Raw genomic sequence first — 57,671 nt, 5'->3', positions numbered from 1 at the left:
AGCACCTGGACGACGGCGAAGGCGAACTCCTGGCCCGCGTGCGCGAGATCGTGGGACCCGGCTTGCCCGTGGTCGCCAGCCTGGACCTGCACGCCAACGTCACCGCGCGGATGCTGCAAAGCGCGGACGGCCTGGTCGCGTTTCGCACCTATCCGCACGTGGACATGGCCGATACCGGTGTGCTGGCCGCGCAGCTGCTGATGGCGCGCATTCAGGCGGGAGAACAATGGACCCGCAGCGAGCGCCGCCTGCCCTTCCTGATTCCCATCAACGGCATGTGCACGATGCTGCAACCCTCGCAGGGCGTGTACGCGCTGCTGAGCGAACTGGAACAGACGCCGGGGCTTGCCTCCCTATCTTTCGCGCCGGGCTTTCCGGCGGCGGATTTCCCGGAGTGCGGGCCGGTGGTGTGGGCCTACGGCACGGACGCCGCCGCGGTCGACGCGGTCACCGAATCGCTGTATGCGCGCGTGCTGGAACTGGAACCCGAGTGGTCGCCTGATTTCCTGGAACCGGCCGAAGCCGTGCGCCGCGCGCAGGCCCTTGCCGCCGGCGCCTCGCGGCCCGTCGTCATTGCGGACACGCAGGACAACCCCGGCGCAGGCGGCGACGCCAACACCACCGGCATGCTGCGCGCGCTGGTGCAAGCCGACGCGCAGAACGCGGCGCTGGGCTTGCTGTACGACCCCGAGGCGGTGCGTCGCGCCACGCAGGCTGGCGTCGGCGCCACGGTTGCGCTCAGTCTGGGCGGGCAGTCCGGCGTCGCGGGCGACGCCGCGTTCGAAGGCGAATTCGTGGTCGAGGCGTTATCGGACGGCAAGCTGCGCTTTGACGGGCCGATGATGAACGGCATGGACGTGGACCTGGGCGCGACGGCCACGCTGCGGATTGGCGGCGTGCGGGTGGTGGCCAGCGCCGGCAAGGCGCAGATGCTGGACCGCAACCTCTTCCGCGTCGGCGGCGTGCAGCCCGAACAGATGGCGATCCTGGTGGTGAAAAGCTCGGTGCATTTCCGGGCCGACTTCCAGCCGATTGCGCACGAGGTGCTGGTGGCCAAGGCGCCCGGCCCGATGCAGGCGGATCCCGCGGATCTGCCGTGGACGCGGCTTGAGCCCGGGATGCGGGTGCGGCCGCAGGGGCAGCCGTTCAGGGCGGCGTGAAAACGACATGGCCGGCGCGAAGGCGCCGGCCATTGCAGCCAAGGCGGCCACGGCGGCCGCGCTTGGGCAGTATTACTTCAGCTTGCCCTGCGGGCTGACAAAGTCTTCCAGCGTCAGTCCCTTTTCCTTCAGGATCGCTTCCAGCAGCGGTTGCAGCTTGCCCAGGCTTTCCTGAACGGTTTCGCGCACGGTGTCGACGATGACCTGCGTGCTGCGTTCGATCTCGATGTTGACCGCATCGCCCACCTGCTTGTCCTCGAAGACCGTCGTGCGGCGCGTCTCGGGAATCAGCCAGACCTCGAACCAGCCCTCGGCGCGGTTCACTTCCGACACGGTGAGGCTGGCGCCGTTGATGGCGATGTAGCCCTTGGCGAACACGTATTTGCGAAAGGCCTCGGGGATGCTGAAGCGCATCAGGCGATTGGTGTCCGACGATTTCACCATCAGCACCTGCGAGGTGAAGTCCACGTGGCCGGACAGCGGATGGCCGCCGATCTCGGCGCCGTCCTTGGCCGCGCGCTCCACATTCGCGCTGTCGCCCTCGGCATAGCTGCCCAGCGTGGTGATCGCCAGGCTTTGCAGCATGACGTCGAACGTGGCCTGGTTCTCGGACAGGATTTCCGTGACGGTCAGGCAGACGCCGTCCGTCGAGACGCTGGCGCCGATGGCCAGGTCAGTGCAGAAACCAGGGGGAAAATCCAGCGTGAAGGTGCGCAGGCCTTCGCGATCCGCGATCTTTGCGATCTTCGCGGTGCCTTGAACAATACCGGTGAACATACGGATCCTGAATGCGGGGCGGCAGGCCCCGGAAGCAAAACATCAACGTTAACCGATATTTTGCCCGGGTCCTGGGTCAAGGCCGCCGCCCCGCCCCGCGATCAGTGGCGGATCGCGATGGTCTTCAAGGACGTGAAGCCGTACAGCGCCTCAAAGCCCTTCTCGCGGCCGTAGCCCGACTGGCGCGAACCGCCGAACGGCAGCTCCACGCCGCCGCCCGCGCCGTAGTTGTTGACGAACACCTGGCCCGCGCGCAGCTTGCGCGCCAGGCGCATCTGGCGGCCGCCATCGCGCGTCCACACGCCGGCCACCAGGCCGTACAGCGTGCCGTTAGCGATTTCCAGCGCTTCTTCCTCGGTGTCGAAGACCATGGCGGCCAGCACCGGACCGAAGACTTCTTCCTGCGCGAGGCGGCTGTCCGGCGGCACGTCGCGGAACAGGACGGGCGGCTGGTAGAAGCCGGCCTCGGGCGTGCCGTCCTTCAGCTTGCCGCGCGCCGCAACCTTCATGCCTTGCGCTTCGGCTTCGGCCAGGAAGCCGCGCACGCGGTCCTGCTGGCGCGCGTTGATCAGCGGACCCACATCCAGGTCGGCCGCCGCCGGGCCGGTCACCGTGGCCGAGAACGCGTCGGACAGGCGCTTGAGCACGGTCTCGTACACGCCGCGCTGGATCAGCACGCGGCTGCCGGCCGAGCACGTCTGGCCGGCGTTCTGGATGATGGCGCCCAGCAGCACCGGCATCGCGGCGTCCAGGTCGGCGTCGTCAAACACGATCTGCGGCGACTTGCCGCCCAGCTCCAGCGTGACGGGCACGTGGTTTTCGGCGGCGGCATGAGCCACCATCTTGCCCGTCTGCGGCGAGCCCGTGAACGAAATGTGGTCGATGCCGGGATGCGCGGACAGCGCGGCGCCCGCCTCATGGCCGTACCCGGTGACGATGTTCAGCGCGCCGGCGGGCAGGCCCACTTCGGCGGCGATCTCGGCCAGCTTCAGAAGGGACAGGCAGGCGTCCTCGGCGGGCTTGACCACGCAGGCATTGCCCGCGGCCAGCGCCGCGCCGACGCTGCGGCCGAAGATCTGCAGGGGGTAGTTCCACGGCACGATGTGGCCAGTCACGCCGTGGGGCTCGCGCACGGTCAGCACCGTGAAGCCGGGCGTGTAGGGAATGGTCTCGCCGTGCAGCTTGTCGACCGCGCCGGCATAGAACTCGAAGTAGCGCGCCACCGCGGCGGCGTCGGCGCGTGCCTGCTTGATGGGCTTGCCCGTGTCGGTCGATTCCAGCTGCGCCAGTTCCTCCTGGCGGTCCAGCAGCGCGAAGGCGATCTTCATCAACAGGCGGCTGCGCACGGCGGGCGCCATCTGGCCCCACTCGCCCTCGAAGGCCTGCCGGGCGGCCTTGACGGCACGGTCCACGTCCGCCTCGTTCGAGCGGGCCAGTTCCTCGAAAGGCTTGCCATCGGACGGGTTCAGGACGGGAATGGTTTCACCGGTGGCCGCGGCCACCCATTGGTTGGCGATAAAGTTCTTCTGAGTCACGATGTGCGGAGTAAAGTAGCGGCCGAACGGCCGGTTGGGGGAAGTTGCATGTCTCGGTGCGCTTGCCAGCGGCTGGGCCGGCTGCGCCGCCGGCGCGTCGTGCGCGCGGGCGTTGTGGTTTGAATGGCAAGGTACGGGAGCCGCTTGCAACTTGTCAATTGGAATGACAGCTTTAATCCCAACCTTCAGGATATTTTTCTGGATGATCGGGTTATCCCTAACAATTCAGGGGCTTAGCGTCCCGCGGGTTAGTCATGCCGCATGACAACCCGTCCCCAAATCACAGGAGCACGTCCGATGAGCAACGTACGTGACCCGCAGCTGGAATCGCTGCTGGCCGCGGCCACCCGCCCCCGTCCCGAACTGGACGTTCTGGCCGAGGTGGCGTCCGGCCTGGGCTATGTCCGCGCCGAGCGTTTTGCCGAGCGCGTCTACGAAAGCCTGTTCTACGCGATCGCCACCGGCAAGATCGCGCCCGGCAACAAGTTGCCGACCGAACTGGAACTGGCCGCCCTCTTCGAGGTGTCGCGGCCGGTCGTGCGCCAGGCGCTGGACCGGTTGCGTGAAGACCAGCTCGTGGACTCGATCCGCGGGTCCGGCACCTACGTGAAGTCCAAGCCTGACCTGATGGGCGGCATGCCCGCCGTGGACCCGGCGCGCCGCGTGGGCCATATCCTTGAAGGCCTGGAACTGCGCAGGGTGATCGAGCCCGAATGCGCCCACCTTGCCGCGCTGCGCCGCACGCCCGAAGACCTGCAGGAAATGGACCGCATGCTGACCGGCTACGAAGAGGCCGACGCGTCCGGCGCCATCGCCCACCATCATGACTACGGGTTTCACCGCGCCATTGCGTCCGCCACCGGCAACCAGCGCTTCGTGCAGGTGCTCAAGTCGCTGGAGTACGACGTCAGCCACGCCGTGAACGTCATGCGCCATCTGGTCCACAGCGAACCGTGGAAGCGCACGCGCGCCGCCATCGACGAACACCGCCACATCTATAAACTGATCCGCGATCAGGATGCCGAGGGCGCCCGCAACGTCATGCGCGCCCATATCGAAAAAGCCCGCAGCCGCATGCTCAACAGCGGCTCGGAACATTGAGCAGGAAGCCGTACCGTTATGTCATCGCAACGCCCGCAACTGAACCTGAACCAGCAACTCGTCATCGTCACCGGCGCCAGCCGCGGCCTGGGCGCCGCCATCGCGCAGGCCTTTCTGCGTGAAGGCGCCAAGGTCGTCATCAACTACCTGAACAGCGCCGACCGCGCGCAGGCCCTTGCTGCCACCGCCCCGGACCGCGCCCTGGCCGTGCAGGCCGACGTGCGCGAGCCCGCGGACGTCGCCGCCATGGTCGCCCGCGCCAGCCAGCATTTCGGCCAACCGGTCCACACCATCGTCAACAACGCGCTGCCCGCCTTCCAGTTCAATGGCGATGCCCGCCCCCACGCCGACACGCTGGACTGGGCGCAGATGAACGCCCAGCTCGAAGGCAGTGTGCGCGCCGCGCTGAACACCACCCAAGCCGCCCTGCCCGGCATGCGCGCCGCCGGCGGCGGACGCATCATCAACGTCGGCACCAACCTCGTCCAGAACCCGGTCGTGCCCTACCACGACTACACCGCCGCCAAGGCCGCGTTGCTGGCCTTCACCCGCACGCTGTCGCACGAGCTGGGCGCTGACGGCATCACCGTCAACATGGTGTCCGGCGGCCTGCTGCGCACCACCGACGCCTCCGCCGCCACCCCCGACGCCGTCTTCGACATGATCGCCGCCGGCACCCCGCTGCGCGAGGTCACCACGCCGGAACAATTTGCCGACGCGGTCCTGTTCTTCGCCAGCCCGTGGTCGCGCGCGGTGACCGGGCAGAACCTGATTGTGGATGGCGGATTGGTCAAGGGCTAAGGAAGCGGATCGGGCTGCTGCCCGGACAACGCCGTTGTCTCGTGTGTTACGGTGGAACGGCAATCCACCGCAACCCAGGAGGCAAGATGAAGACACAGATCAGTTATCGAAAGCTCGACGGCAGCGACGGCGTGGCGCTGGTCAATGGCGGGATCTCCGATAGCCAGCAGGCGAAGCAGGAACTGGCAAATTGGCTGGACCTGCCGGCGGCAGACGCGGCGGGCGGAAATCCGGACGATGTCGACGGCCGGCTGCGGCGCGGCGGCATCGAACCGGGCTCGGTCGAGTTCAATCACATCAGTGAGTAGCAAAAGAAAAACCCCGATTCGCAGGAATCGGGGTTTTTGCTTGAAGGGGTCAGACACCTTGCGGCGACGGTGGAGCTTCGCTGGCCGGTGTCTGACACCCGTTGAGACGCCGCCACGAACTGAGGATCGTCTCCCCAGGGTGTCAGACACCTTGCGACCTTGAGGAGTTCAGCAAGCAGAAGAAGACAGCATGAGCGGGTATCATCTGGCCTTATCCCCGGCGAATGCCAACCACGCCCCGGATGCGTAGCCAGATGAGTAGCTAGACCGGGGTTTTGGAAGGCGCCACCGCCAAGAACCGCCTGAATAAACGGTCTGAAGAAAACATGAAACTCGCCACCTGGAACGTCAACTCCCTGAACGTGCGCCTGCAACAGGTCCTCGACTGGCTTGCTGCCAATCCCGTCGACGTGCTTTGCATTCAGGAGCTCAAGCTCACCGACGACAAATTCCCCGAGGCGGCGTTCAAGGAAGCCGGCTATCACGCCGTCTGGGCCGGCCAGAAAACCTACAACGGCGTCGCGATCATCTCGCGCATGCCCGGCACGACGATGGTGCGCAACATTCCCGGCTTTGAGGATTCGCAGCAGCGCGTGCTGGCCCTGACCTTTCCCAGCCCCGAAGGCGACGTGCGCGTCGTCTGCGCCTACTGCCCGAACGGCCAGTCGGTCGGTTCCGACAAGTACACCTACAAGCTGGAATGGTTCGAAGCCATGCGCAAGTGGCTGGCCGAAGAGATCAAGCAATTTCCCCGCCTTGCCGTGCTGGGCGACTACAACGTCGCCCCGGCCGACGAAGACGTGCACAACCCCGAAAAGTGGGAAGGGCAGGTCCTGGTGTCCGAACCCGAACGCCAGGCCTTGCGCTCGCTGCTGGACCTGGGCCTGACCGATTCGTTCCGGCTGTTCGAACAACCGGAAAAGTCGTTCAGCTGGTGGGACTACCGCCAATTCGCCTTCCGACGCAACGCCGGCCTGCGCATCGACCACGTGCTGCTGTCCGCCCCGCTGGTCAAGCGCTGCGTCGCCTGCGTCATCGACAAGGAACCCCGCCGCAACGAGCAGCCCTCGGACCACGCCCCGGTCATCGCCACCCTGCAATTCGTTTGAAAATTCGGTGCCGGCGCATGTTGCGCACCCAGGCCGAATTCCTGTATATTTCTGCTCTTGCTTGATTTGGGGCGGTAGCTCAGCTGGGAGAGCGTCGCGTTCGCAATGCGAAGGTCGGGAGTTCGATCCTCCTCCGCTCCACCAAATTCCAGACGGAAAAGCCTTGGACACTTTTGTGTGCCAAGGCTTTTTTGTTTCTGTGCGTCTGATTTACTTCGTGTAGGCGTTGGCCGCCGTCGCTGGCGGGCCCAGAATGTTCGCCATCGGGCCGCAATGGCCGAGCGGACTCTCTTTATGCCTTTCATCAAAGTTCAGCACACGTCCGAACCGCGGTATACCGCAGCGGGAGATCGCGTAGCCGAGCAAAGTCGCAGTAGCGATTTGAGCCTCTTCGACAATCCAGCCCCAGCCGTCCGGCCAAGCCGCCATACATGCCTAGGCTCGCTAATGGCAGCCATCGCTCATGAAGCCGGCCCACTAAGTGACGAGGAGGTCGAAATCTTCGATCTTGTTCGGGACAAGACGCCTGCCAAGCCCTTGCCTATCCGCTAGGCCCTTCCCTCAAACCCGCTCCTGATCCAACCTGCGCACCGCCCCGCTCAGCGTCGCAAAATCAAACTCCTTGCGCCCGCGCATCAACAGCCGGATCAGCACCGTCGTCACCACCGGCACAAACGCCGCCAGCAGGAACGATTCCAGCAGGAAAACAGGCTTGTCGCCCGGTGCGGGAAAGAAGAACAGGCCGGCGACGAGGCCGGTGATGGTCGAGAGCGTGGCGGTGAAACCGTCATGCTTGCGGCTGAAAAGGCCGTAGAACACCGGGAACGCGGCGGCCGAGCACAGCAGGTCGGCCAGCAGGAACAGGTACAGCACGCTGTAGCCTTGCGACGCCACGATCATGACAGGGATTGCCATCAGCAGCACCAGCGAGCGGGCGAGGCGCTTCATGGTGGAGGCGGTGGCGTTGGGCATCAGGCGGCGCAGATCGACCGCGATGATGCTGGTCACCGCGCTGATGGCGGTGTCGGCGGTGCTCATGACCAGCGCCAGGCCCAGCGGGATCAGGGCGATGACGAACCACACCGGCGCGTGCGGCATGATGACGCTGAACAGCGCAATGGAACTGTCGCCCGCCGGGGCCAAGCCGACAAACGCCAGGCCGAACAGGCCCATCAGGAAGATGAACGGCGCCACCAGCACGCCGCCCAGCAGAAAGCCGTTGCGCATCGTGCGCGCGTCGCGCGCGGCGTAGATGCGTTGCCAGTTGCCCTGGTGAAAGATGCCGGTCAAGAGGATGGCGACAAAGAAGGTCAGGCCGGCTTTCACGCCCACCGGGTCAGTCACATCCAGCAGTTGCGGCGCCTTGGCCTGCAGCGCCTCGATGGTGGGCAAGGCGCCGCCGGCCGCCTGCCAGCCCACGACGCACAACACCACCAGCAGCGGCACGATGATCATCATCTGCACCTGATCGGTGAAGATCGAAGAGCGCAGCCCGCCGTAGGTGGTGTAGAGCAAGGTCGTCCCCATCACGATGGCGGCCGTGGTCCACAACGGCACGGGCGCCAGCATCGCAACCAGCTTGGCAATGGCCGTGACCTCGGCGGACAGCGCAATGAAGAGATAAAAGAGCATGATGAACAGCGCCAGGCCATACATGGGCCGGCCGTAGCGCGCCATCAGGAACTCCGTCAGGGTGTGACCGTGCGGGATCAGTTCGCGCATGCGGCGTCCCAGCGGAATCATGACCAGCCGCGGCGACATCGAGCCCAGCGCGTAGCCGATCACGGCGGCCAGGCCGCCCCAGGTGGCCGCCTGCGCGGGCGAGAAAAGAATCCAGGCGCCCAGCGTGGACGCCATCAGCGTGAGGATCGTGCCAAACGACCCCTGGCTGTTGCGCGCGACGATGTAGTCTTCGAGCGTGCTGCGCTTGCGCCGGGTGTACAGCACGCTGGCCACGGCAAAGGCGCCCGAGAACAGCAACAGCCATATCAGGGCGGTGGTTTGGGTCAACATGAAGGTCGGTCCTCCCGCGGGCGGCCTGCGGCCACACGCGTAACGCGGCGGCCCGCCGTCGGAAGGCCGCAAGATGAGTGGAATCAGGGAGGGCGCGCGGGACTTGCGGAGTCCTTCCCTTCGCCGGCATTACCCGGATCAGGTTCAAAGGGTTACCGCGTTGCCGCGGAATCTCAGCCCATGCAGGGCTCCCCCAGGAATTGCCGCAAGGTTAGGAGAGCGGCGCGGCGATGTCAACGCGCGGCGTAGGCCGGTGTGGCGGGCGGGGGTGGCTGGCAAGGGTGGCGGGCGCCCGCGCGGGCGATTTATGCTAATTTCGCCCGCTTGCGGCACCGGCGGGCGTGCCGGACGCGGCAACCGATGACGCCAACGAAGACCTGATCGCCATGATGCACCTGAACCTGTTCATTTTCGGCTGCGGCCACCACCGCGCGGCCTGGCGCCACCCGGACTCGGCGGCAGAGCGGCTGGGCGACATCGCCTATTACGAAAGCCTGGCGCGCACGGCCGAACGCGGCAAGCTGGACGCCATCTTCTTTGCCGACGGCCAGTCGATGGACAACATCGGCGACGGTCCGCGGTGGTACCTGGAACCGCTGACCACGATGGCGGCCATCGCCCGCGCCACCACGCACATCGGCCTGATCAGCACGGTATCCAGCACGTTCTTCACGCCCTTTCATGCGGCGCGCATGGTGGCCTCGCTGGATCACATCTCCGGCGGCCGCATGGGGTGGAACGTGGTGACGTCGATGTTCGACGCCGAAGCGCGCAACCACGGCTACGAAGCCATGCCCGGCCACGACTGGCGCTACGCGCGCGCCGAGGAGTTTGTCGACGTCGCGCTGCGGCTGTTCGACTCGTGGGACGACGACGCCCTGGCCATCGACCGCAACGGCTACTTTGGCGTGCCCGACCGCCTGCACAAGATCGATCACCACGGCGAACATTTCCTGGTGGACGGCCCGTTGACCGTGCCGCGACCGCCGCAGGGCCATCCGGTGCTGTTCCAGGCGGGCGCCTCGGACCAGGGCCGCGATCTGGCGGCGCGGCGCGCGGAAGCCATCTACGCGGTGGCCTACGACCTGCCGGCCGCGCAATCCTATTACCGCGACATCAAGCAGCGGGTGCGGGCCGCGGGCCGCGACGCCTTCGTGCCGATCATGCCCGGGCTGGTGACCTATGTCGGCTCGACCGAAGCCGAAGCCCGCGCCAAGCAGCGCGAACTGGACGAGCTGCTGCCCGCGGACGCCTCCCTGCGACAGCTGGGCATGTTCGTCCTGCAGGATTGCTCGGGTTGGGAACTGGACGCCCCCGTGCCGCCCTTGCCCCCCTTGTCCGAGTTCAAGGGGCCCCAGGGCCGTTACGCAACGATCCTGCGCATCATCGAGACCGAACAGCCCACGGTGCGCCAGTTGCTGGGCAGGTTGGCCGCGGGCGGCGGGCACTGCACGATGGTGGGAACGCCAGAGCAGATCTCCGACCGGATGGAACACTGGTTCAGGAACGAAGGCGCCGACGGCTTCAATCTCATGCCCCCGTCACTGCCGGGCGGCATCGACGATTTCGTGGAACAGGTGGTGCCGGTGCTGCAAAAGCGCGGGCTGTTCCGCAAAGACTACGAACACGCCACGCTGCGCGGACATCTGGGCTTGGATCGGCCGGAACGGCGAATGGCGGGAAACTGACGGGCCGTCAACGGGACCAGAACCCGCCGGACGCCCGTCACGCACGCGAGGCAGGCCCGCCCGATCAGGCCCAGGTCACGAATTCGCGGTCGGGGCCCGGCATCTACAGATTGGGGTACGTGCCCACGATCTCCAGCACGCCATTGATGACGAACTGCACCCCCATGCAGACCAGCAGAAAGCCCATGACCCGCGAGATGGCCTCGACGCCGCTCTTGCCGATCACGGCCACGATGCGGCCCGCCCAATGCAGGCAGATCCAGAACAGCAGCCCCAGCAGCGAGAACACGATGACGGGCGCCACGGCGACCACCCAGCGCACATAGTCGGGCGCAATGGCGGAATCGACCGAGGATGCGCCGCTGATGATCATCGCGATCGTGCCCGGGCCCGCGGTGCCCGGCAGCGCCAACGGCACGAACGCGATGTTCGGGCTTTCGCGCTCCAGCGCATCGGCCGTGGCTTCGGCTTCGAGGGCGCGTGGATGGTCCGACGGAAACAGCATGCTGAAGCCGATGGTGACCACGATGAGCCCGCCCGCGATGCGCAACCCGGGGATCGAAATACCGAAGGTGTGCATCAAGAGCGCGCCGGCGTAGTACGTGACCAGCATGATCCCGACGACATAGAACGCCGCCTGGGTCACCTGCTTCTGCCGTTCCTTGAACGGAATCTGGTTTCCGAGCGACAGCAGCAGCGTCATGGAAGTCAGCGGATTGGCCAGCGGCAGCATCAGCGCCAGACCCAGGCTGACCAGCTTGCCCAGTTGAATCAGTTCATCGATCATGAAGGCTCGCTAGAGTGTGCGAGTCATCTACTCTACCTCACCCCGCCCGGCGGTTTGCTGCCGCAAGGACACGAAGCGGGCGCGTTCCCCCGCGTCCGCGCCTTGGTCAAGGCGTTCAGCATCGCCCCGGCTAATCATCAGCATCCATTAAACTGATGCAATTCCCGCGGCGGGCCGCGCTGCCTAGCATACAAGCGCCCGCCGCCCGCGGCTCTGCCGCGGCGCATTGCCATTGCCACCCGGAGTTTCTCTTGAGCGACATCTATCACTTCAGCCGCGGCACCGCCCCGCTGCTGATCTCCATTCCCCACCTCGGCAGCCAGATTCCCGAGGCGCAACAGCCGCAAATGACGTCCGTCGCCCTGCAGTCGGGCGACACGGACTGGCACCTGGACACCCTGTACCAATTTGCCCAGGCGCTGGGCGCCTCCGTGCTGGGCGCGCGCTATTCGCGCTACGTGGTCGACCTGAACCGTCCGCCCAACGACGAAAGCCTGTATCCCGGGCAGACCAAGACCGGCCTGTGCCCCACCCAGGCGTTTCGCGGCGATGCCCTGTACCAGAACGAGGCCGTGCTGACCGACGCCGAACGCGCCCAGCGGCTGGAGGCGTACTGGAAGCCGTATCACGCCAAGCTGCGCGAAGAGCTCGACCGCATCAAGGCCGAGCACGGCACGGTGCTGCTGTGGGAAGCCCACTCGATCGCCAGCGTCCTGCCCCGCCTGTTCGAAGGCAAGCTGCCGGACCTGAACATCGGCACGTCCGACGGCGCGTCGTGCGCGCCCGATATCCTGGCCGCCGTGCAAGGCCAGCTGGACGCGTGCAGCGACTACACCTGGGCCGTCAACGGCCGCTTCAAGGGCGGCTACATCACGCGCCACTATGGCGCCCCGGCGGACAACGTCCACGCCATCCAGCTCGAGATGTGCCAGTCCACCTACATGGACGAAACGTACCCGTACGGCTATCGCCCCGACCTGGCCGGCAAGGTCATTCCGGTGGTAGAAGGCATGGTGACTGCCGCGCTGCGCCAGACCACCGCGCGCCAACGCTGACCCCCCGCCCTTCGCAGCCGGACGCCAACGCCATGACCCGCTTTTCGTTCAGCACCACGGAAAACTATCCGGAATGGAACCTGCTGCTGACCTGGGTGGCGGTCGTGGAGGCCGCGTCGGTGTCCGGCGCGGCGCGGCTGCTGGGGTTCTCGCAGGCGGCGGTGTCGCAGCGGATCAAGCAGCTTGAAGCCGCCATGTCGACCGAACTGCTGGACCGCAGCACCCGCCCGGCCCGGCCCACGCCGGCCGGCGAGCTGCTGTTCGAACACGCCGCGCGGCTGCTGGCGCAGGCCGGCGACATGACCGAGAGCGTGCGCAACCTTAGCCGGGCCAAGCGCAACATCGTGCGTTTCGGTTGCGTGGATTCCTTTGCGGGCACGCTGGGGCCCACGCTGATCCATGGCCTGTCCGGCGCGTCGCGCCAGATCCGGCTGTGGTCGGGCATCACGCCCGTGCTGGACAAGCAGCTGGAGGACCGGCAGCTGGACCTCGTCGTCACCACCAGCGCGTCCGCGGGCAAACCCAACATCCGCAAGTACAGCCTGTTCAGCGAGCCCTACGTGCTGATCGTTCCGCGCTCGATGAACATGGACCGGATCGATACGCTCAAGGAATTGGGCAAGCGCGCGCAGTTCATCCGCTACAGCGCGCGTTCGTTCATCGGCGCCGAGATCGACCGGCTGGTCGAGTCTCACGGCGTGACCATTGAACGCACCTACGAATTCGACAACACCGACCCGCTGCTCAGCCTGGTCACCGCGGGCCTGGGTTTTGGCATCAGCACGCCGCTGTGCATCTGGCAGTCGCGCCACTTTCTGGACCAGTTGCGCGTGCTGCCGCTGGCGCCGTATCTGGGCGCGGCGCGGGCCGACGATCCCAGCCTGTCGCGCACGCTGTTCCTGGCCGCGCGCCAGCAGGAAGTGGGCAAGCTGCCCTTTGAGGCCCGCGACGTGATCCTGATGGCCATGGAACGCCTGATCCAGAAGGAACTTGCGCCGGCCCTGGGGCTGCCGCCGGCCACGCTGTGGCGCAGCCTGCGGCGTTGACGCCCCTGATTACGGCAGCGATGCGGTCAGCGCCGGCACGGCCTCGAACAGGTCGCCGACCAGCCCGTAGTCGGCCACGCCGAAAATCGGCGCATCGCCATCCTTGTTGATGGCCACGATGACCTTGGAATCCTTCATGCCCGCCAAATGCTGGATGGCGCCCGAGATGCCGACCGCCACGTACAGCTCCGGCGCGACGATCTTGCCGGTCTGGCCGACCTGCCAGTCGTTCGGCGCGTAGCCCGCGTCCACCGCGGCGCGCGAGGCGCCCAGAGCGGCGCCCAGCTTTTCGGCCAGCGGATCCAGCAACTTGAAGTTCTCGGCGCTGCCCAGGCCGCGTCCGCCCGACACCACGGCGCGCGCGCCGCCCAGGTCGGGGCGTTCGGACACCGCGATCTCGCGGCTCACGAATCGCGCCAACCCGCTTCCAGCGACGGCTTCGACCGTTTCCACCGTGGCGCTGCCGCCCTCGGCGGGCGCGGGGTCGAAGGCCGTGGGCCGGATGGTGGCGACGATCACCGGGTAACCGCTCTTGACCGTTGCGATGGCATTGCCGGCGTAGATGGGACGCTTGAACGTATCGGGCGCCAGCACTTCAATGACATCCGATATCTGCGCCACGTCCAGCAAGGCGGCGATGCGCGGCGCCACGCCCTTGCCCTGCGCCGTCGCGGGCAGGAACAGGTGCGAGTAACCGGGGGCAAGCGCGACCGCCTGCGCGGCCAGGGCTTCGGGCAAGCCATCGGCAAGCTGCGGCGCTTGCGCCAGCAGCACCTTGTCCACCCCGGCAACGCGCGCGGCGGCGTCGGCCACGGGCTGCGCGTCGCCGCCCGCCACCAGCACGTGGACGGGCAGGCCCAGCCGGGTGGCCGCGGCGATGGTGTTGAGCGTGGCGCCGGCGAGCGCCCGATTGTCGTGCTCGGCAATAACAAGAACCGTCATCAGATCACCTTGGCTTCGTTCTTCAGTTTGTCGACCAGCGCGGCCACGTCCGCCACCTTGATGCCGGGCGCGCGCGCCGCGGGCTCCTCGACGCGCAGCGTCTGCAGGCGGGAGACGGGATCCACGCCCAGCGCGTCGGGCGTCTGGACATCCAGCGGCTTCTTCTTGGCCTTCATGATGTTGGGCAGCGTGACGTAGCGCGGCTCGTTCAGGCGCAGGTCCGCCGTGACGATGGCGGGCAGGGTCAGTTCCACCACTTCCAGCCCGCCGTCGACCTCGCGCGTGACGCGCGCCGTGCCGTCGCCGATGGCGATGGCGCTGGCGTTGGTGGCCTGCGGCCAGCCCAGCAGGGCCGCCAGCATCTGGCCGGTCTGGCAGGCGTCGTCATCGATCGCCTGCTTGCCCAGGATCACCAGCGCGGGCGCTTCCTGCTCCACGACGGCGCGCAGCAGCTTGGCCACTTCCAGCGGCTGCAGCGCGGCATCCGTCTGCACCAGCACGCCCCGGTCGGCGCCGATGGCCATCGCGGTGCGCAGCGTCTCTTGCGACTGGGCCGTGCCGCAGGACACGGCCACGACCTCGGCGGCAGCGCCCTGCTCTTTCAGGCGCACGGCGGCCTCGACGGCGATTTCATCGAACGGGTTCATCGACATCTTGACGTTGCCGATGTCCACGCCGCTCTGGTCGGCCTTGACGCGTACGTTGACGTTGTAGTCAACCACGCGCTTGACCGCGGCAAGTACCTTCATGGAAACACTCCTGAGTGAAAGGAATCAACGGCCGTTACCGCGTCGCGGCGGAAACGGATGCAGCTTGTTCAGCCGGGGCTGGCAGCGGAGACGGCGATGGTGAGGATCACGGCGAATCCGGCGGCAGGGGTGGCCGGCAGCGGGTGGGTGTCTGGTGCGGGGACGCCCCGCCACAGCAGGTATTCGCCTGACTCTAGCTCCCCCGGAAAACCACCCTGACCGCCCGCGCCACCCGCGTCCGCGGCCACGATCAACTGCGTGACCGCGCGCCCCGCCATCGCGCCGGGCAAACCGCCCACGTCGCATCGGCCTGCCGCCACGCCCGCGCAAGTCACCGACGCCACCGCCTCGCCACGCCGGACAAAGAGGTTCAGCACGCGCACGGGCCCGCCGATCAGCGTGGACTGCAGCCCGTCATCGCCCCCGAACGGCGCGGGTTCGCGAGGCCGCAACGCCACCAAACCCCCTTCCCCTTGCAGCGTCACGCCTTCCCCGGACAGCACCACCGACACGCGGTCGTAGCCGGGAAAGCGCGAATACGGACCGTCGCGCTCGATATCGGCGATGCTGACGCGCCAGCGCCCGTCCGGGTCGGCTGCCAGCGTGCGCGTGACGCCGCCGCCGTTCTTCCAGGGCTCGGGCGGCAGCGCCAGCCAGCTGGCGCGCTGCGGCGCGGCCAGATCAGGACACCGCGCCAAGGCCGTACTTCCCGGTCAACAACGCGCCGCGCTGAAAGCGGCCAAGTTCATAAGGCGTGAGCGACACGTCGGTCGCCAGGCCCAGCGCCTCCTGCGCCAGCACGCGGCCCACGGTGGGCGACAGCTTGAAGCCGTGGCCCGAGAAGCCAAAGCCCACGATCAGGCCCTGCACGCCGGGCACGCGGCCCAGCACGGGATTCCAGTCGGGCGTCACGTCGTAGACGCCGGTCCAGGACGACGCCAATCCGGCGGTCTCGTAGGCCGGAAAGCGGTCCGCGACCTGGGCGCCGACTTCGGCCACGTAGTCCAGCGGAATGTCGCCCTGTTCGGCGTCGCTCTTTTGTAGCGCCTCGCCCACGATGCCCTCGCTCACCAGCATCTGGTTGCCGCCGTAGCTGCGGCAGTACAGCATGCCGGGCGACGCCAGGTCCTTGAAGACGGGCATCGAATACGTATAGGGCGCCGCGTCGCATTCCAGCGCCAGCACGGCGTGGCGCTCAGGCACGACGGGCATGGCAACGCCCGTCCAGCCGGCAAGCTCGGGCGTCCAGATGTTCTGCGTGCTGATGACCACTGGGGCGTGGTAGTCGCCTTCCGAGGTGGAAACGCCCGTCACGCGGCCGTTGTCGATAAGCAGACGCTGGACATTGACGTTCTCGCGGATGGTGACGCCCCGGCGGCGCGCGCCGCGCGCAAAGCTGGTGGCCACCAGGTACGCGTCGGCAAAGCCTGCTTCCGGCTCGTAGCCGATCAGCGCGGCGTTGTCGAAAGACGCGATGGGCAACAGTTCACGGGCCTGCGCGGCGTCCAGCAATTCCAGCGCGATGCCCTGCGCCTTTTGCTGCGCCAGCGCGCCGCGCAGCGGTTCCAGCTTGTCGTCGTCGGCGGCGGTAATCAGGTAGCCGCATTTGACCAGTCCGCAGGAGGCCTCGTCGTCGCCCAGATAGCTGGCGAAATTGTTGAACACGCTCCAGGAGCGTTGGGCCAGCTCCACGTTCTCGCGCACGGAATAGTGCGTGCGCAGGATGCCGGACGACTGCGACGTGGTGCCCGCCCCGATGGTCTCGCGGTCCAGCACCAGCACGTTCTTCGCGCCGAGCTCGGCCAGGTGAAAGGCCACCGAACTGCCGATCACGCCGGCACCAATCACGATCACGTCATAACTTTTCACGACAAGGCTCCAAGGACAAGTGCCGCGAGTGTGGGCCCGGCCTTTCGGAGCCGCGGCAATATAAGCGCCGCGAATACTTAATAAAAGCGTTCTGGAAAAGCGCGCCGGGTGTCAGGCGGCTGCGCTCGCGGCGGCGCGTATCGCCTCGGCATCCCTGCCCGGCGGCAGGCCGAACATCCGCCGGTATTCACGGGTGAACTGCTGCACGCTTTCATAGCCCACGGCGAACGCCGCGCTGCTGGCGGACACGCCTTCGGCCGTCATGCGCCGGCGCGCCTCGATCAGGCGCAGTTGCTTCTGGAACTGGCGCGGCGACAGCGACGTGGCCGCGCGAAAGTGCTGATGGAACGATGATGCGCTCATGCCGGCCACGGCCGCCAGCCGCTCGACCGGCAGCGGTTGCGCAAATTCCGCCCGCAGCAGCCCGACGGCGCGCGCGATGCGCGGGGCGGCGCTGGCCGGCCCGGCCAGCTGGCGGATTGCCTGCCCGTGGCGGCCGGCCAGCAGCCAATAGTGCATTTCGCGCACCAGCTGGGCTTGCAGAATGGGCAGCGCCGACGGCCGTTCAACCAGGCGCAGCAGACGCAGCGCGGCGTCGGCGACTTCGGCATCCGTCTGCTCAACCCGCACCGGCGCGCCGTGCTCTCCCGGCCCAAGCTTCATTTCCAGGGCCAGTTCGGCGATGACGGCCAGATCCAGATCCAGGACCAGCGACAGATACGGCTGCGCCGCGCTGGCGCGCGTGATCTGGCTGACGGTGGGCACGTCGGCCGTGATCAGCAGCGAATCGCCCGCGCCGAAATCGAAGATGTCCGCACCCAGCGACACGCGCTTGGCGCCCTGCAGCACCAGGCACGCAAGCGGCCGCGAGATCGCGTGGTCCAGCCCGCTGGGCTGCACGGCGCGGATGACGGCGAGTCCCGGGATGGGGGTTTGTGCCAAACCGGCCGGCCCGGCGTGGCACGCCGCGTAGCGGCTGGCGGCCGCGCGCAAGGCGTCGTTCATGGAGGATTCGCAAGAGGTTGCCACGGGGCCATCGTAATGGGTTCTCGCCTGGCCGGGTGCACATTTGGAGGATCAGGCCAACAACGTCAACGTTCAGGCAAAGGCCATCGGCGGCATCCGCCACAGAATGGAAGCCTCACCGCAAGCCACCAAGGAGCCATTCCATGAGCAAGATTTCTCTCGTCACCGGATCGAGCCGCGGCCTGGGCCGCAGCGCCGCCCTGGCCCTCGCCCGCCACGGCCACGATGTCGTCATCACCTACCAAAGCCGCCGGGCGCAGGCCAACGAGGTCGTCGCCGAGGTGGAACAACTGGGCGGCAAGGCCGTCGCGCTGCAGCTCGATGCAGGCAACGTCGCCGCGTTTCCGGATTTTGCCGCCCGCCTGCAGGCGGCGCTGGCCCGGACATGGCAGCGCGACCGCTTCGATCATCTCGTCAACAATGCCGGCCATGGCGAGATGGCGCCGATTGCCGACATGAGCGTCGAGGCCTTCGACAAGCTGGTCGATGTGCATTTCAAGGGCGTGTTCTTTCTGACGCAGCACCTGCTGCCGCTGCTGGCCGAGGGCGGCCGCATCGTGAACCTGTCGAGCGGCCTGACGCGCGTGTCGGCACCCGGCTGGGCGGCGTATGCCGCGGCCAAGGGCGCCGTCGAGGTGCTGACGGTCTACCTGGCCAAGGAGCTTGGCCACCGCGGGATTGCCGTGAACACCGTGGCGCCGGGCGCCATCGAAACGGACTTCCTGGGCGGCGCGGTGCGCGACACGCCCGAGTTCAACAAGGCGTTCGCGGACATGACCGCGTTGGGACGCGTGGGCGTGCCCGACGACATCGGGCCGATGATTGCCAGCCTGCTGTCCGAAGACAACCGCTGGGTCAACGCCCAGCGCATCGAAGTCTCGGGCGGCCAGGGCATCTGACACGGGCGCCTCGGGCACGGCCGCGCGTCGCGGCCGCGCCCGCCTTTCCCTTGCTGCCTGCGGCACGCCGATTAAGCGCCGCTGATGTTGACCATCGCCGCTCCTTATATTCATGCCGCGGCCGGATGCTCGGGCGAAAGTCTCGTCTGCCGCACCCCAGAGTGCCGGCGACATGGAATCCATCGGTCAATCTACAGACAGTAGGGGAAAAATATGAACATGAATCGCCGCGCCATGCTGGTGCGTACGGCCGCGCTTGCGGGCGCCAGCGCCCTGGGCTTTCCGATGATCGGCCGCGCCGCGGGCGCGTCCTACACCTACGGCGGCTCCGCGTGGCTGGGCCACTACTCCGCCTACATCGCCATGAAGACGGGGCTGTTCGCCAAGCAGGGCCTGGACATCAAATGGCAGAGCTTTGCCACGTCGTCCGACCGCATGAGCGCGGTGATGGCCGGCAACATCGATCTGGCGGGCACCGGCGTGGTGTCGTCGCTGGCGCTGATGGCCGCGGGCGCGCGCCAGTTCCAGGTCATCGCCACCCCGAACAACTTCGGCCGTGCCGAGGGCGTGCTGGTGCGCGAGAACGTCAAGTCGGTGGCCGACCTGAAGGGCAAGAAGATCGGCGTCACCTACGCCTCCAGCGCCCACGTGCTGCTGCTGGACGTGTTGCGCCAGGCCGGTCTGAACCCCGACCGCGACGTGGCCATCATCAACCTGCCGGCCACCAACCTGCTGTCGGCCTACCAAGGCGGGCAGATCGACGCCGCCGTGGCGTGGACGCCGGCCTTTGACCGCATCAAGGCCGTGCCGGGCACGCATGTGCTGCTAGACGATACGGCGTTCTCGCTCTACAAGCAGTACGCCATCACCCCGGGTCCCGATGTGCTGCTGACCCATGCCAAGCTGGGCAAGGAGAACCCCGAGGCCGTGCGCAAGTTCCTCACGGCGGTGTTCCAGGCCAATGCGATGCTGACGAACCAGCCCGAGGAGGCCGCAGGCGTGCTGCTGGAGCTGACGGGCCTGTCCAAGGACGAGCAGCTTGCGGTCATCAAGCAGACGCAGTGGTATTCGGCCGAGGACCAGAAAGCCCTGATGATCGAACCGGGCAACTTCGTGAACGGCATGCAGAAACTGGCCGAGATGCTGGTGTCGCTCAAGCAGATCGACCGCGCGCCCGCCGTCAAGGACTGGGTCCAGTCCGCGTATCTCTGAACCCGGGACATTCTGCCTATGTCCGCACGTTCTTCTTCACGCGAAACACGCCTGCTCTGGGTCAGCGTGTTTTCGCTGCTCGGTTTTCTGTTGCTGTGGGAGGGACTGTGCCGCGCCGGCGCGGTCGATCCCATTTTCCTGCCCGCGCCGTCCCAGGTCCTGGCGCGGGCGCTGTCCATGTCCGACCAGGGCACGCTGTTCTACAACGTGCTGGCCTCGACCCGGCGCGTGATGGTGGGCTTTCTGGCCGCGGTGATCGTCGCGATCCCGCTGGGCATTTTGCTGGGCACCTCGAAGGTGGCGCGCGCCGTCTTCGATCCCATCATCTCGTTCCTGCGTCCGCTGCCGTCCATGAGCTGGATTCCGCTGTCGCTGCTGTGGTTCGGCATTACCGAAACGCAGAAGTACAGCATCGTCTTCATGGGTTCCTTCGTGCCCGCCCTGCTTTACGTGATGGAAGCCTCGCGCAGCATCGATCCGGTGCTGGTGCGCGCCGCGCGCAACCTGGGCGCCAACCGCTGGCAGGTCATGCGCGAGGTGCTGTTTCCGGGCTGTCTGCCGCAGATCCTGTCGGGCATGAAGATCATCCTGGGCCTGTCCTGGACCTGCGTGATCTCGGCGGAACTGGTGGCGTCCAAGGAAGGCCTGGGGTTCATGATCATGAACGGCAAGGAATTCTTCCAGACCGACACGGTGGTGCTGGGCATGGTGCTGATCAGTTTCACCGTGCTGGTGACCGATCTGTGTTTGCGGCTTCTTGAACGGTGGGTGCTGGCATGGCAGCGATAAACGACACGATGATCCGGCTGACGGACGTCTCCAAGGCCTACGGCGACGTGCCCGTGCTGGACAAGGTGAATCTGGAGGTCAAGCGCGGGGAATTCCTGGTGCTGCTGGGCGCCTCGGGCTGCGGCAAGTCGACGCTGCTGAACCTGATGGCCGGCTTCATCACGCCCAACACCGGATCGGTGCAGATCAACGGCAGAGCGGTCACTGACGTGACCGCCGCGTGCGGCATGGTGTTCCAGCAGTACGCGCTGTTTCCGTGGCGCACGGTGCAGGAGAACGTGGAGTTCGGCCTGAAGATGCGGGGCATGTCCCGCCAGGAACGCGCGCCGATCGCCCGCCGTTTTATCGAGATGGTGGGACTGAAGCACGCGGCGGACAAATATCCGCATGCGTTGTCGGGCGGGATGAAGCAGCGCGTGTCGATCGCGCGCGTGCTGGCCAACGACCCGGACGTGATGCTGTTCGACGAGCCCTTCGCCGCGCTGGACGCGATGACGCGGCAGGTGCTGCAGGATCAGCTGTTGTCGATCTACGAGCAGAGCGGCAAGACCATCGTCTTTATCACGCACTCCATCGACGAGGCGCTGACCCTGTCGACGCGCATGGCCGTCATGGGTTCCAAGCCCGGCCGCATCGTGCAGGACATTCAGAACGACCTGCCGCATCCGCGCAGCGCGGACGTGCAGTTGTCGCCCCGCTTCGTGGAACTGAAGCGCGCCATCTGGGAGCGCGTGCAGGAGGAAGTCACGCGCAGCATGGAGCTGGCGGCCGACTAATGGCGGGGGGACCCGATGGGCGCCCCGCCCTTCCCCCAAGCCCTGCTACGCGCGGCGGCCTTCCTCGGCCAGGAACTCCACCAGCGCCGGCAACGAAGGATCCATCGGCCGGTTGGCATGGATGCGCATCACATAGCCCCACGAACCCGCCATGCGCAGGTGGGGCGCCAACGGCACCAGCCGGCCACTCGCCAGGTCTTCGTCGATGAGCGGCGCGCGGCCCAGCGCGATGCCGACGCCCGCCGCCGCGGCGGCCACCACGGTGCTCAGGCCGCTCAGCACCATCGGGTCCTGCCAGTCGTCCGGGGCCAGACCCAGCCGGGGACGCCACGTTCGCCAGTCGGTCTCGGGACTGTCGATGTGCTTTTCCTCCAGCCAGCGATGGCGCAGAAACACGCCCGGATCGTTGCGCTCGGCCTCGGGCACCAGCGCCGGGCTGCACACCGGCACCACGGTTTCGGTCATGAGCGGGATGTCGCCCGGCGCGGCAATGTGCGGTCCCATCGCCCGCACGTGCAGGAAGGCAAGATCGATGTCCTGGGTTTTCCAGGCCGGATCCTGGCTGGCGTGCAGATACACCTGAATGTCGATGTCCGGATGCAGTTCGATGAACCGCCCGATGCGCGGCGCGAGCCATAGCGCGGCCAGCGAGGGGTTGGCGGACACGTTCAACGTATAGCGCCGCTTGCCGCGGGCGCTGGCCCGGACATTGCGGCAGGCTGTCTCCAATAGGGTCAAGGCCTGTTGTACGGACGCCAGCAGCGCCGCGCCCGCTTCCGTGGTCTCGGCGCGCCGCACGGTGCCGCCCCGTCGCAGCAGCGGCGCCCCCAGATCGGCCTCAAGCGCCCGCAACTGATGGCTGACGGCGCTTTTCGTGACGTTCAGCTCTGCGGCAGCGCGGCTCAGGCTGCCCAGCCGGGCCACGGCTTCGAAGGCGCGCAAGGCGGCCAGCGGCGGAGTGCGGGTGGAGGCGTCGGACATCGGTTGAGTTTATCTCAACCCCTGATTGAAAATTCATCGCTTTCGCATGCAGGCCGGATCGGGGACCATGCAGGCTCTGGATGGAGTAATGGCTATGTATTTCGATTCGAGGCTGTGGCGCCTGACCGAGGGTCTGCGCGCCGGCATGGCCGGCGGCATCTTTCTGGGCCTGCTGGCCCTGGCAGCCGGGATTGCTCGCTACGTGTTCCTGGGCCAGTTGCTGGCCCGCGTGTTCGACGGCGCGCCGTGGCAGGACTGGGCGGCGCCCGCGCTGAGCGTGGCGGCCATGGTGCTGCTGCGCGCGTTCCTGGACGACTGGCGCACGGTGCAGGCCAACCGCACGTCGGCCGCCATCCAGCACACGCTGCGCGCGCGCCTGTACGATCGCATCGTCGCGCTGGGGCCAGCGTGGTTCGCCAACCAGCGCACCGGCGGCGTCATGCTCACCGTGGTGGATGGCGTCGAACAGTTGCAGACGTTCTTCGGACAGTACCTGCCGCAGGTCGCCATCGCAGCGGCCGCGCCGTTCGCGATCTTTGCCGTCATCGCATTCTGGGACGTGCCGACTGCCCTGGTGTTCCTGGCCGCGGCGCTGTTCGCGCTGTTCGGGCCGATGGCGGTGCACATGCTGGACCGGCGCGCCAGCCTGGCGCGCAGCCGGTCGCTGAACGAATTTGGCGAAGAATTCCTGGACGCCGTGCAGGGCCTGCCCACGCTCAAGTCGTATGGCCAGGGCAAGGCCTGGGGCGAACGGCTGGCCGCCCGCGCACGCAGCCTGTCGGACAACACCTTCTGGGTCCTGTCCGTCAGCCTGCTGACGCGCGGCATCAGCGACCTGGGCGTGGCGCTGGGCGCCGCGCTGGCGCTGACGCTGGGCGCATGGCGCGTCGCCGCCGGCGACATGAGCGTCGAGGCGCTGCTGATCGTGCTGATGGCGGGCACCGAGATCTTCCGGCCGCTGCGTGACCTGCGCGCGGTGCTGCACCGGGGCATGCTGGGCCAGTCGGCCGCCGCCAGCATCCACGCGCTGATGGACGCGCAGCCGCTGACGCCCGCCCCGGACACCGCCGGGCGAGCGGGCACCGTGCGAGCGGGTGCCGCCCGCCTGGCGCCCACCATCGAGTTCGACGACGTGGCGTTTTCGTATACGCCCGAACGCGCCGCCCATCAGGGCCTGGCGTTTCGGATCGCGGCGGGCGAGCGCGTTGGCGTGGTCGGCCCCAGCGGCGCGGGCAAGTCCACCATCGTGCGGCTGCTGCTGCGCGAATGCGTGCCGCAAGGCGGCGTGGTGCGGGTCGGCGGACACGACATCAACACGCTGGACACGCAGTTCCTGCTGTCGCACTTTGCGCTGGTCAGCCAGGACATCACGCTGTTTCACGGCACCATCGACGACAACCTGCGGCTGGGCCGCCCAGACGCCACGCGTGACGAGGTGCGCGCGGCCGCGCGCGCCGCCAACATCGACGACTTCATCATGGCGCTGCCCGACGGCTACGCCACGCGCATTGGCGAACGCGGCCTGCAGTTGTCGGGCGGCCAGCGCCAGCGCGTGGCGATCGCCCGCGCCCTGCTGCGCGATGCGCCCATCCTGATCCTGGACGAGGCGCTGTCGTCGGTGGATACCGAGAACGAGGCGCTGATCCAGCAGGCGCTTGACCGTCTGATGGCCGGCCGCACAACGCTCATCCTGGCCCACCGCCTGGCCAGCGTGATCGGTGCCGACCGCATCCTGGTCCTGGACCAGGGGCGCGTGGCGGCATCGGGACCCCATGCCGCGCTGATGCGCCAAGGCGGGCTGTACCACCGGCTGATGCACGAACAGGCCGCCGCGCATCGGAATCCCGCCGCGGGCACGACGCCCGCCGCGCGGCCCGACACGGCGCGGGCGGCTGTCCCGGACGACGGCAACGGCCAGGGCCCCGCCCTGCGCTCGCTGGACGCCGACGCCGAACAGGTCGGCTGGCGCGCCACGCTGGGCACGCTGTTGTCGGTGGTGCGGCCGTGGCGCGGCACGCTGATTGCGACCATCCTGCTGGGCGTGGCGCGCGTTGCCGCCTTCATCGGCGTGGGCGTGTTCAGCGCCCTGATCGTGGCCGCCATCCGCGATGGCCGCGAGACCGGCGCGCTGGTCGCTGGCCTCTTGATCGCCGCGCCGCTGGCCGCCCTTTTCCACTGGCTGGAATCGTGGCTGGCGCACGCGATGGCCTATCAGCTGCTTGCCGACATGCGCGTCAAGCTGTACGACAAGCTCGAACGCCTGGCGCCCGCCTACCTGCTGCAGCGCCGCTCCGGCGACCTGGTGGCGCTGGCCGCCCAAGACGTGGAGATGGTGGAGTATTTCTACGCGCACACCATCGCGCCGGCCATCGTGTCGGTACTGGTGCCGCTGTCCGTGCTGGGCTTTCTGGGGTTCTACAGCTGGCCGGTCGCGCTGGCGCTTCTGCCCTTCCTGGCCTACGCGCTGCTGTCGCCGGTGCGCGGCCGCCAGCGCGTGGACGCCCTGGGCGACAAGGCGCGCCAGGCGTTGGGCGAAATGAGCGCCCACACCACCGACACCATCCAGGGCCTCGCGGACTTGACCGCCTTCCAGGCCACGGGCCGGCGCCGCGACCAGTTCCTGAAGGTCGCCGACCACTACCGCGCGCGGCGTCTTGCCATTCTGCGCGACCTGTCGCGCCAGACCGCCTGGTTCGAAACCGCGATGGGCCTGGGCGGCCTTGCCGTGGCGGTCGTGGGCGCGTTGCAGGTGCAGGCGGGCGCGCTGTCCGCCGGCATGCTTTCCCTGCTGGTGCTGATTGCGCTGGCCACGTTCCTGCCGGTGTCGGAGATCTCGCAGGTCAGCCGGCAACTGGCCGACACCATCGCCGCCACGCGCCGCCTGCACGTGGTGGCCAACGAACCCGAACCGGTCGTGGACGGCCCCCTGCCCGCGCCGGTGGCGGCCCATGGCCTGTCGCTCGCCTTCGATCGCGTCAGTTTTGCCTATCCCGGCAAGCGCCAGGACACCCTGCACGACCTCAGCTTCACCGTGCCGGCCGGCGCCACCGTGGCAATCGTGGGCGCCTCGGGCGCCGGCAAGAGCACGGTGGCCAGTCTGCTGTTGCGCTTCTGGGACCCGCGGGAAGGTGCGGTCAAGCTGGACGGCGTGGACGTGCGCCAGCTCAGGCTTGACGGCCTGCGCGAGCGCGTGGCGCTGGTGACGCAGGACACCTACCTGTTCAACGACACGCTGGAAGGCAACATCCGGCTGGCCCGCCCCGAGGCCAGCCGCGAAGACCTGATGCGCGCGCTGGAACAGGCGGCGCTGGCCGACTTCGTCAAGCGCCTGCCCGAGGGCCTGGCCACGCGCGTGGGCGAACGCGGCATGCAGTTGTCGGGCGGCCAGCGCCAACGCATCTCGATCGCCCGCGCCTTCCTGAAGAACGCGCCGGTGCTGATTCTGGACGAGGCCACCTCGCACCTGGACACGCTATCGGAAATGCAGGTGCGCGGCGCGCTGGACGTGCTGATGCGACACCGCACGACGCTCGTGATTGCGCATCGGCTGTCCACCATCCGTGACGCCGATCTGATCCTGGTGCTGGACCGCGGCACGCTGGCCGAGTCCGGCACGCATGACCAGCTGCTGCGCAAGCAAGGCGTGTACGCGCGGCTGGCAAGCCATCAGGGCGGCTATGCGGCCGCGGCGTCGCAGGCCGGCTAACGCCGCGTTGAAAAAAACCGACAGCCCATTCCGTCCCCCCGCACGGCCCGTTGATTCGCCTACATCACTTCGATAGAATCGGCAATTCGGGCCGTTGCCCATTCTTTTTTTCCCCTCACCCACCGACAGGGAGGCTGCATGATGTACCCCATGCCGAACGCCGTCCCGCGCGTGTCCCCGCGACGCCATTAAGTCGTCGCCCGCGCGGCCCCGTCGCCAGTTCCGTATCTGGCGACCGGTCCGCCGTGCCTATCTGAACCCTTGAACGCAGTGGCCAGCGCCCAACAGGCGCCCGGCGTGTTTTTCCCTCTTTCCTTACAAGGAACCTGGCGCGTTCGTCCCGCCAGACCATGGCAATGGCTAGAAAAAAAATCGACTTTCGAGGACAGGCCTTCAAGGATGTCCTGGGCTTTACCTTCCGTTATTGGGGCCGGCAACCCTTGCGCATCGTGGTCATCGTGGCGCTGGCCCTGCTGTCCGCCGTGGCCGACGTGCTGACGCCGATGTACGCCGGCCGTCTGGTCGACGCAGTGGCGTCGGGCGCGGCCGGCGACCAGCTTGCCTGGAATGCCGCCATCACGGCCTTCTGGCTGCTGGTGGCGCTGGGCGTGGGCGGCACGCTGCTGCGCCAGGCCGTCTTCCAGAACATCATCACCTTCACGCTGAAGATGATGAACGGCATCGCCTCCAACGCGTTCTACCGCGTGCAGCGGTTTTCCACCGACTGGCATGCCAACAGCTTCGCCGGCTCGACGGTGCGCAAGATCACGCGTGGCATGTGGGCGGTGGACCTCTTGAACGACACGCTGCTGGTGGCGCTGCTGCCGTCGGTCGTCATGCTGGTGGGCGCCACCGCCCTCTTGGGCGCGCACTGGCCGCTGATGGGGCTGGTGGTGGGCCTGGGGTCGGTGCTGTACATCGCCGTCACCGCCACGCTGTCGCTGGCCTATGTGGCGCCCGCCGCGCGCCTGGGCAACGCCTGGGACACGCGCATGGGCGGCGCGCTGGCCGACGCCGTCAGCTGCAACGCCGTGGTCAAGGCCTTTGGCGCGGAGACACGTGAGGAAGCGCGCCTTGACCGGGTCATCGACAAGTGGCGCCGGCGCACGCGCCGCACCTGGATCCGCGCCACGTTCAACGGCGGCATCCAGGGCGCGATGCTGGTGGCCATGCAGGCGTCCATCCTGGGCGCGTCGCTGCTGCTGTGGTCGCGCGACCAGGCCAGCGTGGGCGACATCACGTTCACGCTGACCATGTTCTTCGTCCTGCAGGGCTATCTGCGCGACGTCGGCATGCACATCCGCAACCTGCAGCGGTCCGTCAACGACATGGAGGAACTGGTGTCGCTGGAAAAGCAGCCGCTTGGCGTGGAAGACCGGCCGGGCGCGGGCGCCATCGCCGTGACGGCGGGCGAGATCCGCTTCGAGGACGTGACGTTCCGCTACGGGTCGCACCACACCGCGCTGTACGACCGGTTCTCGGTGCGGATCGCGCCGGGCGAACGCGTGGGCCTGGTCGGTCACTCGGGTTCCGGCAAGACCACGTTCATCAAGCTGATCCAGCGCCTGTATGACGTGAACGGCGGGCGCATCACCATCGACGGACACGACATCGCCCAGGTAAAGCAGGCGTCGCTGCGCAGCCAGATCGCCATCGTGCAGCAGGAGCCCGTGCTGTTTCACCGGACACTGGCGGAGAACATCGCGTACGCGCGGCCCGGTGCGTCGCAGGCCGACATCGAGCAGGCGGCCCGGCTGGCCAGCGCGCATGACTTCATCATGGCGCTACCCAAGGGCTACGACACGCTGGTGGGCGAACGCGGCGTCAAGCTATCCGGCGGCGAACGCCAGCGCGTGGCCATTGCGCGCGCATTCCTGGCTGACGCGCCCATCCTGATCCTGGACGAAGCCACGTCCAGCCTGGACAGCGAAAGCGAAGTGCTGATCCAGCGCGCGATGGACCGCCTGATGGAAGGCCGCACGACGCTGGTCGTGGCGCACCGTCTGTCGACGGTCCGCGCGTTGGACCGCCTCTTGGTCATGGACCATGGCAGCGTGATCGAGGAAGGCAGCCATGACGCGCTGATCCGCTTGAAGGGCGGCCTGTACCGGCGCCTGTTCGAGCGCCAGGCGCTGGAGCTGACGAAGGGGCTGGACCCGGCCGAACTCCTGGAAGATGGCGCCGTCCCGCCGCCCGCGCAGGCGGACGACGTGGACGCCGCCTCGTTCGCCTTCGGGAAGTGATGCAGGCGCGGCGCGGTCAGGGCATGGCCGCCGCCGCCCTGTCCACCGCCGCGCGGCGCCGCTCGAAACGCGCCTGCGACATCGCCAGATAGCGTTCCACGATCGCCGGGTCCGACGTCTTCGGCGTGCCGCCCGGAAACGGCGGTTTCGGGTCGTACTCGATCTGCAACTGGATCAGCTTGGCGACGTCCTCGCCGCAAAGCGCCGCCACCACCTTCAACCCCATGTCGATCCCCGACGTCACGCCGCCCGCGGTGAACACGTTGCCATCCACGCACAGGCGCTCGTCGCTCGGCGTGGCGCCGAAGCGCGCCAGGAGCTCCCGCGCCCGCCAATGGCTGGACGCCCGTTTGCCCCGCAACAGGCCGGCCGCGCCCAGCAGCAAAGAACCCGTGCAGATGCCGAACAGGTACTTCGCGGCCTGGCCCTGCTGGCGGGTGAACGCCACCCAATCCGGGTCGACGATGGCGTCATCCGTGCCCGGCCCGCCCGGCACGACCAGCAAGTCGCAAGGCTGCGCCGACGCGATCGTCTGCGTGGGCACGAAGCACAATCCCCGGTCGCAACGCACCGGTTCCATCGTTTTTGCGACAAAATCCACCGTAAATCCCGGCGCGTTCGCCAGCACTTCGTAAGGCCCGGTCATATCAAGCTGGGTCAGCCCTTCGAACAAGACGATATTCACCTTCATGACGATGCTCCCATGGAAACGCCAGAACCCAGCATAGGCGAACGCGCCACGCACGGCGCGCCAGAATGCGCGCCAAATGCGCCAATCGCGCCACAACGCGTGATGTTCGTGCTGTACGACGGTTTCCAGCCGCTGGACCTGGCCGGACCGTGGCAGGCCTTCAGCTCGGCCAACGAAGAGGCGGGCCGCCAGCTGTACGCCCTGCACACCATCGCGGCGGCGCCAATCGTCGCCACGTGGGAACAGGGGCTGCGCATGCAGGTCGACGGCACCTTCGAGGCCGACGGCGATGCGCCCATCGACATGCTGCTGGTGCCCGGGGGCCCCGGCGTCGACCGGGCCGCGGCGCACGACGAAACACGCGCCTGGCTGCGGCGGCGCGACGCCGGCACGCGCCGCACCAGCAGCGTCTGCACCGGCGCGTTCGTACTGGCGGCGGCCGGACTGCTGGACGGCCGCGCAGTCACCACACACTGGCGCTCGGCCGACCGGCTGCGCCAGCTTTACCCCGGCCTGCGCGTCGACGACGACCGCATCTTCATCGAAAGCGGCAAATACTGGACCTCCGCGGGCGTCACGGCCGGCATCGACCTCGCACTGGCGCTCATCGAGCGCGATTTCGGCGCCGCGCTGTCCCAACAGGTCGCGCGCCGCCTCGTCGTCTTCATGCGCCGCAACGGCGACCAGCGCCAATACAGCCAGACGCTGCGGCTGCAAGACCGCGTGGCCGCGCCGTTTCGCGAACTGGTCGAAAAAATGGAAGCGCGGCTATCGGCCCGCTGGTCGGTGGACGACATGGCAGACGCCTGCCAGATGTCGCGCCGCACCTTCCAACGCAAGTTCGCCGCGCACTTCGGCGTCGCGCCCACCGAAGTCCTGCGACGCCTGCGCGAGGAGCGCGCAGGCGCCCTTGAGAGCGCCGGCAAGATGACCAGGAAGGCCGTCGAGCAACACGTGGGCCCGGTGCCCAAGCGCCCCCGGCAATAACGGCAAGGCCGCGTGAGATCGTCGTAGGCCGCCCGACGTTGCGGTCCCCGCGGTCGGGGCAGCACCTCTGCGCGGCCGCCGATCGTCCGCCGCTGCCGGTGTCTGACACCCTTGGTAGATGAACTTGATATGAAGCCAATCTCACCAGGGTGTCAGACACCTAGGACAATTGCTGCCACCCGGGTGCCGGCGATCAGCATCGTCTGCCGCTGCCGGTGTCTGACACCCTCGGTAGATGAACTTGGTATGAAGCCAATCTCACCAGGGTGTCAGACACCAGACGCAGAAGCAGCCACACGCGAAGCGCCATCGCGACGACGCAAGACACCGCGTAAGCCCACGGGCGGCCGCCCGCGCGGCCGCCCGTGGGCGGGCCCCGCAAGACCTTTCTCTAACACCCAACTGCGTGCAAGAACCTAAAGAACCCAACTCCCCCCGCCACCCGTAAAGATTCAACCCTAGAGCCCGGTGTGGCGTGGGCCTGGGGTGGGCGGGGCGTCTAGATGCGCCCGACGGAATCCGAAGGCAGCCGCCGTAGGCGGCAACGAGGATGAGGATGGGGCAGTCCGGAGCGAAGGCTCCGGACCGCAATCGGAGCCCCGCCCGCCCCAGGCCCACGCCGCGCCGGGCGTCTCAAGAACCCCGCCCGACCACCAGCACCAGCACCGGCACCGGCACCAGCACCAGCACCAGCAACGGCAACGGCAACACCAACGCCAAGCCCAATCCCCCCGTCACCCCACCAACCCCACCGACATCCCCCCACAAACATAAAGCACCTGCCCCGTCACAAACCCAGCACGCCGATCCAGGAACATCGACACGGTATGCGCCACCTCATTCGGCTGGCCGACCCGCCCCACGGGAATCGCCGCCTCCAGCGCCAGCGTCTTCGGCGCACCTGGCGGATTGGATTGATTGAACAGCTCGGTCGCGACCGGCCCCGGCGCCACGGTGTTCACCGTGATGCCATCGCCCGCCAGCTCCAGCGCCCAGGTCCGTGTCATGCCCGCCAGCCCGGCCTTCGACGCCCCGTACACCGACCGCCCGCCCTTGCCCAGCGCCGCCCGGCTGCCGATGTTCACCACGCGCCCATACTTCGCCTGCCGCATGCCCTGCAGCAGCGCCTGCATCAGCAGGATCGGCGCGGTCAAGTTCAGCGCCATCGTGCGCGCCAGTTCCTCTTGCGTGATGTCCTCGATATTGGCGACCTGGATCATGCCCGCGTTGTTGACCAGATTCAGCACCGGCTGCTGCGCCGCAAGCTCGCGGGCGGCGGCAATGGTTGCGGCCGCGTCGCACAGGTCCACCGACCGGAACGTTTCCCCCGGCAGCAGCGTCTCGGGCGAGGTGCGGCTGAAATTGACGACCTGAAAGCCGTCTTCGATCAGGCGCGCCACGATGGCGCGGCCGATTCCCCGGCTGGCGCCGGTGACGAGAGCGATGCGTGGGTTCATTGCGCCTTGATTCCCTGGTCTTTGATGAGTCCGCCCCACTTCTTGCGTTCGGCGGCTTCGAACGCGGCAAGGTCCGTCCCGAACAGCGTCCCCGGCTTGGCGCCCATGGTGGCGAAGTTGGCCGCGATGGCCGGCGTCTGCAACCCGCTGCGCGCGGCGGCGATCAGTTGGTCGACGACCGGCTGGGGCATATTGCGCGGCGCGTACAGCGCGAACCACGCCGTCACGTCAAAACCAGGCAACCCGGACTCGGCAACCGTGGGCAAGTCCGGCACCGACGGATCCCGCGCGGCCGAGGTCACGGCCACCCCGCGCACCAGATTGCCGTCCTTGATCTGCGCCAGCGCGCCCGGCAGGTTGTCGAACAGCAGGTCCACCTGCCCGCCCGCCACCGCCGGCAGCGAGGCCGACGAGCCCTTGAACGGCACGTGCAGCATCGTCACCCCGGCCATGGCCTCGAAGTACGCGCCCGTCAGGTGCACGGAGGAGCCAATGCCCGGCGATGCGTACGTCAGCTTCTTGTCCGGCGACTGCTTGGCGGCCCGGATCACGTCCGCCACCGTCTTGTACGGCGACTTGGCGCTCACCGCGATGACGTTCGGCGTGGTCGACACCAGCGCGATCGGCACCAGGTCGCGTTCGGGATCGAACGGCATGTTGCTGTAGAGAAACTGATTGATCGTCTGCGTGCCGATCGTGCCCAGCCCCAGCGTGTAGCCGTCCGGCTTGGCTCGGGCCACGTATGCCATGCCGATATTGCCGCCCGCCCCCGGCTTGTTTTCGACCAGCACCGTCTGCTTCAGGCCGGGCTGCAACGCGTTGGCGATGGCACGGCCAAAGAGGTCTGCGCCGCCTCCGGGCGGATACGGCACGACGACGGTCACGGGATGCTCGGGATAGCCCGCAGCGTGGGCTGCGGGTAGCGCCAGAACGGCCAGCGCGGCAAGGGCAATGCGCCATCCGGCGCGCGGCTGCGGCAAATGCGTCATGGTCTCGTCTCCTATCGAACCCGCTGGTTGCGGATTTCTTTTTAAAGTACGTAAATACGTACTATATTCATAAGAACATAGAAAACCGACAGGAGACAAGCAGATGAAACGCTGGACGCAACGCCCCGAAGGTTCCACCTGGGGCGACTTCGGCCCCGACGACGAACTGGGCCGCCTGAACCTCCTGACCGAGGAAAAGGTGCTGCAGGCGGTGCGCGAAGTGCAAGCCGGCAAGGTCTTCTGCCTGTCGCTACCGCTGGATCTGCCCGGCGGCAACGTGCTCAATCCCCGCCGCCACGCGCCCACGCTCAAGCCCACCTTCCGCGAGGGCACGCCTTATTTGAACTTCGCCATGTCGCAGGTGCAGCCCGAGGCGGTCGACGTGCTGTCGGACGATCAGGTCTCCCTGTCCATGCAGTACTCCACGCAATGGGACGGACTGTGCCACGTGGGCGCGATGTTCGACATCCAGGGAGACGGCCAGGCGCGACGCGTCTACTACAACGGCTACGCAGCCGGCGTGGACGTGTTTGGCGGCGCGGATCCCGACAACGCGCAAGCCCCCTGCTGCCCGCCGGGCGGCTCCTTTGCGCGCAAGCTCAGCGTCAGCCGCTACGCCGAAAAAGGCATGCAGGGCCGCGGCGTGCTGGTCGATCTGGCGCGCGCGTTTGGCCCCGGCCGCACTCTCGTCGGCCATGACGAGCTCCAGGCCGCCATGCGCGAGCAGGACGCCGTGCCCGAGGCCGGCGACATGCTGGTGCTGCGGACCGGATTCGCGGAAGCCATCGTGGCCATGAACGGCCAGCCCGATCCGCACAAGCTTGAGGAAACCGGCGCGGTGCTGGACGGGTCCGACCCCGCTCTGCTCGACTGGATCACGCAGTCCGGCATTGCGGCGATCTGCGCCGACAACTATGCGGTGGAGGCCTATCCCGCGCGCACCGCCGGCCCGGGCCACTCCATTCTGCCGCTGCACCATCATTGCCTGTTCAAGCTGGGGGTGCCGCTGGCCGAGCTGTGGTACCTGAAGGACCTGGCCGACTGGCTCCATACGCACGGCCGCAGCCGGTTCCTGCTGACCGCCCCGCCCTTGCGCCTGCCCGGCGCGGTGGGTTCGCCCGTGACGCCCATTGCCACGGTATAAGCCATGCCGCTGTCCCACTCCACGTTCTCCCAACACCTGGATGCGCTGGCGGCCCGTCAGCCCGATGCCATCGCGCTGATCGACCGCGACCAGCCGCTGCGCCTTGCCGACCTGCGCGCGCGCAGCCGCGCGTTGGCGGCTGGCCTTGCCCGCATCGGTGTGCAGCCCGGCCACCGCGTCGCCGTCTGGCTGCCCAATTGCGCCGCCTGGGTCGAAACCTTTCTGGCGTGCGCGCATCTGGGCGCGCTGGTGCTGGCCGTCAACACGCGCTTCCGGTCGGTTGAGGTGGCCGACATCCTGGGCCGCGGCCGCGCCGACTGGCTGGTGTACTGGCCCGACTTCAAGGGCATCGACTTCCAGGGCATCCTGGATGGCGTGGCGCCCGTGGATGCGGAGCAGTTGCAGGGCGCGGTCGCCCTGGCCGGGCCGGACGAACTGCCCCCGGCATCGCTGCACGGCAAACCGGTGCACCGGTACGACGCGCTGCTGGCCTGCGCCGACCCCGCGCCCGCCGCCCACCCCAATGCCGGCGTGCTGTGCTTCACCACATCCGGCACCACCTCCAAGCCCAAGTTCGTCCTGCACGACCAGAAGACCCTCTTGCGGCACGGCGCCATGGTCGCGCAGGCGTTCGACTACGACGACCGGGCCTGCGTGCTGGCCAGCGCGCCATTCTGCGGCGCCTTCGGGTTTGCCACGCTGGTGGGCGGTCTGGCCCGCGGGGTGCCCGTCGTCTGCGCGCCCGTTTTCGATGCGGCCCAATCGGCATGCGCCATCGCCCGCCACGCCGTCACGCACACCTACGCCAACAATGAGGCCCTGGTCGGCATGATGCAGGCCGCCGCGCCCGGCACGTTCTCGTCCGTCCAGTTGTTCGGGTTTGCCAGCTTCACGCCCGCGCTGGACAACATGCTGGACCTGGCCCGCGCGGCCGGCGTCCCGCTCACCGGGCTGTACGGCTCCAGCGAACTGATCGCGCTGGTGGCCGGCCAGCCCCGCGATCCCGCCGAAGGCGACGTGTCGGCGCGGCACCAGCCCGGCGGCACGCTGATCTACCCAGGCGCCCGCGTGCGGGCCCGCGATCCCGAAAGCGGCCAGGTGCTGCCGCACGGCCAGTCCGGCGAGATCGAGATCCTGTCGCCCAGCCTGATGCTCGGCTACCTGGACAATCCGGACGCCACCCGCGCCGCCCTGACGGCCGACGGCTACTTCAAGACCGGCGATCTGGGCTATACGCTGACCGACCGGCAATTCGTGTTCCAGACCCGGATGGGGGATTCGCTGCGGCTCTCGGGCTTTCTGGTCAATCCGGTGGAAATCGAGCAGGTCGTGGAAACCCTGCCGGGCGTGCGCGCCTGCCAGGTGGTGGGCGCCACGCGCCACGGCAAGATCGTGCCCTACGCCTTCGTGCTGCTGCACGCGGGCGCCCAGGCCGACCCGGCCGGTTGGACCGCCGCGTGCAAGGCGGCCATGGCGGGTTTCAAGGCGCCTGCCGGGTTTACCGTGCTGGACGCCTTTCCGTCGGTCGAGAGCGCCAACTCGGTCAAGATCCAGAAGCACCGGCTGCGCGAGATGGCGGACGCTATGCTCCCGGGTTCCGCGTCATAACCATCCGCCCGCCATGCCCGCCCGCAAGCTTTTTTCGCGCAGTCCCCAGCCGCTTTATCTGCAGGCCGCCGCGCTGTTTCGCAGCCACATCCAGAACCGGACGTGGCGGCCCGGACAGCAGATTCCGCCGCTGGAATCGTTGATGGAAACCTACGGCATCTCGCGCGCGACGATCCGCCAGGCGTTCGGCCTGCTGGAAGAGGACGGCCTCATCCGGCGCTCGCGCGGGTCGGGCACCTTCGTGAATGCCGAGCTGCCGGAAACGCCCACGCTGCTCATTCCCAAGACCTGGGCCGAAACCGTCGAGCTGAGCAACCAGCTGGGCACCGTGTCGCTGGTCGAGTCCAACGCCGACTCCCCCCTGCCCGACACGCTGGGCATGCCATGCGGCGCCGACCGCAGCGGCAGCTTCCAGTACCTGCGGCGCATCCACACGACCGATGCCGGCCCCTTCTGCTATAGCGAGGTCTTTCTGGACAGCGGCCTCTTTCGCAAGCATCGCGCCCGCATCCAGAAGAGCACCGTCGCGCCGGTGCTGGACCAGTTCTACGGGGCGCGCATCTCCGAAGCGCGCCAGGTCCTGAACGTGATCGAGGCGGGACAGGAGTCGGCCGAATCGCTGCAGATTCCCGTGTCCTCGCCGGTGGCCGAACTGCGCCGCTATGCCTGCATCGACGGCCGCGTGGTGTATTTCGCGCGGCTGGAATTTCCGTTTCGCAAAGTGCGGATGGAATTCGACCTGCTCACCAACCGCTGACCGACTTGCGTACCCGCCTCAAGGAGACCATCGCCCACCCATCGCCCGCCCGCCGTCCCAACCCCGCACAAGGCGCCAGATCAATAAAACCAGGACACGCGCCCGCACTATCCGAAAAGAATCCGGCATACAGGGAGACAACCATGAAGCAGGCCGACAAGACCCGGATTTCAATGCAGTGCCGCAGCAAGATCATCCAATTGTTTACCGCCACGGCGATAGCTGCCGCCGCCGGCGCACACGCGCAATCGCCTGCGCCCGCCGTCTCTGACGACGTGGTGCGGCTGGGCCTGATCCTGGACATGAGCGGCGTCTATGCCGACGTGACCGGCAAGGGCAGCGCCACCGCCGCCGAGATGGCGATCGCCGATTTCGGCGGGACCGTGCTGGGCAAGAAGGTGGACCTGCTGGTGGTGGACCACCAGAACAAGGCCGACATCGCCGCCGCCAAGGCGCGCGAGTGGTACGACACCCAGAAGGTCGACGCCATCATGGACGTCGCCGGCTCCGCGCCCGCGCTGGCCGTGCTGGAAGTGGCGCGCGAAAAGAAGAAGATCGTCGTCTTCAGCGGACCGGGCACCGAGCGCATCACCAACGACCTGTGCTCGCCCTATTCCGTGCACTACACCTACGACACCTGGTCGCTCGCCAACACCACCGCGCGCGCCACCGTCGAGCAAGGCGGCAAGAGCTGGTACTTCCTGACGGCCGACTACGCGTTCGGCCACACCCTGCAGGCCTCGGCCACCGACGTCGTAAAGGCCAACGGCGGCACCGTGCTGGGCGCCTCGCGCCACCCGCTGGGTTCCAGCGACTTTGCCTCGTACCTGTTGCAGGCGCAAGCCAGCAAGGCACAGATCGTCGGGCTGGCCAACGCGGGCGGCGACACAGTCAACGCCATCAAGGCGGCCAGCGAATTCGGACTGACCAAGGGCGGGCAGAAGATGGCGGGCCTGCTCCTGTACATCAACGACATCCACGCCATCGGCCTGGACGCCGCCGCGGGCCTGACGCTGACGGAAGCCTTCTACTGGGACATGAACGACCAGACCCGCGCCTGGTCGCAGCGCTATTACGACAAGCTCAAGAAGATGCCCAACATGAGCCAGGCGGGCACGTATTCGTCGGTGATGCACTACCTGAAAGCCGTGCAGGCGGCGGGCACCGACGAACCCACGGCGGTCATGAAGCAGATGAAGGCCACCCCCATCAACGACTTCTTCGCCACCAACGGCCGCATCCGCGAGGATGGCCGCATGGTCCACGACATGTACCTGTTCGAGGTGAAAAAGCCGTCGGAGTCCAAGCGGCCGTGGGACTACTACAAGCTGGTGGCCACGCTGCCCGGCGACCAGGCCTTCATGCCGCTGTCCCGGTCGACGTGCCCGCTGGTGAAGAAGTAGCGCGGCAGGCGGTCCTGCGGCGGGCGGACGCGGCTGATGGGAACCGCGGCGGGTAACCCCCGCCGCGGGATACGCCCGCCGCGGGATACGCCCGCCGCGGGAAACGCCCGCCGCGTTATCCTTGCGGCTTTGCCTTCGCCGCTCCGACATGCCACACCGCGCAGCCCGCATCATCGAGGGAAAGATTGACCAGATCCGGCTCGCAACGCCGGTCCGGCGAAACGATGTCTTCCTGCGGGTCGGCGCGGAAATCCTCTGGGGTTCCGGGCTGGACCCATCGCACATCGCCCAGCTGCGCGCCTTCCACGACAAAGGCACGGCCGTGCGCATTGGCGTGCTGGAGGCCCAGCATGGCCTGAACCGCTTCTGTTGGGCCGTGCCGGCGCAGGGCGATCCCATTGCTCCGCTCACCTACCAGACCGCGCAACGGCGCAGCGGGCGCGAGGCCGCGATCTGCGGCGCCGTGGGCGTGATCGCGCTGGGTGCGGCGTGGCTGTCCGGGATCGCGACGCTGCCGCGCGTATTCCTGATGGTGTTCGCGCTGGTGATCGCGTTGATGGGGCTGGTACTTGCCGCGAATGCCTTGCATGTCCTCTGGCACAACCGCCGCGAGCGGCCGCGCATTCTCGCCAGCGAGGCGCAGTTCGATCCCACCCGGCGGCCAGCGGCCATGGCGGGCACTTCAGCTGCGCCAGCCGCGCCAGCCGCCCCGCGCCCCCGGCACGAACCCGCTGCGCTGACGCAGGATGGCGATCCGCCCCTGCTCCTGATCCGGGGGCAGCTCGACGGGATCACGCATGAAACGCGGCATGTGCACAAAGGCCCGACCTACGGCCACTATCGCTTTTCCATCCAGGGCCGCCCGTTCCTGATGACGGTCGATGAATCGCTGGGAAGCTGGCAGCCGTTCCTGGCGCAGGACGATGCCGTTGAAATGGCCGTCAACGCCCAGCCGGTTCCGGGCGAACCGCATGCGGTGTATGCGCTGCGCAATCTGGAGGACGGGCGCGCCTATATGTGTCATCTGCGATTCCGCGCCATTCCCGGCCGCGACACGCCGGTCGGCGTCGGCATGAACCAGCGCGCGCCCCTGCTCAAGGCCATCGGCGGCCTGATGCTTGCGGTCTGGCTGTTTCTGATTGGCCTGACCTGGTTCATGGACCCCGACGCATTGCAGGGCGACTTTCCGGAACTCGCGCTCTTCATCCTGGGGATGTTCCTGCTGGTTTGGCTGTGCTTTGCGCTGCCGCTTCTGTGGCTCGACATGCGGTGGCGCATGGGCAGGCCGACACGGCGCCAGCGCATCACCGAACGCATCTACGCGCTGCTCGGTCTGGGCACGCCGTTCGCCCCCAGCCAACGCATCGAAGAGGTGTGACCGGACCGGCGTATCCTTGCCGCATGCCTGACTGCCGCTGGAGACCCGCATGACCCAACCCGCCCCGCGCCCCATCGCCGCCACCATCGCCGCCGTCGTGCGCGACGGCCACGTGCTGCTGGTGCGCCGCGCCAATCCGCCCGATCAGGACCGCTGGGCGTTTCCGGGCGGCAAGATCGATGCGGGCGAACGCCTTCCCGATGCGGCCGCGCGAGAGTTGCTGGAAGAAACGAGCGTCACCGCCGAGCCGCTGCACGTCTTCGACGCCGTCGACGTGTTCGACCACGACGACGCAGGCGCCCTGCGCCGCCACTTCATCCTGATCGCGGTGCTGTGCCGCTGGGTGTCAGGCGAACCGGTCGCCGGCGACGATGCCCGCGACGCGCGCTGGGTGTCCCTGGCCGATCTTGATGCCCACGCGCTGGCCACCAGCTTCGGCGTCGCGGAACTGGCGCACAAGGCGGCGGATTTGATGGCAGCGCGCTGACCGCCCGATACGTTAAGGTGTAGCCCCACACCCCTTGTCTCTTCATTCCTGGAGTACCGAATGACCGGATTGTTCATCGTGGTGGCGGCGTTGGCGTTCTTGATGCTGGCGGCGTATCGAGGCTATAGCGTCATCCTTTGCGCGCCCATTGCGGCGATGGGCGCGGTGCTGCTGACGGACCCGTCGGCGCTGGCGCCCGTGTTCTCGGGCATCTTCATGGAGCGCATGGCGGGCTTTGCCAAGCTCTACTTCCCCGTGTTCCTCCTGGGCGCCGTGTTCGGCAAGCTGATCGAGCTATCGGGCTTTTCGCGCGCCATCGTGCAAGCGGTGCTGCGGCTGATCGGCGCCGAGCGCGCCATCGTGGCCATCGTGCTGGTCTGCGCGGTACTGACTTACGGCGGCGTGTCGCTGTTCGTGGTGGTGTTCGCGGTGTACCCGTTTGCCGCCGAGATGTTCCGCCAGGGCGGCATCCCCAAGCGTCTGATGCCGGGCGCGATCGCGCTGGGCGCCTTCACGTTCACCATGACGGCGCTGCCGGGCACGCCGCAGATCCAGAACATCATTCCGACGACCTTCTTCGAGACCACGACCTGGGCCGCGCCCTGGCTGGGCCTCATCGGCGCCACGTTCACGCTGACCGCGGGCATCGCCTACCTGGAATGGCGCCGCAAGCGCGCCGCCGCGGCCGGCGAGACCTACGGCACGGACCTGCGCAACGAACCCGCCACGCCCCCCGCCGAACGCAATCATCATCCGCTGATCGCGCTGCTGCCGCTGGTGGTGGTGGGGGTGATGAACTTTCTGCTGACGCGCTGGATCCCGGGCTGGTACCCGGCCGGTTCCGAAGTGGACCTGCCCGGCCTGCCCAAGCCCCTGCCCGTCAACGCGGACGAACAGGTGGCGCTGTGGGCCGTGATGGGTGCGCTGATCGCGGGCATCGTCACCATCCTGCTGTTCTCGTTTCGCGCCATCAAGTCGCATTTTGCCGAGGGCAGCAAGAGCGCCGTGTCGGGCGCGTTGCTGGCCTCGATGAACACCGCGGCCGAGTACGGGTTCGGCGGCGTCATCGCCGCGCTGCCGGGCTTTCTGCTGGTGGCGCAGGCCCTAAAGGCCATTCCCGATCCGCTGGTCGGCGAAGCCGTGGCGGTGACGACGCTGGCCGGCATCACCGGGTCGGCCTCCGGCGGCATGAGCATCGCGCTGGCCGCGATGTCGCAGACCTTTATCGACGGCGCCCTGGCGGCCGGCATTCCCATGGAAGTGCTGCACCGGGTTGCTGCGATGGCAAGCGGCGGCATGGACACGCTGCCGCACAACGGCGCGGTCATCACGCTGCTGGCGGTCACGGGGCTGACGCACCGCCAGTCCTATGGCGATATCTTCGCCATCACCCTGATATCGACGCTGTCGGTGTTCCTGGTGATCGGCGTGTTCTACCTGACCGGCATCGTCTGATCGAAGGCGGCGGCAAACACGCCCGCCAGCCACTGCGTGAACACGCGCACCCGCGCCGGCACCTGCCGGTTCTGCGGCGTCAACACCGACACCGGCATCGGCGCGGGCGGCGCGTGGGGCAGCACGATCCTCAAGTGCCCCGCCGCCAGTTCGCGTTCCACGCGATAGCGCGGCACCTGCACCATTCCCAGGCCCGCCAACGCCGCGCTGGTGTAAAGCTCGGCGCCGCTCACGCTGACCACCGCGCGCGGGCGCACCTGCACGATGCGGCCATCGACCCAAAAATCCAGCGGCGCCGCGCGGCCCGTGGCGCTGGACACGTAGTCCACGGCCAGGTGCTTTTCCAGCGCCTGCACGCTGTCCGGCATGCCATGTCGAGCCAGATACGCGGGGCTGGCCACCGTCACCTGCGGCATCTGCGCAATCGTCCGCCCCACAAGCGTCGAATCCTGCAGCACGCCCGCCCGCAGCACGCAATCCACGCCTTCGCGCACCAGGTCCACCAGCCGGTCGTCTTCGCCCAAGTGCAGGGCAATGTCGGGATAGCGCTTCAGAAAGTCCGGCAGGCCGGGCATCACGAAAAAGCGGGCAAGCGTGCCCTGCGCATTGACCCGGAGCAGCCCCTTGGGGGCCGTATCCAGGAACGCGCCATCGGCTTCCTCCAGGTCGGCCAGCAGCCGCACGCACCGCCGGTAGTGGGCCTCGCCGTCGTGCGTCAGCCGCACCTGGCGCGTGGTGCGCTCGAGCAGGCGAGCGCCCAACCGGGCCTCCATGCGCTTGATCAGGTTGGTCACCGTGGCGCGCGGAATGCGCAGGTCATCGGAGGCCTTGGTAAAGCTGCCGCGCTCCGCAATGCGCACGAACACCTGCATTTCCTGGAATCGATCCATGCCTCTGGCTGCCCGCCGCACGGGCCTATTGTTAAAGCAAATGAAATTATCTTAGCAAACGCCGCCTAATTATCTTTCGAACGGAATAGTCGATCATATGCCTCACCCTTTCACGGAGAGATCGCATGACCGACCAAGCTTCCCAGCGTGTTGCCCTCGTCACGGGCGGATCGCGCGGCATCGGCGCCGCCATCGTGCGCCGCCTGGCCAATGACGGCTTTGCCGTCGCCATCAACCATGCGTCCGGCGCGGCAGACGCCGACGCCCTGGCCGCCGACATCCGCCAGGCCGGCGGACGCGCCCTCGCGGTGCGTGCAGACGTCTCCAAGCCGGATGCGGTGCGCGCGATGTTCGATGCCGTCACGGCCGAATTCGGCCGCCTGGACGTGCTGGTCAACAGCGCGGGCGTGCTGCAGGTGCAGCCGCTGGCGGACACCAGCGACGACCTGTACGACCGGACGTTCGACATCAACACCCGCGGCACCTTCAACACTTTGCGCGAGGCGGCCGCCCGCCTTGCCGATGGCGGCAGCATCGTCAATGTGTCCAGCACCACCGTCGCGCTCAACCTGCCCGGCTACTCGGTCTACATCGCCAGCAAGGCCGCGGTCGAAAGCCTGACGCAGGTCTTTGCCAAGGAACTGCGCGGCCGCCAGATCAGGGTGAATGCCGTCGCCCCTGGCCCCGTCGCCACCGAGCTGTTCTTCAAGGGCAAGAGCCCCGAGCTGATCGAGCACTACGCCAAGATGCCGCCGCTGGAACGCCTGGGCCAACCGGATGACATCGCGGGCATCGTCTCGTTCCTGGCGGGACCGGACAGCGGGTGGGTAAATGGGCAGATCGTGCGTGCGAATGGCGGCGTGGCCTGAAAATTTTTCGTGAGCGCCGGCGCCTTCCTGCGGCGCGCTCTCATCCCAACGCACGAGCCCGGCCAGTCGGCCGGGCTTTTCTTTCACGGCGCTGAACACCGCATATTTGCTGTTGTCCTCATCCGTTCTACCCATGCGTGCCTCGGCCGATGGACCGAGGGGCTGTTGCGGGTTTTGAAATTTTCCGATCGCGCGCTCGGGACTTTGCATTACAGAAAAGTCTGGCCAGTTGGACGAGGTTTGCATGAGACGGAGTGCCTAAGCCGTGGTTTAGCCTGACCCGGCAGTACTCCGACTCACCTTGATCGATTGGACGAAAGCAATGAATCAACTCATTCATCCGGACTGCCACCCCTTTACCGCCGCAGGCAATCTGAAGCAGATCTCCGCGTATTACGAGGAAGGTCGCCGTGTCATGTGGATGATGCTGCGCGCGCAACCGCGCCCGTGCTTTAACCATGAACTCATCGACGAGATCATGACCCTGGCGCGCGCCGCCAAGGATTCCGGCCTGCCCATCGACTTCTGGGTCACCGGTTCGCTGGTGCCCCAGATCTACAACGTTGGCGGCGACCTGAACTTTTTCGCCGAGGCCATCCGCACCGGCAAGCGCGAGGCGCTTCGGGCCTATGCCCGCGCCTGCGTCGACTGCGTGCATGCCGCCACGCGCGGTTTCGATACGGGCGCCATCTCGCTGGCCATGATCGAAGGCACCGCGTTGGGCGGCGGCTTCGAGGCCGCGCTGGCCCACCACTTCGTGCTGGCGCAGAACAATGCGCGCATGGGCTTTCCCGAAATGGCGTTCAACCTGTTTCCCGGCATGGGCGGCTATTCGCTGGTCGCGCGCCGCTCGGGCATGAAGCTGGCCGAAGAGCTGATCGGCACCGGTGAATCGCACACGGCCGAGTGGTATCACGGCCGCGGCCTGGTCGACGTGCTGTTCGAGCCCGGCGAAGCCTACAAGGCCACGCGCACCTTCATTGACGTCATGCGCCCCAAGCTCAACGGCATGCGCGCGATGCTGCGCGCCCGCCAGCGTGTGCTGAGCCTGTCGCGTTCCGAACTGATGGATATCACCGAGGATTGGGTCGAGGCGGCCTTCTCCATCGATCCGAAGGACCGCGCCTACATGGAACGCCTGGTGATGGCGCAGAACCGCCGCACGGCAGGCAGCTCGGAAGCCACCGAAGTGGCCACCATGCACTGAGCCGGCGGCGGGCCGCCGGTTGCGTCACGCAATCAGATGCAGCCGGCGGCGTTGCGGGATGTGTTGGCCAGAGCGTCCGCGACCATCCAGCGGCGCCGATCCATCTGGCGAACGCGGCAGTTGCATTTGGATGGGAAGCCCGAGGGAGCCCCCAGCAGGAGCCGGGAAGTTGGCCACTGCAAGCCCGTCAACTGGCAGATTTATCAGGGTTGTCTACCGGCCAACTCGACAGAAAATCATCGAGCGCGCGGCGATCCCTTTCGGCCTGCTCCCGCGAGATCGGCGACGCCCGATCATCCCCGGCATCGGGGCGCGGCAGCGCACCGGAACGCAGCCGAATCGTGGGAAGAATGGCGTCCCATGCGCTCATGGCTTCGTAATCGGTCAAAGACGACGTAATCGGGGGAATGCGTGCCGCCGACGACTGACGCGACTTTGCGGCGAATCTAGGCAGATAGCCCTCGGTCATCAGGAAGTCGGGCGCATCGCGGCGCGCCTGTCGTTCCGCGTCGCTCAGCCACGACAGGTGACCACCAGACTTTAACTGCACGGTCAGCGTGGGCCGCGACAGCCCAGGATCGGGCCGATAGGTCTCGGCACTGAACAAAAGCCGACGCACCCTTGCGCCATCGTCCTGCATGGAATCACTACCGAGCACATCCTCCTCGCCTTCCATGCCGGCAAAAGCACGGCGGCCTGATCGCAGCGTATCGAGCTTGGCGCCACCTCGCCGAAATAAAGGCAGTGCCGCCTGGCTGCGCTGCAACAACCGACGCGATTCGTCCGGCGTCACCGCGCTGCTGTTGATTTCCAGCGTCAGATCTCGCCGATCGGGGTCATAGAACTTGACGGTGGAAACTTCATGGTCGTGTGTGCCACGGATCACGATCGGACCAAGAACGAAGCCAGGACCCGCTCGAGCGGGATCACTGATGACAAAAATCTGCTTAGCCAGCGCTTGTAGCCGTTGCTCGACTGGATTGATTACTCCCTCGTAAGACTTGGCTTTTAGCAGTACGTAGATTGATCCCAATAACAAATGAACTTCATGGGTGTGATAGTTGTCGAGCGTCGTACCCTCGTAATAGCGAAGCAGCACTGCCTGTCGGTTTGCATCACCATCAACGTTTGCGTCAATGTCCCATGCACCCACCAGCATTGGCGCGCCCGCCATCTGATTGGTAATCGAGCTTAAACGCCGCTGCTTCCAATCAATTGCAGATTTAAACTGCGTCGCGGTAACCCCTTGGTTGATGATCTGGATCCGGTCTACTTTAAAGTCCGCGCCCAGCCCGTAATACAGCGTGACCTCGCCGGATCCGTAGCGCCAAGACGATGGCAGGTCAACCAGATAGCGTCCCAACCCGTGGGTCGTCATTTTCGAGGTCAGTTCACTCACGGTGTCTTTCTCCGCGCCGGTGGGCTCGTAGGTGCAGCCACCCACGAGCAAGGAAAGGATGATGATTCTTAACCAGCGTGTCATGACGGCTTCCTGGCGTTTGCGGCGATCTTGATGATCGCGTAGAGAGAAAACGATCGGACGTTTTCGTTCTTGTATGAGCCTTCATGGTCAAAGCCTGCAAGACGAACTTGTTCGAGTACCTGCCCATCGCGTACGACGCCAACGGCGCATTTCCCGAACGAGGCGGCACTGTGCCATCGCCAATTGCGTCCTGCTTATCGGCGTGAAGCTCCCAGTGACTTGTTTCGACGAGATGAGGAACATGCATGACCGAGCCTGCAAACGCAAAGGGCTGGCTCCATTGCGTGGCGCCCCCCACATAAACTGGGTTGCAGCCTTCGTCGCGGGTATCGCCCGTGCCCAACTCCGCGACATTTGCAGCGCTGGGACGCGGACTGCCGTTTGGTGCAATTCCAGGCCTCATGCGCCACACAATGTTGGCAAATCTGCGCTTGTCCTCGTCCGCGCCATAGAAGACGTAGGTAGCAGGGTGATACTGGCGCCGGGTGGCCGCATGAAACAGGCGCGCCTTTTCGATATTATTTTTATAATCTCCCCATGTAATGGGTTGCCCGTCTTCAGGCGCCAGCCAAGCCTCTCTCACCAGCCCCCACCACCGGTCTCGCCGCAGATATATATCCGTATACGGATCGTTGGCTTTGGGTAAAGCAAGAATGGGAGCCTTGTCTTGGCCTTCCCGCAACTGCAACCACCCGGACGGGTAGTCTTCCGTGGGTAGCAGTTCCAACGCTCCTGGCGCCTGGGCGAAAACAGCAGTGATTTCGCGACCGTTGTTTCCAATGACAAGAGACGCAATCGAGCCTTGAATGCCGCTGGCTTCGTCAGCCATTCCCAATTTGCATCGCCGATAAGCGACCGGAGCACCTAGCGCGGGCATCACGCCGTGCAAAACGCCGGCTATCTTTTCCGACATTCCAGGCAATTGCTGACAGCGACGCGCCACCAGACCACCCATGGAATGCGTGACGAGGATCACCTGATCGCAACGATCGCCGTATCGCTCCCGCACCTGCTCGATACGTTCCGCCAGCAGCTGTGCAGCGGGCTCGTTGGAGGCAAGCCAGTTGTATCCGAAGGCGTGAACCGGCATCCAAAACTGCGCACGCTTCTGCAATTCGCCGAATGTGAGCGGAGAGACTTTGCCATTCCGCTCGGCGCCTTCATCCGACATGCCGCGTACTTTCATGGCTGTGTTTGGCGGGTACGGAACGCGTGGCTGCGCAGGCCGCGATGCAGGGTCGGACATGGAGTCGGTCGGGTGGAAATCTTGCCACTTCATGGGATCCCACCCGCGTCCGTTGAGGGTTCTCTCCAGCCACAACAGAAATCCGTGATAACTACCCTCACCCACTTCGCCCCAACCACGGTCCGTATACGCGTTAACCGGCCGACCGGCCGAATCCAAGACAAACAAGGAGGAAATGGATCCCGTGGTTCTGCTAGGCACGGCTCCGCGGTCGTCCACCGTCACACGGTCAGGATGCAGTAATCGCTGCCTGATACCGGCACCCAGAACCACATTCTTGATGAGATCTATAGGAACATACCCTGCCAAGCTGATATCCAGGCGCCAGACGGGATCCGCCTCAGTGTCAAGCTCTGTGGGCGGGTCGACTTTGAGATTCGATCCCATTATTCCGGGGACAAAAATCACTGGCAGCACATATGGCGGGCCGAGATTGAGCCGGACAGTTCCGGCGAGGCCGCTACTCGTGAGATTCCATTGATGTCGCAGGCGACCACTTGCATCAAAGTTCCAAGACGCGACGCGAGAACTATCTTCGTCCGGTAAATCAAGTGAACTCGGTGGTGTGTTCACGGCTTGACTCCTCTCGGGCAGCGGTGTTGTGGGCTTTTGTTGGCGCTGCAAACTCGGCAACCCGACGAACGGCGCGACGACAAAACTGCAAAAATAATTACGATGAATTTGAAGGATTGGCAGACCCCAGCCATACAACCTCCAGCCTTTCCGGACTCAGGCCTTTTTGCATTTGCAGCCTTCCGTTGGCGTCTGTCGTACCTGGAATTCGCGTGCCATCCGCACGGACGAGTTCGTATCGCTCAAAAGCGGCTGGCGAGCCATCGGGTAGATAGGCCACGAAATCGTCATCGAATGGCGCTTTATCCCAATGATTTAGAGATGTCAACAATGAGGCCGGCCCATCCACCGCAAGCGAAGCATGTATTTGCATTTGCGCGCCGAATAGTTCAATGCGCCCGTCAGCATGGAGCACCAATGCGCTCTTGCCACATCGCAAGGCCAGCGTCTCCCCTGCGGAAGCGATGAACTGCTCATTGGCTTCGTGAAGGACGCTTTTGCTTGCATGCACACTAACCGTACCGTGCTGGGCCTCTGTGATCACGTCGCCCTGATTGGCGAGATGGCGAATGCCGCCACTGAGCGCGAACGCGCTAATGCCTTCGCCAGCAGTAACGTGGATACGGCGGGCGGCCGTGACGGTTTGATCTTGCTGCGCGATGGTCTCGATATTGTCCGTGGCCGCCGTAAGAACGCTGGCCGCCGTCACGGTCGCAACGCCGGCAGGCGCGCCCATGACCACGACAGGTTGACCACCGTTTTCGCCTTGACGGTCATTCGCCCCTGCGCCCAATTGCTCTACAGCCCGAACAAGCTGTTCGCGCGCAGTGTGTTCAGCGTCCAACCCGCGGTGTTCCTGTGCGACGCCAAGCAGACTTCTCGCTTGCTGAGCGCTGGCCTTGAGCACCCGTGACAGTTCCGACACATCGAGCTGACTGCCGGCAGCCTGCGGTTGCGCGTAGGCGGTTACCAGTACGCCCTTGGCCGCGCGCAACGCGCCGTGTTCGTCGGTACGCAACTCGAAACCCTCTCCGCGAGGCTGCCCACCAGCCGGCCGAGGATGCGTGAGATAGCCCAAATGCAATTGCGTTTCGCCATGCTCGCTCATCAAGGCCGCGCTGATTTGCCCTGACGTGTCGTCCAGGCGCAGTTCATTGGCGCGATCACCCTTGTGCTCTTTGGATTTGACAGTGTTGAGCGTGTTGAACCTGGGAAGCCCATAGGGCGGCAGATTCGTCGCCCTATATGTCCGGCCGGTAATGATTGGCTGGTCGCAATCTCCGTCCAAAAAATCGACGATTACTTCCTGTCCGATCCGCGGAATGGCCATGTGACCCCACGCGGCGCCCGCCCAATTCTGCGAGACGCGTACCCAGCAGGAACTGTGTTCGTCGCGTGTTCCCAAGCGGTCCCAGGGAAACTGGACTTTGACACGGCCAAAGTCGTCACAGTAGATCTCTTCGTTGGCGGGCCCGACAACGGTGGCCATCTGTAGACCGTCGATCCGGGGCCTGTCGGCCGGTTCCGGCTTCCAGTCCACCTTGTCCGGCACGATGTCGGCGCGGTAGCGGTATTGCGTTCCCTGCGTAGATTCAGCGCTCTCTTCCTGCTGGCTCGTGTGCTGGATGCCGTGGTGCCGCACGCGCACGGGACGCCAACCGTGGTTCCATTCTTCGCGTGGATGACCAATCAGATCGAAAGCGACGCCTGGCACGAGACGCGGGTCATCGCCTTCGACCGGCGCCATGCGAGCGTCACGACGCAAGCCCAGGAGGCGGCTTTGGGTGAAAGGTTTACCGGCTTCGTCGCGCTTGTATCGACCGGGATAGTCGTAGCGTTCGTACCGGTGGGACTGGTGACTTAGCTCGTTGGCGACGGCCGAATGCTCTTGGTCATATTGCGGATGCGTATAGGTGTAGTCCCGCTGGGTCTGGCGTGCCGAGCGCACGTGTTCGGCATAAATGAAGCGTCGCAGCGCCGGTTCAGTTTGATTGCCCCCGGGCGCAGCGTTGTAAAGAACAGGACCACTATCGACTTCTCCGTGCACGTATATCCGGTCGCCGTGGATAAGACGGTGCCCCTGATCGCTGTGTGCAAACCGATAGAAGAAGCCTTCCTCGGCTGCCAGGCGAGCGAGAAACGTCAGGTCCGTTTCTCCGGCCTGCACACAGTATTCTCGTGGCAGGTGATCGTTTGTGGTGATTTGTTCGTAGTCCGTGATGCCGTGGGACCTGATGACTTTCTCAAGTATTTCCGGCACCGATTGCTGCTGGAAGATGCGCCAGTCAGAGCATAGGGCTGCGCGGGACAAGGCAGGCTCAATTACCGCCCGGTAGCGGGTTCGACGAAATCCCGTGTCGAGCTGCTCAAAGCTCGTGACGATTCCGTGCACGTGACGCACGGCCGATTCATTGCGCCAGATCGTGAAGAGTGCGGGTTGGTCCAGCAGCGCGCCGAAATCTACGGAAGGATCAAAACAGGATAAGTCGACGCGCAGACAGTATGGTTCAGACAATGCTTCGTCGAGCGTAAATTGCACCAATTCAAATTCCAGTTCGGCGAAGGTGGGCACGAACGAGAACCGCAGATCGGAAAGATGAAGCACGTGGAAATCCAGCGCAATCAAGGGACAGCCAAATCAGTCAAACTGCCTTGGTCTGGCGGTCACCGTGGAATGTCGAATTGACGTCTGGAAGTATCAGCGAAAGGTTGATTCCAGAAACTAAGGTTTATTCGAAAGTTGAAAGTAACCTTGCTTCACTTGAACGAGGCGCCTTCGGCTCGGCATGATGATTGCGCCACGAATGCGGCCAGGACCTACCTGGAACGGCTGGCGATGGCGCAGAACCGCCGCCCGGCAGGCAGCTCGGAGTCCACCGAAGTGGCCACCATGCACTGATCCGGCGGCGCGCCGCCGGTTGCGTCACGCAATGAGATGCAGCCGGCGGCGTTGCGCCAGCCAGGCGGTGAACTCTTGCGCCGGCATGGGCTTGGCGTACAGATAGCCCTGCTTGGCGTCCACGCCCAGGGTGTCCAGGAAGACCGTTTCTTCCTGGGTTTCCACGCCCTCGGCGATGACCTTGAGCTCCAGCGTGCGCGCCACCGCGACGATGGCGCGCGCCAGCGCCTGCGACACCGGATTCTCGTTCACGCCGCGCACGAAGCTGGCGTCGAGCTTGATCGCGTCCAGCGGAATGCGCGCCAGCTGCGACAGCGACGAATAGCCCGTGCCGAAGTCGTCCAGGTGCACGCGCGCACCAAGTTGCCGGAACTGCTTGATGAGTTCGATGGCCGCGTCCTCATCGTCGATCAGGCAGCTTTCCGTCAGTTCGATATCGAGAAGGCAGGGATTGAGGCTGGCGTCGTTGATGGCCCGCATGAATTCGCTGACCACGCCCTTGTCGTCCAGCTGGCGGGCCGACATGTTGATGGCGATGCGCAGGTTCAGGCCGTCGCGCTTCCAGGCCGCCGCCTGCCGCGCGGCTTCGCGCATCACCCAGACACCCAGCGGCGAGATGAGGCCCGACTCCTCGGCATACGGAATGAAGGTGTCGGGTCCGACCATGCCGCGCTCCGGAGAGCGCCAGCGCACCAGCGCTTCCACGCCGTCCACCTCGCCGGTGCGTCCCACCAGCTTGGGCTGGTAGTACAGCATCAGATGATTCTCGGCCAACGCCTTGCGCAGATTGGTGTCCAGCCACACGTAGTCCGCGTTGCGGCGGTCCATGTCGGGCTGGAACACCCGGTACGTATGGCGGCCCGCTTCCTTGGCCACATACATGGCGATGTCGGCGCTGCGCACCACGCTGTCCAGGTCGGCCCCGTGGTCGGGATACATGGCGATGCCGATGGAGCAACTGGTGTAGACCTCGATGAGGCCCTGGCGGAAGGGCTCGCGCAGCCGGTCGATGATGCGCTGCGCGGTCGCCTCCAGCTGCCAGGCCTGCGCTTCTTCCTGCAGCACGATGAATTCGTCGCCACCCAGGCGGGCCAGCGTCTGTCCATCGGAAAGGCAGTTCGAGATGGCGACGGCCACGGCTTTCAACAGCCGGTCGCCGAAGCCGTGGCCGTAGTGGTCGTTGATGCGCTTGAAGTTATCCAGGTCCAGGAACAGCACCCCGCCCCGCCCCTCCCGGCCAGCGTCCAACGCGGCCTTCAACCGCGACGTGATCGCGTGCCGGTTGGGCAGGTTGGTCAGCATGTCGGTGTTGGCAAGCACCCGCAGGCGTTCCTGCGCCTGACGCTCTTCCGTGATGTCCGTGCCCGAACAAATCAGGTAGACGCGCTTTTCGCCGCTGCCGCTGGTGACGAACTTGTTGCGGAACAGAAAGAGGCGCGGCCCCTTGACGGTGTTGATCGTGCGCTCGACCTCATACGACTGTCCGCGCTTGTAGAACTCGGCAATATTGCGGCGCGAGGCGATGGCTTCTTCGCGCGTCATGAACATCTCGAAGACGCTGCGGCCCACGATGTCCTGTTCGCGCTTGCCGGTGTATTCCTCGCTGAGCTTGTTAAAGCGCTGCACGCGGCCGTTCTGGTCGACGATGACGATGACTGAATTGGCTTCCGACACCACCGTTTCCGCGAACGACAGGCCTTCTACGAGGTCCTTGGCGACGGATTCGGTATCGGTGTGGGCCGATGCGGTGCCGGCCCATTCGTTCGGGTTGATCTTACGGCCGACCAGGTGCAGGTGCAGCAGATCGCCATACAGCATGATGTCGATGCGCACGCTGGACGTGATGCCAGTCAGGCTGCGCACGGCCTCGGCCTGATCCGGGCGCAAGGCCATGGCGATATTGGTCGCGCCCTTGACTGCGGCGAGTTCAATCGCATCGCTATCGGCGGACAACCGCCAATATGGGCTTTGCGTACCGAAATGCGTGTGCAGGATCGACTTTTCGTCCTGGTTCTCAGTCATTGGTATCCCCCCGCCGTCCTAAGGCCCGCGAAACACATTACGGGCTACTGAATTTGGGGTCAACCATCTTTGCGGCGGTGCAAACCTGTTTATTGCGGTTTATTGCACAGCCGTTCCCGCAGCTTTGCAATTGTCTGAAATACAGGTGCTTTCCCCGCGCAGCCGGCGTGCGACGGGAATCGATTATTTCGCTTCCTTTCAATACCCGCAAAAACGACAACGCCGGAAACCCTTGGCGGATTTCCGGCGTGTGGCGGAGATGGCGCGCAAGGCGCCCGCGGCAATGGGCTTATTCGCCCTTCACGCCCGCCTCATCGATGACCTTGGTCCAGCGCGCCACTTCGGCCGACACACGCTTGCCGGCGTCGGCAGGCGTGGTCCACGTGGCGATCGCGCCCTGGTTCAGCAGCGACGCCTTCACTTCGGGCTTGGCCAGGATCTTCTTGAGCTCGGCATTCAGGCGTTCGATGACCGGCGCCGGCGTGTTGGCGGGCGCCACGATGCCAAACATCGAGCTGACCTCGAAGTCCTTCAGGCCGGCCTCGGCGGCGGTGGGCACGTCGGGCAGCGCATCGACGCGCTGCGGCGAGGTCACCGCCAGGGCGCGCAGCTTGCCCGCCTTGATGTTGGCCTGCGCCGCGGGCACCGTCTCGATCATGCTCAGCACCTGTCCGCCCATCAGGTCGGTCATGGCCGGGCCGCTGCCCTTGTAAGGCACGTGCAGGATGTCGGCGCCCGCCGCGCGCTTGAACATTTCGCCGGCCAGATGCTGGGGCGAGCCGTTGCCGGCCGAGGCCATGGTCAGGTAGCCGGGCTTGGACTTGGCCAGCGCGATGAATTCGGGCAGCGTCTTGGCCTGCACCGACGGGTTGACCACGAACACCAGCGGCACGGTGCCGACGATGGACACCGGCGCGAAGCTCTTTTCCACGTCGTAGGTGACGCGCCCGCGGTACAGCGCGGCATTGATCGAGTGGCTGGTCAGCGCACCCATCAGCAGCGTGTAGCCGTCGGGCTGGGCCTTGGCGACCTGGTCCGCGCCGATGTTGCCGGCAGCGCCCGCGCGGTTTTCCACCACCACGGTCTGGCCCAGCGCGCCCGTCAATTCCTGCGCAAGCACGCGGCCGATCACGTCGGTGGCGCCCCCGGGCGGGTAAGGCACGATCATGCGGATGGGCTTGTCCGGATAGGCGTCGGCGGCAAGCGCCGGGGCGGAAACGCCGGCGCAAAGGGCCAGCAGGGAAAACAGCACGGCGCGGCGCGGCCGCAGACGCAGGTCTGACATAGGGTCTCTCCAAGCCGGGATGGGTATAGGAATGAACGGACGCCCGGTTCGTCAACCGCGCCAGTGTAGGGGTCCATGCTTGATTGAAGAATCGCCATTTTTCTATCGACTGATCTTCATTTCAGATCAATAGAACGCATCTGCACAAACCGCTTGCGGGCGTTGCAAGGGGCTGGATATGATGACGCCGCAGGATTATCAATAATATTATCGGGACTGAAAATGACGGACGAGACCAAGGGCGGCAAGCCCGGCAAGGGCCCCTTTGACAGCGACAGCGCCACCGCGCAAGGCGTCGCCCGCGGGCTGACCAATTACGGCGACAAGGGTTTTTCGCTGTTCCTGCGCAAGGCCTTCATCAAGGGCGCCGGCCTGTCGGACGATGCCCTGGCGCGTCCCATCATCGGTATCGTCAACACCGGCAGCAGCTACAACCCCTGCCACGGCAACGCCCCGCAGCTCATCGAGGCCGTCAAGCGCGGCGTCATGCTGGCCGGCGGCCTGCCGATGGACTTTCCCACCATCTCGGTGCACGAAAGCTTCTCGCAGCCCACCAGCATGTACCTGCGCAACCTCATGTCCATGGACACCGAGGAAATGATCCGCGCGCAGCCGATGGACGCCGTCGTGCTGATCGGCGGCTGCGACAAGACCGTGCCGGCGCAACTGATGGGCGCCGCCTCGGCAGGCGTACCCGCCATCCAGCTCGTCACCGGGTCGATGCTGACCGGCTCGCACCGCGGCGAGCGCGTGGGCGCCTGCACCGACTGCCGCCGCTACTGGGGCCGCTACCGCGCCGAGGAAATCGACGCCGTCGAGATCGCCGACGTGAACAACCAGCTCGTCGCCAGCGTGGGCACCTGTTCCGTCATGGGCACTGCCAGCACGATGGCCTGCATCACCGAAGCGCTGGGCATGATGGTGACCGGCGGCGCCTCGGCCCCGGCCGTCACCGCCGACCGCGTGCGCGTGGCCGAGCACACCGGCGCCACCGCCGTCGCCATGGCGGCTTCGCGCCTGACCCCGGACCGTATCCTGACCGGCAAGTCCATCGAAAACGCGCTGCGCGTGCTGCTTGCCATCGGCGGGTCGACCAACGGCATCGTCCACCTGACCGCCATTGCCGGCCGCCTGGGCATCGACATCGACCTGGCCGGGCTGGACCGCATCAGCCGCGAGACGCCCGTGCTGGTCGACCTGAAGCCGTCGGGCCAGCACTACATGGAAGACTTCCACGACGCGGGCGGCATGCCCGCCCTGCTGCGCGAGCTACGTCCCTTCCTGCATCTGGACGTGCTCACCGTGTCCGGCCGCACGCTGGGTGAAGAACTGGACGACGCCCCCCCGCCCTTCAAGCAGGACGTCATCCGCACGGCCGCCGCGCCCATCTATCCGGTGGGCGGCCTGGCCGTGCTGCGTGGCAACCTGGCGCCCGGCGGCGCCATCATCAAGCAGTCGGCGGCCAATCCCCAACTGATGGAGCACGAAGGCCGCGCGGTGGTGTTCGAAGACGCCGAGGACATGGCGCGCCGCATCGACGACGACGCGCTGGACGTGACCGCCGACGACATCCTGGTGCTCAAGCGCATCGGCCCCACCGGCGCGCCGGGCATGCCCGAAGCCGGCTACACGCCCATCCCGAAGAAGCTGGCGCGCGCCGGCGTCAAGGACATGGTCCGGATCTCGGACGGCCGCATGAGCGGCACCGCGGCCGGCACCATCGTGCTGCACGTCACGCCGGAATCCGCCATCGGCGGTCCGCTGGCCTATGTGCAGAACGGCGACCGCATCCGCCTGTCGGTGGCCCGGCGCGAAATCGCGCTGCTGGTCGACGACGCCGAGCTGGCGCGCCGCGCCGCCGCCCAACCCATCACGCGGCCGGCCGCCGACCGCGGCTACCGCAAGCTCTTCCTGCAGTCCGTGACGCAGGCCGACCAGGGCGTCGACTTCGACTTCCTGCGCGCCGGCGTCACGCACGACACGGTGCCCAAGAAGTAAACCTGCCCTCATCGCCATGAACGCCATCACGCCCGCCGCCTTGCAGGAACCCGCCCCCGACGCCGTACAGGCGGCGGTGGCCGCGCTGGAGGAAGACATCGTCTTCGGCCGGCTGCATCCGCGCGAACGCCTGACCGAGGACGAGCTGATGGCGCGCTTTGGCATGAAGCGGCACGCGGTGCGCCAGGTGCTGGTCGACCTGGAGCTTCTGGGCGTGGTCGAGAAAAAGCGCAACATCGGCGCGGTGGTGCGCGCGTTCTCGGTGCGCGAGGTCATGGAGCTGTACGCCTTGCGCGAGGTGCTGGAAGTGCACGCCGCCCGCCAGATGCCGCTGCCCGTGCCCGAGGCGCGGCTGGCCGCGCTGGTGGCCGTGCAGCGCGAGCACGACGCGGCGGTGGCGGCGGGCGACGCGCGCCGCGTGTTCCGCAGCAACCAGCACTTTCACCGTGAATTCGTCGGCCTGCTGGACAACGCCGTGCTGGGGCAGGCCATCGAGGAGTACGCGCGCCGCACCCACCCGATCCGCTTCGGCTCGCTGGTGACAGCCGGCCACAGGGAACGGGCGCGGCAGGAGCACTGGACGATGATCCAGGCACTGCGGGACGGCAATCGCGACGCGCTGATGGCCGTGTGCCGCGACCACCTGATCCCGTCGCGCGATGCCTATCTGGCGTCCCAACAGGCGTATGCGCAGACGCAGGGCGCGTACCCAGTCGCTGGCGCGCCGCGCTGACGCCTGCCGGCAACGCCCAGCCGCCCGCGCCCGGCAACAATTTGACAAGCCCTGCCTGGAATCGGTAATAATAACAATTACTATTTCCCGTAATTCGCATGAGCAGTTGTCCCGCCTCCGACTGCGAGGCGCCGGCGGCTTGATCAAAAGGTTGGATCTTGAGTACGCCGGGATGCGCCTTCCCCTCCTCCATCGAAACGCTTTATAGCGATCACCACTCCTGGCTGAGAGGATGGTTGCGCCGCCGCCTGGGCAACGCCGATCAGGCTGAAGACCTGGCGCACGACACCTTCATCCGCCTGCTTAGCAGCGACCGGATTCCGGCCACGCTCACCGAGCCGCGCGCGTTTCTGACCACCGTCGCCCAGCACCTGGTGTCCAACCACTGGCGCCGCGAGAAACTGGAGCGCGCCTATCTGGAAGCGCTGGCCCAGGCGCCTCAGGCGGTGCACTGGTCGCCCGAGGACCGGGCCATCGTGCTGGAAACCCTGCTGGAGCTGGACCGTCTGCTGGATGGGCTGCCCGCCATCGTTCGGCAGGCATTCCTGCTGTCGCAGCTGGACGGGCACACGCATGCCCAGGTGGCCGAGGCGCTGGGCATCTCGGTCCCCACGGTCAAGCGCTATCTCGTCAAGGCGTTGCAGCGCTGCTGCTTCGCCGATCTGTCTTTTAGCGGATGAGCCGCCGCATGTCCGCCTCGCCGTGGTACGCCGCCACCCGCGACGCGGCTGCCGTGTCGCCCGCCGTCGCGCAACGCGCGCTGGAATGGCTGGTGCAATTGCAAGACGACCCCGTTGCCCCCGAAACGGTGCGGGCATGGACCTCCTGGCGCGCCGCGCACCCCGACCACGAACGCGCGTGGCTGCGCATCGAATCCGTGCAAGGCCGACTGCAGCCGCTGGCTGCCCCGGGAAGCTCGGCCATCGCGCAGGCTGCGCTGGCGGCCCCCGCCTGCGCCAAGCGCCGGCGCGCATTGAAGGCCGTGAGCGTCCTGGGTCTCACCAGCGGCGCGGCCTGGGGCGTCGGGCAGAGCGCCCCGTGGCGCACTTGGACGTCAGACCATCGCACCGCCATCGGCGAACACCGCAGCCTGACGCTGCCGGACGGAACCCGTGTGGTGCTGAACACCGACAGCGCCATCGACGTGCGCTACAGCGCGGGTTTGCGGCGCGTGGCGCTCATCACGGGCGAAATCCTGATCACCACCGCCCAAGAGACAGGCGTACCCCACCGGCCCTTTCTTGTCGAGACCGCGCACGGCACCGCGCGCGCGCTGGGCACCGAATACGCCGTGCGGCTGCTGGACACCTCGACCGAGGTCAGCGTGTTCGAAGGCGCGGTCCAGATCCGCCCGCGCGACGACGCCGCGCACGGACTGACGCTGCAGGCGGGACTGCGCGCCCATTACTCGTCACGTGGCGTCGCGCAGCCGGACGCCGCCGAGACCAACCAGATCGCCTGGAAGGACGGCTTCATCGTGGCGCGCGGCATGCGCCTGGCCGATTTCATTGCCGAACTCGGCCGCTATAGCCGCGATA

General features: G+C 66.5%; 48 protein-coding genes, 1 tRNA gene and 1 riboswitch (2 of these 50 cut by a window edge). Of the genes, 30 read left to right on the top strand and 19 right to left on the bottom strand.

The window, feature by feature from the left end:
- Window positions 1–1,160, top strand: the 3' portion of a protein-coding gene (locus KVT32_RS06970) for a M81 family metallopeptidase (RefSeq protein WP_217617891.1). It extends 337 nt beyond the left edge of the window; 1,160 of the gene's 1,497 nt are visible here — the last part of the coding sequence; its start codon lies beyond the left edge, outside the window; it ends in the stop codon at window positions 1,158–1,160.
- A gap of 72 nt (window positions 1,161–1,232) precedes the next feature.
- Here KVT32_RS06970 and KVT32_RS06965 read toward each other — a convergent pair whose 3' ends face one another.
- Window positions 1,233–1,937 carry a riboflavin synthase gene (locus KVT32_RS06965; protein WP_062840838.1) on the bottom strand — a complete coding sequence of 235 codons (705 nt, stop codon included), beginning with the start codon at window positions 1,935–1,937 and terminating at the stop codon, window positions 1,233–1,235.
- A gap of 101 nt (window positions 1,938–2,038) precedes the next feature.
- Window positions 2,039–3,475, bottom strand: a complete 1,437-nt coding sequence (locus KVT32_RS06960) for an aldehyde dehydrogenase family protein (protein WP_217617931.1) — start codon at window positions 3,473–3,475, stop codon at window positions 2,039–2,041.
- 294 nt (window positions 3,476–3,769) lie between these two features.
- Here KVT32_RS06960 and KVT32_RS06955 point away from each other — a divergent pair, with 294 nt between their 5' ends.
- From KVT32_RS06955 to KVT32_RS06935, 5 genes are all read left to right on the top strand, one after another.
- A complete protein-coding gene (locus KVT32_RS06955; protein ID WP_175236109.1) occupies window positions 3,770–4,573 on the top strand; it encodes a FadR/GntR family transcriptional regulator in 804 nt (267 codons plus the stop codon).
- 18 nt (window positions 4,574–4,591) lie between these two features.
- On the top strand, window positions 4,592–5,374 hold the full coding sequence (locus KVT32_RS06950) for a 3-oxoacyl-ACP reductase (protein ID WP_217617890.1): 783 nt from the start codon (window positions 4,592–4,594) through the stop codon (window positions 5,372–5,374).
- An 86-nt stretch (window positions 5,375–5,460) separates the two neighbouring features.
- Window positions 5,461–5,682, top strand: coding sequence for a hypothetical protein (locus KVT32_RS06945; protein ID WP_063952506.1), 222 nt, complete (start codon window positions 5,461–5,463; stop codon window positions 5,680–5,682).
- A 326-nt stretch (window positions 5,683–6,008) separates the two neighbouring features.
- A complete protein-coding gene (xth, locus tag KVT32_RS06940; RefSeq protein WP_175157358.1) occupies window positions 6,009–6,791 on the top strand; it encodes an exodeoxyribonuclease III in 783 nt (260 codons plus the stop codon).
- Between the two features lie 68 nt (window positions 6,792–6,859).
- Window positions 6,860–6,935: transfer RNA gene (locus KVT32_RS06935), tRNA-Ala, on the top strand.
- A gap of 417 nt (window positions 6,936–7,352) precedes the next feature.
- On the opposite strand, the gene KVT32_RS06930 is transcribed toward KVT32_RS06935, so the two are convergent.
- A complete protein-coding gene (locus KVT32_RS06930; RefSeq protein ID WP_217617889.1) occupies window positions 7,353–8,804 on the bottom strand; it encodes a sodium:solute symporter family protein in 1,452 nt (483 codons plus the stop codon).
- Between the two features lie 98 nt (window positions 8,805–8,902).
- Window positions 8,903–9,009, bottom strand: a riboswitch (TPP riboswitch).
- A 181-nt stretch (window positions 9,010–9,190) separates the two neighbouring features.
- Between KVT32_RS06930 and KVT32_RS06925 the strand changes: the two genes are divergently transcribed.
- Window positions 9,191–10,492: an LLM class flavin-dependent oxidoreductase gene (locus KVT32_RS06925; RefSeq protein WP_175157376.1), complete on the top strand. Its 1,302-nt coding sequence runs from the start codon at window positions 9,191–9,193 to the stop codon at window positions 10,490–10,492.
- A 103-nt stretch (window positions 10,493–10,595) separates the two neighbouring features.
- On the opposite strand, the gene KVT32_RS06920 is transcribed toward KVT32_RS06925, so the two are convergent.
- Window positions 10,596–11,279, bottom strand: coding sequence for a MarC family NAAT transporter (locus tag KVT32_RS06920; protein ID WP_056316331.1), 684 nt, complete (start codon window positions 11,277–11,279; stop codon window positions 10,596–10,598).
- Between the two features lie 251 nt (window positions 11,280–11,530).
- On the opposite strand from KVT32_RS06920, the gene hutG reads away from it, so the two are divergent.
- Both hutG and KVT32_RS06910 read left to right on the top strand, forming a co-directional pair.
- Complete coding sequence (hutG, locus tag KVT32_RS06915; RefSeq protein WP_180100095.1) at window positions 11,531–12,334, top strand: N-formylglutamate deformylase; 804 nt, start codon at window positions 11,531–11,533, stop codon at window positions 12,332–12,334.
- 32 nt (window positions 12,335–12,366) lie between these two features.
- Window positions 12,367–13,380, top strand: coding sequence for a LysR family transcriptional regulator (locus tag KVT32_RS06910; protein ID WP_056316326.1), 1,014 nt, complete (start codon window positions 12,367–12,369; stop codon window positions 13,378–13,380).
- A gap of 9 nt (window positions 13,381–13,389) precedes the next feature.
- On the opposite strand, the gene KVT32_RS06905 is transcribed toward KVT32_RS06910, so the two are convergent.
- From KVT32_RS06905 to KVT32_RS06885, 5 genes are all read right to left on the bottom strand, one after another.
- Window positions 13,390–14,322: an electron transfer flavoprotein subunit alpha/FixB family protein gene (locus tag KVT32_RS06905; protein WP_217617888.1), complete on the bottom strand. Its 933-nt coding sequence runs from the start codon at window positions 14,320–14,322 to the stop codon at window positions 13,390–13,392.
- Window positions 14,322–15,071 (bottom strand): electron transfer flavoprotein subunit beta/FixA family protein, encoded by a 750-nt coding sequence (locus KVT32_RS06900; RefSeq protein ID WP_056316320.1) that lies wholly within the window; start codon window positions 15,069–15,071, stop codon window positions 14,322–14,324. Before KVT32_RS06900 ends, KVT32_RS06905 begins: the two co-directional genes overlap by 1 nt.
- A 68-nt stretch (window positions 15,072–15,139) precedes the next feature.
- Window positions 15,140–15,769, bottom strand: coding sequence for a HutD family protein (locus KVT32_RS06895; RefSeq protein ID WP_217617887.1), 630 nt, complete (start codon window positions 15,767–15,769; stop codon window positions 15,140–15,142).
- Window positions 15,753–16,940, bottom strand: coding sequence for an FAD-binding oxidoreductase (locus tag KVT32_RS06890; protein ID WP_152385469.1), 1,188 nt, complete (start codon window positions 16,938–16,940; stop codon window positions 15,753–15,755). The genes KVT32_RS06895 and KVT32_RS06890 overlap by 17 nt, the downstream gene beginning before the upstream one ends.
- 111 nt (window positions 16,941–17,051) lie before the next feature.
- Window positions 17,052–17,945: an AraC family transcriptional regulator gene (locus KVT32_RS06885; protein ID WP_217617886.1), complete on the bottom strand. Its 894-nt coding sequence runs from the start codon at window positions 17,943–17,945 to the stop codon at window positions 17,052–17,054.
- 164 nt (window positions 17,946–18,109) lie between these two features.
- Here KVT32_RS06885 and KVT32_RS06880 point away from each other — a divergent pair, with 164 nt between their 5' ends.
- From KVT32_RS06880 to KVT32_RS06865, 4 genes are all read left to right on the top strand, one after another.
- Entirely contained in the window at window positions 18,110–18,865 is a 756-nt protein-coding gene (locus KVT32_RS06880; protein ID WP_217617885.1) for an SDR family oxidoreductase, read from the top strand.
- A 213-nt stretch (window positions 18,866–19,078) separates the two neighbouring features.
- A complete protein-coding gene (locus KVT32_RS06875) occupies window positions 19,079–20,077 on the top strand; it encodes an aliphatic sulfonate ABC transporter substrate-binding protein (protein WP_056316304.1) in 999 nt (332 codons plus the stop codon).
- Between the two features lie 18 nt (window positions 20,078–20,095).
- On the top strand, window positions 20,096–20,866 hold the full coding sequence (locus tag KVT32_RS06870; protein WP_056316301.1) for an ABC transporter permease: 771 nt from the start codon (window positions 20,096–20,098) through the stop codon (window positions 20,864–20,866).
- Window positions 20,854–21,642, top strand: a complete 789-nt coding sequence (locus tag KVT32_RS06865) for an ABC transporter ATP-binding protein (protein WP_152384062.1) — start codon at window positions 20,854–20,856, stop codon at window positions 21,640–21,642. Before KVT32_RS06870 ends, KVT32_RS06865 begins: the two co-directional genes overlap by 13 nt.
- A gap of 45 nt (window positions 21,643–21,687) precedes the next feature.
- Here the strand turns inward: KVT32_RS06865 and KVT32_RS06860 are convergent, their stop codons facing one another.
- On the bottom strand, window positions 21,688–22,623 hold the full coding sequence (locus tag KVT32_RS06860; RefSeq protein WP_056316296.1) for a LysR substrate-binding domain-containing protein: 936 nt from the start codon (window positions 22,621–22,623) through the stop codon (window positions 21,688–21,690).
- 94 nt (window positions 22,624–22,717) lie between these two features.
- Here KVT32_RS06860 and KVT32_RS06855 point away from each other — a divergent pair, with 94 nt between their 5' ends.
- Both KVT32_RS06855 and KVT32_RS06850 read left to right on the top strand, forming a co-directional pair.
- A complete protein-coding gene (locus tag KVT32_RS06855) occupies window positions 22,718–26,329 on the top strand; it encodes an ABC transporter ATP-binding protein (RefSeq protein WP_217617884.1) in 3,612 nt (1,203 codons plus the stop codon).
- A gap of 356 nt (window positions 26,330–26,685) precedes the next feature.
- The gene (locus tag KVT32_RS06850) at window positions 26,686–28,572 is read left to right on the top strand and encodes an ABC transporter ATP-binding protein (RefSeq protein WP_217617883.1); all 1,887 of its coding nucleotides are present in this window, start codon (window positions 26,686–26,688) and stop codon (window positions 28,570–28,572) included.
- Between the two features lie 16 nt (window positions 28,573–28,588).
- Here KVT32_RS06850 and KVT32_RS06845 read toward each other — a convergent pair whose 3' ends face one another.
- Window positions 28,589–29,263: a DJ-1/PfpI family protein gene (locus tag KVT32_RS06845; protein WP_217617882.1), complete on the bottom strand. Its 675-nt coding sequence runs from the start codon at window positions 29,261–29,263 to the stop codon at window positions 28,589–28,591.
- 99 nt (window positions 29,264–29,362) lie between these two features.
- Between KVT32_RS06845 and KVT32_RS06840 the strand changes: the two genes are divergently transcribed.
- Window positions 29,363–30,250 carry a DJ-1/PfpI family protein gene (locus KVT32_RS06840; protein ID WP_217617930.1) on the top strand — a complete coding sequence of 296 codons (888 nt, stop codon included), beginning with the start codon at window positions 29,363–29,365 and terminating at the stop codon, window positions 30,248–30,250.
- Between the two features lie 734 nt (window positions 30,251–30,984).
- On the opposite strand, the gene KVT32_RS06835 is transcribed toward KVT32_RS06840, so the two are convergent.
- Window positions 30,985–31,707 (bottom strand): SDR family oxidoreductase, encoded by a 723-nt coding sequence (locus KVT32_RS06835; RefSeq protein ID WP_217617881.1) that lies wholly within the window; start codon window positions 31,705–31,707, stop codon window positions 30,985–30,987.
- On the bottom strand, window positions 31,704–32,696 hold the full coding sequence (locus tag KVT32_RS06830; RefSeq protein WP_217617880.1) for a tripartite tricarboxylate transporter substrate binding protein: 993 nt from the start codon (window positions 32,694–32,696) through the stop codon (window positions 31,704–31,706). Before KVT32_RS06830 ends, KVT32_RS06835 begins: the two co-directional genes overlap by 4 nt.
- Before the next feature lie 103 nt (window positions 32,697–32,799).
- Between KVT32_RS06830 and KVT32_RS06825 the strand changes: the two genes are divergently transcribed.
- The 7 genes from KVT32_RS06825 (at window position 32,800) to KVT32_RS06795 (ending at window position 40,928) form a co-directional block, all read left to right on the top strand.
- A complete protein-coding gene (locus KVT32_RS06825; protein WP_217617879.1) occupies window positions 32,800–33,840 on the top strand; it encodes a cyclase family protein in 1,041 nt (346 codons plus the stop codon).
- 3 nt (window positions 33,841–33,843) lie between these two features.
- Window positions 33,844–35,448 carry an AMP-binding protein gene (locus tag KVT32_RS06820; RefSeq protein WP_217617878.1) on the top strand — a complete coding sequence of 535 codons (1,605 nt, stop codon included), beginning with the start codon at window positions 33,844–33,846 and terminating at the stop codon, window positions 35,446–35,448.
- A 13-nt stretch (window positions 35,449–35,461) separates the two neighbouring features.
- The gene (locus KVT32_RS06815; RefSeq protein WP_108696996.1) at window positions 35,462–36,205 is read left to right on the top strand and encodes a GntR family transcriptional regulator; all 744 of its coding nucleotides are present in this window, start codon (window positions 35,462–35,464) and stop codon (window positions 36,203–36,205) included.
- Between the two features lie 143 nt (window positions 36,206–36,348).
- Complete coding sequence (locus KVT32_RS06810) at window positions 36,349–37,608, top strand: ABC transporter substrate-binding protein (RefSeq protein WP_175156751.1); 1,260 nt, start codon at window positions 36,349–36,351, stop codon at window positions 37,606–37,608.
- A gap of 148 nt (window positions 37,609–37,756) precedes the next feature.
- The gene (locus tag KVT32_RS06805; RefSeq protein WP_217617877.1) at window positions 37,757–38,986 is read left to right on the top strand and encodes a hypothetical protein; all 1,230 of its coding nucleotides are present in this window, start codon (window positions 37,757–37,759) and stop codon (window positions 38,984–38,986) included.
- Between the two features lie 49 nt (window positions 38,987–39,035).
- The gene (locus KVT32_RS06800) at window positions 39,036–39,473 is read left to right on the top strand and encodes an NUDIX hydrolase (protein ID WP_217617876.1); all 438 of its coding nucleotides are present in this window, start codon (window positions 39,036–39,038) and stop codon (window positions 39,471–39,473) included.
- A gap of 60 nt (window positions 39,474–39,533) precedes the next feature.
- Window positions 39,534–40,928, top strand: a complete 1,395-nt coding sequence (locus KVT32_RS06795) for a GntP family permease (RefSeq protein ID WP_152384053.1) — start codon at window positions 39,534–39,536, stop codon at window positions 40,926–40,928.
- On the opposite strand, the gene KVT32_RS06790 is transcribed toward KVT32_RS06795, so the two are convergent.
- Complete coding sequence (locus tag KVT32_RS06790; RefSeq protein ID WP_152384052.1) at window positions 40,907–41,818, bottom strand: LysR family transcriptional regulator; 912 nt, start codon at window positions 41,816–41,818, stop codon at window positions 40,907–40,909. The two genes, KVT32_RS06795 and KVT32_RS06790, sit on opposite strands and share 22 nt — an antisense overlap.
- Before the next feature lie 125 nt (window positions 41,819–41,943).
- Between KVT32_RS06790 and KVT32_RS06785 the strand changes: the two genes are divergently transcribed.
- Entirely contained in the window at window positions 41,944–42,687 is a 744-nt protein-coding gene (locus KVT32_RS06785) for an SDR family oxidoreductase (RefSeq protein WP_062840814.1), read from the top strand.
- Window positions 42,688–43,009: 322 nt separating this feature from the next.
- Window positions 43,010–43,894, top strand: coding sequence for a crotonase/enoyl-CoA hydratase family protein (locus KVT32_RS06780; RefSeq protein ID WP_175156749.1), 885 nt, complete (start codon window positions 43,010–43,012; stop codon window positions 43,892–43,894).
- Window positions 43,895–44,081: 187 nt separating this feature from the next.
- On the opposite strand, the gene KVT32_RS06775 is transcribed toward KVT32_RS06780, so the two are convergent.
- The 3 genes from KVT32_RS06775 to KVT32_RS06765 form a co-directional block, all read right to left on the bottom strand.
- The gene (locus KVT32_RS06775; RefSeq protein WP_217617875.1) at window positions 44,082–45,293 is read right to left on the bottom strand and encodes a T6SS immunity protein Tli4 family protein; all 1,212 of its coding nucleotides are present in this window, start codon (window positions 45,291–45,293) and stop codon (window positions 44,082–44,084) included.
- Entirely contained in the window at window positions 45,286–47,196 is a 1,911-nt protein-coding gene (locus KVT32_RS06770) for a triacylglycerol lipase (RefSeq protein ID WP_217617874.1), read from the bottom strand. Before KVT32_RS06770 ends, KVT32_RS06775 begins: the two co-directional genes overlap by 8 nt.
- 97 nt (window positions 47,197–47,293) lie before the next feature.
- Window positions 47,294–49,822 (bottom strand): type VI secretion system Vgr family protein, encoded by a 2,529-nt coding sequence (locus tag KVT32_RS06765; protein WP_217617873.1) that lies wholly within the window; start codon window positions 49,820–49,822, stop codon window positions 47,294–47,296.
- A 126-nt stretch (window positions 49,823–49,948) separates the two neighbouring features.
- Here KVT32_RS06765 and KVT32_RS06760 point away from each other — a divergent pair, with 126 nt between their 5' ends.
- Complete coding sequence (locus KVT32_RS06760; RefSeq protein ID WP_217617872.1) at window positions 49,949–50,095, top strand: hypothetical protein; 147 nt, start codon at window positions 49,949–49,951, stop codon at window positions 50,093–50,095.
- Window positions 50,096–50,119: 24 nt separating this feature from the next.
- Here the strand turns inward: KVT32_RS06760 and pdeR are convergent, their stop codons facing one another.
- Both pdeR and KVT32_RS06750 read right to left on the bottom strand, forming a co-directional pair.
- On the bottom strand, window positions 50,120–52,117 hold the full coding sequence (gene pdeR, locus KVT32_RS06755; RefSeq protein ID WP_175156748.1) for a cyclic di-GMP phosphodiesterase: 1,998 nt from the start codon (window positions 52,115–52,117) through the stop codon (window positions 50,120–50,122).
- A gap of 289 nt (window positions 52,118–52,406) precedes the next feature.
- Complete coding sequence (locus KVT32_RS06750) at window positions 52,407–53,402, bottom strand: tripartite tricarboxylate transporter substrate binding protein (RefSeq protein ID WP_056316251.1); 996 nt, start codon at window positions 53,400–53,402, stop codon at window positions 52,407–52,409.
- A 222-nt stretch (window positions 53,403–53,624) separates the two neighbouring features.
- Between KVT32_RS06750 and KVT32_RS06745 the strand changes: the two genes are divergently transcribed.
- The 4 genes from KVT32_RS06745 to KVT32_RS06730 all read left to right on the top strand — a co-directional run.
- Window positions 53,625–55,400, top strand: coding sequence for an IlvD/Edd family dehydratase (locus KVT32_RS06745; RefSeq protein WP_217617871.1), 1,776 nt, complete (start codon window positions 53,625–53,627; stop codon window positions 55,398–55,400).
- Window positions 55,401–55,416: 16 nt separating this feature from the next.
- Complete coding sequence (locus tag KVT32_RS06740; RefSeq protein ID WP_179688837.1) at window positions 55,417–56,133, top strand: GntR family transcriptional regulator; 717 nt, start codon at window positions 55,417–55,419, stop codon at window positions 56,131–56,133.
- A 158-nt stretch (window positions 56,134–56,291) separates the two neighbouring features.
- The gene (locus tag KVT32_RS06735; protein WP_152384048.1) at window positions 56,292–56,813 is read left to right on the top strand and encodes a sigma-70 family RNA polymerase sigma factor; all 522 of its coding nucleotides are present in this window, start codon (window positions 56,292–56,294) and stop codon (window positions 56,811–56,813) included.
- Between the two features lie 8 nt (window positions 56,814–56,821).
- A protein-coding gene (locus tag KVT32_RS06730) for a FecR family protein (RefSeq protein ID WP_217617870.1) crosses the window boundary here: on the top strand, window positions 56,822–57,671 show its 5' portion. The gene runs 203 nt beyond the window's last position; only the first 850 of its 1,053 coding nucleotides appear in the window; the start codon lies at window positions 56,822–56,824; the stop codon falls past the right edge of the window.

The organism is Achromobacter sp. GbtcB20 (assembly GCF_019091095.1).
In the GTDB taxonomy this organism is placed as follows: domain Bacteria; phylum Pseudomonadota; class Gammaproteobacteria; order Burkholderiales; family Burkholderiaceae_B; genus Achromobacter; species Achromobacter mucicolens.
The sequence above is the reverse complement of the archived record's forward strand: the minus strand, read 5'-3'. Positions and strand labels throughout refer to the sequence as shown.

Bases quoted from the DNA above. Each gene is read 5' to 3' on its own strand.
- KVT32_RS06880 (WP_217617885.1), top strand. From the start codon at position 18,110: ATGAGCAAGATTTCTCTCGTCACCGGATCGAGCCGCGGCCTGGGCCGC.
- KVT32_RS06785 (WP_062840814.1), top strand. From the start codon at position 41,944: ATGACCGACCAAGCTTCCCAGCGTGTTGCCCTCGTCACGGGCGGATCG.
- KVT32_RS06860 (WP_056316296.1), bottom strand. From the start codon at position 22,623: ATGTCCGACGCCTCCACCCGCACTCCGCCGCTGGCCGCCTTGCGCGCC.
- KVT32_RS06830 (WP_217617880.1), bottom strand. From the start codon at position 32,696: ATGACGCATTTGCCGCAGCCGCGCGCCGGATGGCGCATTGCCCTTGCC.
- KVT32_RS06845 (WP_217617882.1), bottom strand. From the start codon at position 29,263: ATGAAGGTGAATATCGTCTTGTTCGAAGGGCTGACCCAGCTTGATATG.
- KVT32_RS06905 (WP_217617888.1), bottom strand. From the start codon at position 14,322: ATGACGGTTCTTGTTATTGCCGAGCACGACAATCGGGCGCTCGCCGGC.
- KVT32_RS06955 (WP_175236109.1), top strand. From the start codon at position 3,770: ATGAGCAACGTACGTGACCCGCAGCTGGAATCGCTGCTGGCCGCGGCC.
- KVT32_RS06795 (WP_152384053.1), top strand. From the start codon at position 39,534: ATGACCGGATTGTTCATCGTGGTGGCGGCGTTGGCGTTCTTGATGCTG.
- KVT32_RS06865 (WP_152384062.1), top strand. From the start codon at position 20,854: ATGGCAGCGATAAACGACACGATGATCCGGCTGACGGACGTCTCCAAG.
- KVT32_RS06885 (WP_217617886.1), bottom strand. From the start codon at position 17,945: ATGAACGACGCCTTGCGCGCGGCCGCCAGCCGCTACGCGGCGTGCCAC.
- KVT32_RS06800 (WP_217617876.1), top strand. From the start codon at position 39,036: ATGACCCAACCCGCCCCGCGCCCCATCGCCGCCACCATCGCCGCCGTC.
- KVT32_RS06815 (WP_108696996.1), top strand. From the start codon at position 35,462: ATGCCCGCCCGCAAGCTTTTTTCGCGCAGTCCCCAGCCGCTTTATCTG.
- KVT32_RS06825 (WP_217617879.1), top strand. From the start codon at position 32,800: ATGAAACGCTGGACGCAACGCCCCGAAGGTTCCACCTGGGGCGACTTC.
- KVT32_RS06780 (WP_175156749.1), top strand. From the start codon at position 43,010: ATGAATCAACTCATTCATCCGGACTGCCACCCCTTTACCGCCGCAGGC.
- KVT32_RS06910 (WP_056316326.1), top strand. From the start codon at position 12,367: ATGACCCGCTTTTCGTTCAGCACCACGGAAAACTATCCGGAATGGAAC.
- KVT32_RS06820 (WP_217617878.1), top strand. From the start codon at position 33,844: ATGCCGCTGTCCCACTCCACGTTCTCCCAACACCTGGATGCGCTGGCG.
- xth (WP_175157358.1), top strand. From the start codon at position 6,009: ATGAAACTCGCCACCTGGAACGTCAACTCCCTGAACGTGCGCCTGCAA.
- KVT32_RS06945 (WP_063952506.1), top strand. From the start codon at position 5,461: ATGAAGACACAGATCAGTTATCGAAAGCTCGACGGCAGCGACGGCGTG.
- KVT32_RS06950 (WP_217617890.1), top strand. From the start codon at position 4,592: ATGTCATCGCAACGCCCGCAACTGAACCTGAACCAGCAACTCGTCATC.
- KVT32_RS06930 (WP_217617889.1), bottom strand. From the start codon at position 8,804: ATGTTGACCCAAACCACCGCCCTGATATGGCTGTTGCTGTTCTCGGGC.
- KVT32_RS06855 (WP_217617884.1), top strand. From the start codon at position 22,718: ATGTATTTCGATTCGAGGCTGTGGCGCCTGACCGAGGGTCTGCGCGCC.
- KVT32_RS06810 (WP_175156751.1), top strand. From the start codon at position 36,349: ATGAAGCAGGCCGACAAGACCCGGATTTCAATGCAGTGCCGCAGCAAG.
- KVT32_RS06875 (WP_056316304.1), top strand. From the start codon at position 19,079: ATGAACATGAATCGCCGCGCCATGCTGGTGCGTACGGCCGCGCTTGCG.
- KVT32_RS06850 (WP_217617883.1), top strand. From the start codon at position 26,686: ATGGCTAGAAAAAAAATCGACTTTCGAGGACAGGCCTTCAAGGATGTC.
- KVT32_RS06900 (WP_056316320.1), bottom strand. From the start codon at position 15,071: ATGAAGGTACTTGCCGCGGTCAAGCGCGTGGTTGACTACAACGTCAAC.
- KVT32_RS06790 (WP_152384052.1), bottom strand. From the start codon at position 41,818: ATGGATCGATTCCAGGAAATGCAGGTGTTCGTGCGCATTGCGGAGCGC.
- pdeR (WP_175156748.1), bottom strand. From the start codon at position 52,117: ATGACTGAGAACCAGGACGAAAAGTCGATCCTGCACACGCATTTCGGT.
- KVT32_RS06965 (WP_062840838.1), bottom strand. From the start codon at position 1,937: ATGTTCACCGGTATTGTTCAAGGCACCGCGAAGATCGCAAAGATCGCG.
- KVT32_RS06920 (WP_056316331.1), bottom strand. From the start codon at position 11,279: ATGATCGATGAACTGATTCAACTGGGCAAGCTGGTCAGCCTGGGTCTG.
- KVT32_RS06870 (WP_056316301.1), top strand. From the start codon at position 20,096: ATGTCCGCACGTTCTTCTTCACGCGAAACACGCCTGCTCTGGGTCAGC.
- KVT32_RS06925 (WP_175157376.1), top strand. From the start codon at position 9,191: ATGATGCACCTGAACCTGTTCATTTTCGGCTGCGGCCACCACCGCGCG.
- KVT32_RS06835 (WP_217617881.1), bottom strand. From the start codon at position 31,707: ATGAACCCACGCATCGCTCTCGTCACCGGCGCCAGCCGGGGAATCGGC.
- KVT32_RS06750 (WP_056316251.1), bottom strand. From the start codon at position 53,402: ATGTCAGACCTGCGTCTGCGGCCGCGCCGCGCCGTGCTGTTTTCCCTG.
- KVT32_RS06740 (WP_179688837.1), top strand. From the start codon at position 55,417: ATGAACGCCATCACGCCCGCCGCCTTGCAGGAACCCGCCCCCGACGCC.
- KVT32_RS06745 (WP_217617871.1), top strand. From the start codon at position 53,625: ATGACGGACGAGACCAAGGGCGGCAAGCCCGGCAAGGGCCCCTTTGAC.
- KVT32_RS06805 (WP_217617877.1), top strand. From the start codon at position 37,757: ATGCCACACCGCGCAGCCCGCATCATCGAGGGAAAGATTGACCAGATC.